Annotated in this window: 56 protein-coding genes (2 of these 56 running past the window's edge); 15 read left to right on the plus strand and 41 right to left on the minus strand. The window is 68.5% G+C overall.

What is annotated here, in order from left to right:
- From ACFO27_RS01375 to ACFO27_RS01435, 13 genes are all read right to left on the minus strand, one after another.
- On the minus strand, positions 1-135 hold the start of the coding sequence (locus tag ACFO27_RS01375; RefSeq protein WP_376815676.1) for an ABC transporter ATP-binding protein. It extends 945 nt beyond the left edge of the window; 135 of the gene's 1,080 nt are visible here — the first part of the coding sequence; its start codon is at positions 133-135; its stop codon lies off the left edge, out of view.
- Complete coding sequence (locus ACFO27_RS01380) at positions 128-931, minus strand: ABC transporter permease (protein ID WP_376815677.1); 804 nt, start codon at positions 929-931, stop codon at positions 128-130. Before ACFO27_RS01380 ends, ACFO27_RS01375 begins: the two co-directional genes overlap by 8 nt.
- 2 nt (positions 932-933) lie before the next feature.
- Positions 934-1,674 carry an ABC transporter permease gene (locus ACFO27_RS01385; RefSeq protein WP_376816372.1) on the minus strand — a complete coding sequence of 247 codons (741 nt, stop codon included), beginning with the start codon at positions 1,672-1,674 and terminating at the stop codon, positions 934-936.
- 200 nt (positions 1,675-1,874) lie between these two features.
- A complete protein-coding gene (locus tag ACFO27_RS01390) occupies positions 1,875-2,903 on the minus strand; it encodes an ABC transporter substrate-binding protein (protein WP_376816373.1) in 1,029 nt (342 codons plus the stop codon).
- A 63-nt stretch (positions 2,904-2,966) separates the two neighbouring features.
- Positions 2,967-3,974 (minus strand): zinc-binding dehydrogenase, encoded by a 1,008-nt coding sequence (locus ACFO27_RS01395; protein WP_376815678.1) that lies wholly within the window; start codon positions 3,972-3,974, stop codon positions 2,967-2,969.
- 57 nt (positions 3,975-4,031) lie between these two features.
- Positions 4,032-4,796 (minus strand): enoyl-CoA hydratase/isomerase family protein, encoded by a 765-nt coding sequence (locus ACFO27_RS01400; RefSeq protein WP_376815679.1) that lies wholly within the window; start codon positions 4,794-4,796, stop codon positions 4,032-4,034.
- A gap of 18 nt (positions 4,797-4,814) precedes the next feature.
- Positions 4,815-6,182 (minus strand): amidase, encoded by a 1,368-nt coding sequence (locus ACFO27_RS01405; RefSeq protein WP_376815680.1) that lies wholly within the window; start codon positions 6,180-6,182, stop codon positions 4,815-4,817.
- Positions 6,175-6,933 (minus strand): SDR family NAD(P)-dependent oxidoreductase, encoded by a 759-nt coding sequence (locus ACFO27_RS01410; protein ID WP_376815681.1) that lies wholly within the window; start codon positions 6,931-6,933, stop codon positions 6,175-6,177. The genes ACFO27_RS01405 and ACFO27_RS01410 overlap by 8 nt, the downstream gene beginning before the upstream one ends.
- 96 nt (positions 6,934-7,029) lie before the next feature.
- A complete protein-coding gene (locus tag ACFO27_RS01415; protein ID WP_376815682.1) occupies positions 7,030-7,824 on the minus strand; it encodes an alpha/beta fold hydrolase in 795 nt (264 codons plus the stop codon).
- A gap of 9 nt (positions 7,825-7,833) precedes the next feature.
- On the minus strand, positions 7,834-8,634 hold the full coding sequence (locus ACFO27_RS01420) for a MaoC/PaaZ C-terminal domain-containing protein (protein WP_376815683.1): 801 nt from the start codon (positions 8,632-8,634) through the stop codon (positions 7,834-7,836).
- 44 nt (positions 8,635-8,678) lie between these two features.
- Positions 8,679-9,125 (minus strand): VOC family protein, encoded by a 447-nt coding sequence (locus ACFO27_RS01425; RefSeq protein WP_323026494.1) that lies wholly within the window; start codon positions 9,123-9,125, stop codon positions 8,679-8,681.
- Between the two features lie 45 nt (positions 9,126-9,170).
- The gene (locus tag ACFO27_RS01430; protein ID WP_376815684.1) at positions 9,171-10,859 is read right to left on the minus strand and encodes a class I adenylate-forming enzyme family protein; all 1,689 of its coding nucleotides are present in this window, start codon (positions 10,857-10,859) and stop codon (positions 9,171-9,173) included.
- A 15-nt stretch (positions 10,860-10,874) separates the two neighbouring features.
- Positions 10,875-11,834: an SDR family NAD(P)-dependent oxidoreductase gene (locus ACFO27_RS01435; protein WP_376815685.1), complete on the minus strand. Its 960-nt coding sequence runs from the start codon at positions 11,832-11,834 to the stop codon at positions 10,875-10,877.
- Positions 11,835-11,935: 101 nt separating this feature from the next.
- Between ACFO27_RS01435 and ACFO27_RS01440 the strand changes: the two genes are divergently transcribed.
- The 3 genes from ACFO27_RS01440 (at position 11,936) to ACFO27_RS01450 (ending at position 15,114) form a co-directional block, all read left to right on the plus strand.
- Positions 11,936-12,595, plus strand: a complete 660-nt coding sequence (locus ACFO27_RS01440; RefSeq protein WP_323026491.1) for a TetR/AcrR family transcriptional regulator — start codon at positions 11,936-11,938, stop codon at positions 12,593-12,595.
- A gap of 145 nt (positions 12,596-12,740) precedes the next feature.
- Entirely contained in the window at positions 12,741-14,387 is a 1,647-nt protein-coding gene (locus ACFO27_RS01445; RefSeq protein WP_376815686.1) for an electron transfer flavoprotein-ubiquinone oxidoreductase, read from the plus strand.
- A gap of 73 nt (positions 14,388-14,460) precedes the next feature.
- The gene (locus ACFO27_RS01450) at positions 14,461-15,114 is read left to right on the plus strand and encodes a MarC family protein (protein ID WP_323026489.1); all 654 of its coding nucleotides are present in this window, start codon (positions 14,461-14,463) and stop codon (positions 15,112-15,114) included.
- 24 nt (positions 15,115-15,138) lie between these two features.
- Here ACFO27_RS01450 and ACFO27_RS01455 read toward each other — a convergent pair whose 3' ends face one another.
- The 4 genes from ACFO27_RS01455 to ACFO27_RS01470 form a co-directional block, all read right to left on the minus strand.
- A complete protein-coding gene (locus ACFO27_RS01455) occupies positions 15,139-15,696 on the minus strand; it encodes a GNAT family N-acetyltransferase (protein ID WP_376815687.1) in 558 nt (185 codons plus the stop codon).
- Between the two features lie 350 nt (positions 15,697-16,046).
- The gene (gene acs, locus ACFO27_RS01460) at positions 16,047-18,026 is read right to left on the minus strand and encodes an acetate--CoA ligase (protein ID WP_376815688.1); all 1,980 of its coding nucleotides are present in this window, start codon (positions 18,024-18,026) and stop codon (positions 16,047-16,049) included.
- 87 nt (positions 18,027-18,113) lie between these two features.
- A complete protein-coding gene (locus tag ACFO27_RS01465) occupies positions 18,114-19,364 on the minus strand; it encodes an MFS transporter (protein ID WP_376815689.1) in 1,251 nt (416 codons plus the stop codon).
- Between the two features lie 131 nt (positions 19,365-19,495).
- Positions 19,496-21,382: a propionate--CoA ligase gene (locus tag ACFO27_RS01470; protein ID WP_376815690.1), complete on the minus strand. Its 1,887-nt coding sequence runs from the start codon at positions 21,380-21,382 to the stop codon at positions 19,496-19,498.
- A gap of 378 nt (positions 21,383-21,760) precedes the next feature.
- Here ACFO27_RS01470 and ACFO27_RS01475 point away from each other — a divergent pair, with 378 nt between their 5' ends.
- A complete protein-coding gene (locus ACFO27_RS01475; RefSeq protein ID WP_376815691.1) occupies positions 21,761-22,627 on the plus strand; it encodes an NlpC/P60 family protein in 867 nt (288 codons plus the stop codon).
- 65 nt (positions 22,628-22,692) lie between these two features.
- Here the strand turns inward: ACFO27_RS01475 and ACFO27_RS01480 are convergent, their stop codons facing one another.
- Positions 22,693-23,097: a DUF2325 domain-containing protein gene (locus ACFO27_RS01480; protein ID WP_376815692.1), complete on the minus strand. Its 405-nt coding sequence runs from the start codon at positions 23,095-23,097 to the stop codon at positions 22,693-22,695.
- A 259-nt stretch (positions 23,098-23,356) separates the two neighbouring features.
- On the opposite strand from ACFO27_RS01480, the gene ACFO27_RS01485 reads away from it, so the two are divergent.
- From ACFO27_RS01485 to ACFO27_RS01505, 5 genes are read left to right on the plus strand one after another with little or no spacing between them, the layout of a single operon-like run.
- Positions 23,357-24,574, plus strand: coding sequence for an amino acid ABC transporter substrate-binding protein (locus ACFO27_RS01485; protein ID WP_376815693.1), 1,218 nt, complete (start codon positions 23,357-23,359; stop codon positions 24,572-24,574).
- Positions 24,575-24,605: 31 nt separating this feature from the next.
- A complete protein-coding gene (locus ACFO27_RS01490; protein ID WP_376815694.1) occupies positions 24,606-25,469 on the plus strand; it encodes a branched-chain amino acid ABC transporter permease in 864 nt (287 codons plus the stop codon).
- Entirely contained in the window at positions 25,466-26,413 is a 948-nt protein-coding gene (locus ACFO27_RS01495) for a branched-chain amino acid ABC transporter permease (RefSeq protein ID WP_376815695.1), read from the plus strand. The genes ACFO27_RS01490 and ACFO27_RS01495 overlap by 4 nt, the downstream gene beginning before the upstream one ends.
- Positions 26,410-27,150 (plus strand): ABC transporter ATP-binding protein, encoded by a 741-nt coding sequence (locus tag ACFO27_RS01500; RefSeq protein ID WP_376815696.1) that lies wholly within the window; start codon positions 26,410-26,412, stop codon positions 27,148-27,150. The genes ACFO27_RS01495 and ACFO27_RS01500 overlap by 4 nt, the downstream gene beginning before the upstream one ends.
- Positions 27,147-27,884 carry an ABC transporter ATP-binding protein gene (locus ACFO27_RS01505; protein ID WP_376815697.1) on the plus strand — a complete coding sequence of 246 codons (738 nt, stop codon included), beginning with the start codon at positions 27,147-27,149 and terminating at the stop codon, positions 27,882-27,884. The genes ACFO27_RS01500 and ACFO27_RS01505 overlap by 4 nt, the downstream gene beginning before the upstream one ends.
- Before the next feature lie 27 nt (positions 27,885-27,911).
- Here the strand turns inward: ACFO27_RS01505 and ACFO27_RS01510 are convergent, their stop codons facing one another.
- The 3 genes from ACFO27_RS01510 to ACFO27_RS01520 all read right to left on the minus strand — a co-directional run bounded on the left by ACFO27_RS01510 (position 27,912) and on the right by ACFO27_RS01520 (position 31,720).
- Positions 27,912-28,874 (minus strand): CysB family HTH-type transcriptional regulator, encoded by a 963-nt coding sequence (locus ACFO27_RS01510; protein ID WP_376815698.1) that lies wholly within the window; start codon positions 28,872-28,874, stop codon positions 27,912-27,914.
- A gap of 144 nt (positions 28,875-29,018) precedes the next feature.
- On the minus strand, positions 29,019-30,512 hold the full coding sequence (locus ACFO27_RS01515) for a CoA-acylating methylmalonate-semialdehyde dehydrogenase (protein WP_376815699.1): 1,494 nt from the start codon (positions 30,510-30,512) through the stop codon (positions 29,019-29,021).
- A gap of 47 nt (positions 30,513-30,559) precedes the next feature.
- Complete coding sequence (locus tag ACFO27_RS01520) at positions 30,560-31,720, minus strand: ABC transporter substrate-binding protein (protein WP_376816374.1); 1,161 nt, start codon at positions 31,718-31,720, stop codon at positions 30,560-30,562.
- A gap of 273 nt (positions 31,721-31,993) precedes the next feature.
- On the opposite strand from ACFO27_RS01520, the gene ACFO27_RS01525 reads away from it, so the two are divergent.
- On the plus strand, positions 31,994-32,986 hold the full coding sequence (locus ACFO27_RS01525; RefSeq protein WP_376815700.1) for a LysR family transcriptional regulator: 993 nt from the start codon (positions 31,994-31,996) through the stop codon (positions 32,984-32,986).
- A 7-nt stretch (positions 32,987-32,993) separates the two neighbouring features.
- On the opposite strand, the gene lptF is transcribed toward ACFO27_RS01525, so the two are convergent.
- Positions 32,994-34,109, minus strand: a complete 1,116-nt coding sequence (lptF, locus tag ACFO27_RS01530; protein WP_376815701.1) for an LPS export ABC transporter permease LptF — start codon at positions 34,107-34,109, stop codon at positions 32,994-32,996.
- A 59-nt stretch (positions 34,110-34,168) separates the two neighbouring features.
- Here lptF and ACFO27_RS01535 point away from each other — a divergent pair, with 59 nt between their 5' ends.
- From ACFO27_RS01535 to ACFO27_RS01545, 3 genes are all read left to right on the plus strand, one after another.
- Positions 34,169-35,665, plus strand: coding sequence for a leucyl aminopeptidase (locus ACFO27_RS01535; protein WP_376815702.1), 1,497 nt, complete (start codon positions 34,169-34,171; stop codon positions 35,663-35,665).
- Between the two features lie 19 nt (positions 35,666-35,684).
- On the plus strand, positions 35,685-36,146 hold the full coding sequence (locus ACFO27_RS01540; protein ID WP_376815703.1) for a DNA polymerase III subunit chi: 462 nt from the start codon (positions 35,685-35,687) through the stop codon (positions 36,144-36,146).
- A gap of 154 nt (positions 36,147-36,300) precedes the next feature.
- A complete protein-coding gene (locus tag ACFO27_RS01545) occupies positions 36,301-37,002 on the plus strand; it encodes a Bax inhibitor-1/YccA family protein (RefSeq protein WP_376815704.1) in 702 nt (233 codons plus the stop codon).
- A gap of 41 nt (positions 37,003-37,043) precedes the next feature.
- On the opposite strand, the gene rarD is transcribed toward ACFO27_RS01545, so the two are convergent.
- The 18 genes from rarD to ACFO27_RS01635 form a co-directional block, all read right to left on the minus strand.
- Complete coding sequence (gene rarD / locus ACFO27_RS01550) at positions 37,044-37,943, minus strand: EamA family transporter RarD (protein WP_376815705.1); 900 nt, start codon at positions 37,941-37,943, stop codon at positions 37,044-37,046.
- A 19-nt stretch (positions 37,944-37,962) separates the two neighbouring features.
- Positions 37,963-38,553 carry a DNA repair protein RecO gene (gene recO / locus ACFO27_RS01555; protein ID WP_323025438.1) on the minus strand — a complete coding sequence of 197 codons (591 nt, stop codon included), beginning with the start codon at positions 38,551-38,553 and terminating at the stop codon, positions 37,963-37,965.
- Positions 38,546-39,439, minus strand: a complete 894-nt coding sequence (gene era / locus ACFO27_RS01560) for a GTPase Era (RefSeq protein WP_376815706.1) — start codon at positions 39,437-39,439, stop codon at positions 38,546-38,548. Before era ends, recO begins: the two co-directional genes overlap by 8 nt.
- Positions 39,436-40,212, minus strand: a complete 777-nt coding sequence (rnc, locus tag ACFO27_RS01565; RefSeq protein WP_376815707.1) for a ribonuclease III — start codon at positions 40,210-40,212, stop codon at positions 39,436-39,438. Before rnc ends, era begins: the two co-directional genes overlap by 4 nt.
- Positions 40,212-41,099, minus strand: coding sequence for a signal peptidase I (gene lepB, locus ACFO27_RS01570; protein WP_376815708.1), 888 nt, complete (start codon positions 41,097-41,099; stop codon positions 40,212-40,214). The genes rnc and lepB overlap by 1 nt, the downstream gene beginning before the upstream one ends.
- A gap of 13 nt (positions 41,100-41,112) precedes the next feature.
- On the minus strand, positions 41,113-42,906 hold the full coding sequence (gene lepA, locus ACFO27_RS01575) for a translation elongation factor 4 (protein WP_376815709.1): 1,794 nt from the start codon (positions 42,904-42,906) through the stop codon (positions 41,113-41,115).
- A gap of 90 nt (positions 42,907-42,996) precedes the next feature.
- Positions 42,997-44,490 (minus strand): DegQ family serine endoprotease, encoded by a 1,494-nt coding sequence (locus tag ACFO27_RS01580; protein ID WP_376815710.1) that lies wholly within the window; start codon positions 44,488-44,490, stop codon positions 42,997-42,999.
- Between the two features lie 28 nt (positions 44,491-44,518).
- On the minus strand, positions 44,519-45,511 hold the full coding sequence (locus ACFO27_RS01585) for a MucB/RseB C-terminal domain-containing protein (RefSeq protein WP_376815711.1): 993 nt from the start codon (positions 45,509-45,511) through the stop codon (positions 44,519-44,521).
- Positions 45,511-46,017 carry a sigma-E factor negative regulatory protein gene (locus tag ACFO27_RS01590; protein WP_376815712.1) on the minus strand — a complete coding sequence of 169 codons (507 nt, stop codon included), beginning with the start codon at positions 46,015-46,017 and terminating at the stop codon, positions 45,511-45,513. The genes ACFO27_RS01585 and ACFO27_RS01590 overlap by 1 nt, the downstream gene beginning before the upstream one ends.
- Positions 46,018-46,026: 9 nt before the next feature.
- On the minus strand, positions 46,027-46,626 hold the full coding sequence (gene rpoE / locus ACFO27_RS01595) for an RNA polymerase sigma factor RpoE (protein WP_376815713.1): 600 nt from the start codon (positions 46,624-46,626) through the stop codon (positions 46,027-46,029).
- Between the two features lie 27 nt (positions 46,627-46,653).
- On the minus strand, positions 46,654-47,883 hold the full coding sequence (gene fabF / locus ACFO27_RS01600) for a beta-ketoacyl-ACP synthase II (protein WP_376815714.1): 1,230 nt from the start codon (positions 47,881-47,883) through the stop codon (positions 46,654-46,656).
- Between the two features lie 254 nt (positions 47,884-48,137).
- Complete coding sequence (gene acpP, locus ACFO27_RS01605; RefSeq protein WP_043680887.1) at positions 48,138-48,377, minus strand: acyl carrier protein; 240 nt, start codon at positions 48,375-48,377, stop codon at positions 48,138-48,140.
- A 188-nt stretch (positions 48,378-48,565) separates the two neighbouring features.
- Entirely contained in the window at positions 48,566-49,306 is a 741-nt protein-coding gene (gene fabG, locus ACFO27_RS01610) for a 3-oxoacyl-ACP reductase FabG (protein ID WP_376815715.1), read from the minus strand.
- 1 nt (position 49,307) lies between these two features.
- Positions 49,308-50,240 carry an ACP S-malonyltransferase gene (gene fabD / locus ACFO27_RS01615; RefSeq protein ID WP_376815716.1) on the minus strand — a complete coding sequence of 311 codons (933 nt, stop codon included), beginning with the start codon at positions 50,238-50,240 and terminating at the stop codon, positions 49,308-49,310.
- An 11-nt stretch (positions 50,241-50,251) separates the two neighbouring features.
- Positions 50,252-51,226: a beta-ketoacyl-ACP synthase III gene (locus ACFO27_RS01620; RefSeq protein ID WP_376815717.1), complete on the minus strand. Its 975-nt coding sequence runs from the start codon at positions 51,224-51,226 to the stop codon at positions 50,252-50,254.
- A 22-nt stretch (positions 51,227-51,248) separates the two neighbouring features.
- Complete coding sequence (gene plsX, locus ACFO27_RS01625) at positions 51,249-52,307, minus strand: phosphate acyltransferase PlsX (protein WP_376815718.1); 1,059 nt, start codon at positions 52,305-52,307, stop codon at positions 51,249-51,251.
- Between the two features lie 31 nt (positions 52,308-52,338).
- On the minus strand, positions 52,339-52,521 hold the full coding sequence (rpmF, locus tag ACFO27_RS01630; RefSeq protein WP_043680877.1) for a 50S ribosomal protein L32: 183 nt from the start codon (positions 52,519-52,521) through the stop codon (positions 52,339-52,341).
- A gap of 65 nt (positions 52,522-52,586) precedes the next feature.
- Positions 52,587-53,087: a YceD family protein gene (locus ACFO27_RS01635; protein ID WP_376815719.1), complete on the minus strand. Its 501-nt coding sequence runs from the start codon at positions 53,085-53,087 to the stop codon at positions 52,587-52,589.
- 146 nt (positions 53,088-53,233) lie between these two features.
- Here ACFO27_RS01635 and ACFO27_RS01640 point away from each other — a divergent pair, with 146 nt between their 5' ends.
- Positions 53,234-53,827, plus strand: a complete 594-nt coding sequence (locus tag ACFO27_RS01640) for a Maf family nucleotide pyrophosphatase (RefSeq protein WP_376815720.1) — start codon at positions 53,234-53,236, stop codon at positions 53,825-53,827.
- Positions 53,824-54,531, plus strand: coding sequence for an SAM-dependent methyltransferase (locus ACFO27_RS01645; protein WP_376815721.1), 708 nt, complete (start codon positions 53,824-53,826; stop codon positions 54,529-54,531). Before ACFO27_RS01640 ends, ACFO27_RS01645 begins: the two co-directional genes overlap by 4 nt.
- Before the next feature lie 91 nt (positions 54,532-54,622).
- Here ACFO27_RS01645 and ACFO27_RS01650 read toward each other — a convergent pair whose 3' ends face one another.
- Positions 54,623-55,110, minus strand: the 3' portion of a protein-coding gene (locus ACFO27_RS01650; protein ID WP_376815722.1) for a protein-methionine-sulfoxide reductase heme-binding subunit MsrQ. It continues 178 nt past the right edge of the window; the window shows 488 of its 666 coding nt (coding positions 179-666); the start codon falls outside the window, past its right edge; the stop codon is at positions 54,623-54,625.

Below are 55,110 nucleotides of genomic sequence, written 5' to 3' on the forward strand. Positions count from 1 at the left end.
CGACTTGCCGGACCCCGAGGGGCCCAGGAACGTCATGAACTCGCCCCGGGCGATGTCGAGCGTCACGTCCCTGATGGCGGTGAAGCCCCCGTAATCCTTGCGGATGCCCTGAATGCTCAAGAAAGGTCTAGTCATCTTTTTGCCTCTTGCGAAACACAAGCGGTGCGAAAATCAGCACGGAGGTGAGCGCCACCAGGATGGTCGAGACGGCGGCGACCACGGGGGTCAGGTCCTGCCTCAGGGTGGTCCATATCTTCACGGGCAGCGTCTGCAGGGTCGGGCTGGACATGAAGATCGCCAGGACCACCTCGTCCCAGGAGGCCAGGAAGGAGAAGACGGCGGCCGTGAACAGGCCGTGCCGGATGGACGGGACCGTGATCTTGAGCCGCGCCTCCCAGGGCGAGGCGCCGCACAGGATGGCGGCGTCCTCGATGGATTTGTCGAACCCGTCCAGCGCGCCGCTGATCGAGATGATGGAAAAGGGCAAGGCGACGAGCAGGTGCGCGATGACGAAACCGATGGTGGTGCCGGCCAGGCCCAGCTTCAGGAACAGGGCGTAGAGCGCCACGGCCAGCACGATCACGGGCAGGATCATGGGCGTCAGGAACAACGCGCGGATCTGTTCCCTGCCCGCGAACTCGCCCCGGTTCAGGCCCAGGGACGCCAGGAAGCCCAGGACGACGGAAAGCACGGTGACGATGACCGCGATCTTCAGGCTCGTCAGGGCGGTATACAGCCATCGCGGATCCGAGAACAGCTCGTAATACCATTTCAAGGTCCACGAGGGCGGCGGAAAGATCAGCCACTGCGAGGAACCGAACGAAAGCGCGGCGATGAAGACGATGGGCAGGATCAGGAACAGCAGCACCAGTCCCGTGACGAGGATCAGGAAATAGCGCAGGCCCCCCAGGCGGTTGAAATCCAGCAGCATGTCTAGCTCCTCTTGTCGACCTTCAGGTAACGCAGCTGCAGGAAGTACAGCCCCAGGGTCACGACCAGCAGGACGAACGCCGCGGCGCCGCCCAGCCCCCACTTGACCAGCGACTGGACCAGCTGGGCGATGAGTTCGGCGAGCATCATGCTCGACGCGCCGCCCAGCAGCGCCGGAGTGACGAAGTAGCCCAGGGACATCACGAAGACCATCAGCGCCCCGGCGGCGATGCCCGGCAGCGAAAGCGGCAGCAGCACGCGCGTGAAGCTCTGCCACTTGCCGGCCCCGCACAGCGCGGCGGCGCGCAGGATCGAAGCGTCGATCGACGAGATCACCCCCATGAGCGGCAGGATGATGAACGGCAGCATGATGTAGACCATGCCGATCGTCACGCCCGTGATGTTGTTCACCAGCGCCAGCGGACTGTCGATGATGCCCAGATTCATGAGGATCTTGTTGATGATGCCGGTGCGCTGCAGCAGCACCATCCAGGCGTAGGTCCGCGCCAGCAGGTTCGTCCACATCGAAAGGACGATGACCGCGAGCAGGAAGACCGCCCATCGCCTGGGCAGGATCGCCAGCGCCCAGGCGACCGGAAAGCCGACGACGACGGACACGATCGTCACGAGCGAGGCCACCAGGAAAGTGTTGGAGAACACCTTGAGGTAGGTGGTCGAACCGAAGAGCGTCGCGTAGTTCTCCAGCCCCGGGGCCGGTTCGAGGACGCTGCGCACCAGCAGCATCAGGACCGGAACGATGAAGAACAGCGCGATCAGCACGAGGGCCGGCGCAATGTAGGCGATGGGGCCAGAAGGAAGCGGTCTTTTCCCCGCTCCCCGCCCGCCGGCCCCGCCCGTCGAAATCGAAGAAACCATATGGCGTATCCCTGCCCCCGGATCCGGGCCGCCGCGGCGGCCCGGATCCAAATGTCATGCCGATCCCGTCATTGCGCCTGCCAGGCGTACCAGCGCGTCCCGATGTCGTCGCGATGCATGGCCCAGTACCCCAGGTTCGCGTTGACCTGCGTGGCGGCCTGCTTGTCCGGCAGGGTGTCGCGGACCTCCTTGGGCATCAGCGTGGGCGAGACCAGATTGATCGGCGCGTAGCCGGTGAGCTCGGCGAATTTCGCCTGCGAGGCCGCGCTGGTGGCGAAGGCGATGTATTTCATCGCCGCCGCCTTGTTCTTGGCCCCCTTGGGCACGACCAGCATGTCGGCGGCCGTGATGTTCTGGTCCCAGGACGTCTCGACGTTGACGCCCGTCTTCGTCAGCGCGGTCAGGCGGCCGTTCCAGAAGAACCCGTAGGGCGTCTCGGCCGAGGCGAGCAGCTGCTGGGATTGCGCCCCGCTGCTCCACCAGACGATGCTGGACTTGATGGTGTCCAGTTTCTTGAAGGCCCGGTCCAGGTCCAGCGGATAGAGCTTGTCGGCGGGGACGCCGTCGGCCAGCAGCGCGGCCTCGATGACGCCCGGGGCGGACCACTTGTAGAACGTCCGCTTGCCGGGGAATTTCGCCAGGTCGAACAGGTCGGCCCAGGTCTTCGGGCATGCCTTGACGGCATCCTTGTTGCAGCCGATGACGAAGGAATAGTAGAAGCTCCCGACCGCGTAATCGGTGACGAAGCGCGGGTCCAGGCGGCTCTTGTCGATCACGGAGAAGTCCAGTTTTTCCAGCATGCCCTCCATGCCGGCCCGGACCGCGTAATCGCCTTCGACGTCCACCACGTCCCAGGACACGTTGCCGGATTCGACCATGGCCTTGATCTTGCCGTAGTCGGTGGGGCCGTCCTGCAGGACGGAGATGTGCTGGGCCTTGGAAAAGCCGTCGGCCCAGATGCTCTTCTGGGCGTCCTGCGTGGTGCCGCCCCACGAAGTGAACACGAGAGAAGGTTCCGCGGCGAAACCGCTCGCGGAAAACGTCAATGCAAGGGCAAGGAAAAGCGGCCTGGTTTTCATGATTTGTCTCCTGTCTATTGATAATGGAATCATGGTTCGCGCGCCGGGGCGCCGGGTCGGCGCATGTCTTCTGCATCTACATCACGCAGCCTGCACGCCGTCCGGCACGACGACGATCTTTCCGAAGCATGAGCGTCCCTCCAGCTCGCGCATGGCATCCTGTATCCTGCTCAGCGGAAATACGGCATGGATCACCGGCGCGAACTCGGCGCCGGCCATGATCCCCAGCAACTGCCGCAGGTCTTCGGTCTTCCATCCGTCCGACCCCCGGATGTCCATTTCGCGCGTCCACAGATACCGCAGGTCGGTAGCCGCCTCGAAGCCGGTGGTCGCGCCGCAGCACATCAGCCGCCCGCCATGCTTCACGGACCGCAGGGACTGGGTCCAGGTGGCGGTTCCGGTGAAATCGACCACCATGTCGGCCCCCTGCTTGCCGGTCAGGTTCCAGACCTGCTTGCCGAATTGCCCGTCCGGTGCGACCACACACTCGTCGGCGCCGATCGTCCTCAGGCGCGCGGCCTTGTCCTCGCTGCTGGTGCAGGCGATGACGTGCGCGCCGGCCCGCGCGCCCAATTGGACGCAGGCGACCCCGACCCCGCCGCTGGCGCCCACGACCACCAGCGACTCGCCAGCCTGCAGCCGCCCCCGGCTGTGGAGCATGCGGTAGGCCGTGCCGTAGGCCGTGGGCAGGCAGGAATATTCGACGAAGCGCGCGGCTTCCGGCAGCGGCAGCAGGCCTTTCTCCGATACGACGACGTATTCGGAAAATCCGCCCCAGTAGGCCTCGCCCAGCATCTCGCCGTTCCAGAACGGGTCGATCAGGACCGGCGCCCCCGTCCGCAGGCCGGACACCTCGGGCCCGATCGCCTCGATCCAGCCCGCCACGTCGCACCCGCCGACGTGCGGCATCCGGATGACGCGGCCCGGCATCCCGTCGCGGATGAAGATGTCCAGCCGGCTGAGCGAGCACGCCGCGACCTTGACCAGGACCTCGCCCGCGCCGGGAACCGGCCGGGCCACTTCTTCCACCGACAGCGCCTCGGGGCCGCCGTGCTGGCGCATGACCGCCGCCTTCATGTTCTGTGCCATTTGCTCATCTCCATCCTCGTTCGGGGAACCGCTCGATGCCGCGCGCCGCGAGGCGGCTCACCGGCGCGTTCCCGGTTTGTCGATAAAACGCGCATGCGCCCGCCGGATGGCGGCCCCTCTCTGCTCCGAGTCCAGCAGCTCGGCGCGCCGCCGTTCCCAGTGCGCCCGATCGGCCCGCCCCGCCTCCAGGTCCGCCAGGAGCCGCTTCGTCGCCCGGACGGCGTCCGCCTGCCCCGCATCGAGCCGTTCCAGGTCCCGCAGCGCCGCGCCGACGGATTCGCCCTTGGGCACGACCCTGGAAAACAGGCCGGCGCGGCGGGCCTCGTGATCGTCGAACCGCTCGCCCGCCAGCAGCAGGCGCCGGACGGTGTCGCGCGGATAGGACCGTCCGATACGCTCGACCGCCGCCGGGTTGTAAAGGATCCCCAGGCGCACGGCGGGGATCTGCACGAAGCCGCCGGCGCCCGCGATCCGGTAGTCGCACGCCAGCGCGATGTCGGCGGCGGCGCCCATGCACGGCCCCTCGATCGCGGCGACGACGATCCGGTCCGAGGCCAGGATCGCGGCGACGACGGCGGACACCGCCTCGTCGTAGCCGAGATCCTCGCTCGTGCCCTTCAGCTCGCGGAAATCCCCCCCCGCGCTGAAGCAGTCCGCGCCGCCCGTCAGCACGATGCCCAGCACGTTCGCGTCGACATGCCCGATGGCCTCGGACAGGCCGGCCAGCATGCCGCGGGACAAGGCGTTCCTGGATGCGGGATCGTTCATCTCCAGCACCAGGACCGTTCCCCGGACCGTTCTTTCAACGAGATTTGCGCGCATGAGCTTGCCCCAGGGGTCTCAGGTCCACATCGAATCCAGCGGGCCGCGATCGAATCCGACCGCTTCCTCCAAGTCCTGCGCGGCATCCAGCAGCAGCCGCTCCTCTCCGGCCCTGGCCACGATCTGCGCGCTCACCGGCAGGCCGCCGGACAGGCCGCACGGCACCGCCGCCGCCGCGACCCCGCCCACGTTGAACGGCGCGGTGAACGGGAACGCCCCCCACAGCCGGTCCACGGCGACGCCGCGGATGAACTTCGGCCGTTCCCCCAGCGGAAAGGGCGGCACGGCCGTCGCGGGGGTCAGCACGATGTCGTAGCGGTCGAAGAACGCGGCGAGGCGGGCGCGGAATTCCAGCAGCAGCGCGCGGGCGCGCCGGACGTCGTCGGGGTCCAGCGCGACGGCGGCCTCGAGAGCGGATCGCTCGTAGCGGGTGAGCCTTTCCGGACAGAGCTTCAGGAGATGCCCCCGTTCGCGATGTTCCTCTTCGAGGACCAATGGTCCGAAAATATCACCCCAGCCCTGGATCGGAGGATGATCTTCCTCAAGGGAATGTCCCAGCTCCTCGAAAACCCTGGCGGCGCGTTCCACCACGGCCGCCACGCCCGGATCGACCGGCCGGTTCTCGGGCGCCGGGCAGTAGCAGACGCGCAGGGGCCGTGTATCCGCCCCGCGCTCGAAGCGGGCGTCGGCCAGCACGCCCAGGAGGATCCGCGCATCGGCCACGGACCGGGCCATCGGCCCGGCGCTGACGAATTCCGTCATGCCGCGAAAGCCGTGTTCGTCCCCGCACAGGCCGGGCGACGGCTTGAGGCCGAAAATCCCCGAGAAGGCCGCGGGAATGCGCACCGACCCGCCGCCGTCGGACCCCACGGCGACCGTGGCGAGCCGGGCCGCGACCGCGGCCGCCGACCCGCCGCTCGAACCCCCGGCGGTCCGGGCGAGGTCCCAGGGGGTCGCGGTATCCGGCCCCAGCAGATTGTCGGTCGTCGCGGACTGGCCGAATTCCGCCGTATTGGTCTTGCCCAGGAAGACGGCGCCGGCGGCGCGCAGGCGGCGCACCAGGCCGGAATCGCCCTTGGCGACCAGGCCCCGGTACACGTCCGAGCCCAGGGTGGTCCGGACCCCCGCGACGTGGAAGGCGTCCTTGATGGCGACCGGAATGCCGGCCAGCGCGGCGTCCGCCTTCCCCGACGCGTAGGCGCGCTCGGCCTCTCTCGCCTGTTCGAGCGCCAGGTCGCGGGTGGTCTCGACGTAGGCATGCAATGCGCCGTCGTGCCGCTCGATGCGCTCGAAGAAGGCCTCGGCCACCTCGACCGGGCTCAGCGAGCGGTCCCGGTACGACCCGGCCAGTTCCGCGATCGAGAGCAGGCTGACGTCCTTAGCCATGAGGATGGACTCCGCCGCTGATGCCGTAGACCTCGCCCGTGATGTACCCGGCCTTGTCCGACAGGAGGAACGACACCAGCGAGGCCACATCCTCGGGCCGCCCGACCCGGCCCACGAGGGACCGGTTCTCGGCATAGCCGTCGAAGAATTCGGCCGGATAGATCTTGCGCAGGAAATCGTTGTAGATCAGGCCCGGCGTGATGGCGTTGACGCGGATGCCGTGCCGGCCGTTCTCGGCCGCGGCGACGCGCGTCAGGGCCAGCACGCCCGCCTTGGCGGCGGAATAGGCCGCGCCGTGCTCGGTCGACGTTTCGTAGGCCGCGATCGAGCTGATGTTCACGATCGCCCCGCCGCTCCGCTCGATCATCGCGGGCAGGATGTGGCGCATCGTCAGGAACGTCCCCGTCAGGTCGATGTCCAGGCAGCGCCGCCAGTCCGCCAGCGCCAGTTCCGCCACGGGCGCGATGGTGGACCAGCCGGCGTTGTTGACCAGCGCGTCGATGCGGCCCTTCTCGTCCAGCACTTGCGCGACGCACCGCTCGACCATGTCGGCGTCGCCGACGTCGAGGGGAACGGCCAGGAACGGACGCCCGTATTGCTCCGAGAGCTGCTGCGCGAACTCGCGGCAGCGGCGCTCGTGCGCATCCGTGATCACCACGTCGTAGCCATCGTCCGCGAGCTGCCGGGCGATCGCGCTGCCGATGCCCGCGCCGGACGCGGCGGTTATGAATGCCACCTTGCTTTCAACCATTTCATCATCTCCTTGAGATCGAACCGTTTTCGTGCGCAACGGCCGGGAGTCCCGATCGCCATGCCCGCATGGAAAGAGAAAGAGCCGCCCGTGGCTTCAATCGGCCAGGGCCTGGCGCAGGGCCCGCGTCACCGCGTCGGGGTTGTCCACGTTCATCAAGTGCCCGGCGTCGGGTATCGCCATGAATTCGGCGCCCGGCAAGGCTTCCAGGAGGATCGTCGCCGCCTTTTGCGGGCAGAACCTGTCGTGTTCGGCGCCGATCACCACGACGGGCGTCTCGATCCGCGACAGGCGCGGCGTCAGCGGCTCGGCGTGCAGGCCCATCATGGCCCTGGCGGCATTGACGTAGCCCCGGCCGTCCCCGACGGCCGCGAGGCGCGCGGCGACGATCCGGTCCAGGGAATCCCGTGCCCGGAAAAGCCCCGCCTCGGTATCGGCGCGCATGGCGTCCCTGAACGCGGCCGAGCCGGTGTCGGCGGCCTGCGCGATCCGTTCCTCGTAGAACTGGACGGCCAGGCGCCCGACAACCGACGAGGTCCCCAGCACGACCGATTTCCTCACCAGGTCCGGACGCTCGGCGGCCGCCCAGAGCGCGATGGCGCCTCCCAGCGAGAACCCGACGACGGTGGCGGGCCCGGAGACCTGCCCGATGAAGGCCAGCAGGTCGTTCCCAAGCTGCGCCAGCGTGCCGTCGCACTGCCCGAGGGTCGTCATGCCGTGCCCGCGCAGGTCGCAGGCGAAACTCCGGTACCGGCCGCCGAGGGCCCGCTGCTGCGCACGCCAGGTGTGGAGATCTTCGGCCAGGCCGTGGATGAACACGACCGGATCCCCGGCCCCTTCCACGGTGTACGCCACGTCGATGTCGTTGATGATCGCCCGATTCATTTTCATGGCCTCTTCTCAGCCGAACACAGCCTTGCCGCCGCCCAGGACCACCGCGCCCTTGGAAAGGGTCCGGAAGTGGATCCCGTCGTCCCGCCGTCCGGACGCCACCGCCAGGGAATCCCCGGGCAGCACCGGCGCCGTGAGCCGGGCCTCCAGGTAGCGGAGATCGGCCGGATGGACGCCATGCTGGCGGGCGACGACGCGCGCCGAGATCCCGAGGGTGCACAGGCCATGCAGGATCGGCCGGGGGAACCCGTTGGCGCGGGCGACCTCGGGGTCGATGTGGACGGGATGCAGGTCGCCCGTCAGGCGGTACAGGGCCGCCAATTCGGGGCTCGTCCCCGTTTCCGTGGCCTGCGTGAACGCCTCGTCCGCCGCCGCGGGGGCCGACGGCCCCCGGTCCCCGCCCCAGCCGCCCATGCCGGGCAGGAAGATGGTGTAGGTCGCGGTGAAGAATTCCGAGTCGACCTCGACCTCGATCAGGGCCGCCTTGCCCTTGTCGAAGACGCGGGCCACCCCGCCGTGCATCTCGATGTTTCCGGATGCCGGCAGCGGCCGATGGACGTGGATCTTCTGGGCCACGTGCAGGGACGCCTTGGGATCGTAGGCGCCGAGCCGGCCGGCGGACTCGACGGCCCACAGCCCCAGCGCGCAGCCGAACGTCGGCAGGACGCGCAGGTCGCGTTCGTAGACCAGGTCGAGCTCCGAGGCGGCCGCCCCCACGGCGAGCGCGTACAGGATCGCCTTGTTCGCGTCGTACGCAGACACGTGGGCGCCGAGGTCCTTCCCGGCCAATTGAGCAAGATCGTTGGGCATGGCTGTTTCCGGTGGCTTTGCGCGGGATCGTCCGGGGCCGGACGCTACTTGACCCATTCCTGGACTTCGACGAGCACGCCGTAGCAGCTCGCCGGATGGATGAACACGATCCTCACCTCGGAGAAGACTTCCCCGTGGTATTCGTAGTTCTTCAGAACGTAGGGTTCGTCGCGCGTGAGCCGGACGCCCTTGGCCTTGAAATGCGCGATCGCCTCTTCCAGGTTGCGGGTCCTCACGCAGATTTCGTGGATGCCCTCGCCGCGCTTCTCGATCGCCTGGGACAGGGGGCCGGTGCCGGTGGAGTCGGCGACGATGGCGATCCGTTCATTGCCGATCCAGACCCCCCGCTGGATCAGCTCGATGCCTTCCAGGGGCTCGGAGGCCAGGCCGTCCGCGGGCGCAGCGAAGATTTCGCTGAGCCTGTCGGTCGCCTTGTCCAGGTCCTTCACGGCGATGACGATTTCCTGCATGCTGTAGAACAACGGCTTCATCACTGTCTCCCTATTCTCTCGGGTTGGTATCAAGATAGAACTCGTTCAGCGACCGGCGCCGCGGGACTCGATGGCTTCCCAGAGCGCGATCAATTCTTTTTTCACGACCTTGCCGAAGCCGCTTCTGGGCAGCCGATCGACGAAATACACCCGGCTGGGCACCTTGTTGCGCGAAAGCCGGCTCTGGCAGAACGCCCGGACGTCCGCTTCGGCGGGCGCCCGCCCGCCATCGGCCGCCACCACCATCGCCACCAGGTCCTGGCCCAGGATCGGATCCGGAATGGCCAGGACCGCCGCGTCGGCCAGGTCCTCGTGGCCCAGGAGCACTTCTTCGACCTCGGCCGGATAGAACTTGAATCCGCCCCGGTTGATGCGATCGCTCTTGCGGCCGGTGATCCGCAGCAGGCCGTCTTCCTCGCCCACGAAGCCGATGTCCTCGGTGTGCACCCAGCCATCCGCGTCGATGCGCCTGGCCGTCTCCGCCTCGTTCAGGTAGTAGCCCACCATCTGTCCCGGAGCCCGCAGGAGCACCTCGCCGGATTCCCCGGGCGCGCACGGCTTGCCGCTCTCGTCGACGACGGCGAGCTCGGTCGGCCAGACCGGTTTGCCGATGGCCGTGGGGTCGAGGTCCATGTCCCGGCCGAAATTGAGCGTCTGCCCGACCATCGTTTCATTCAAGGCGTACCAGTTGGCGACGGCGGCGCGCGGCCAGCGCTCCCGCATCGACCGGTAGAGCGCCGCGGTCATGGGCGCGCCGCTCGCGGTCATGACCTGGACCCGGGCGTTCCTGGAATCGTCGCTCGCCGGACGCTGGCACATCATGGCGTAGTGGGCCGGGGCGCCCGCGTAGATCGTCGTGCCGGCGAGCGCCATTTCCCTTTCCTCGGCCTCGGGGTCGAACCGGCGGCCCCGGTAGCTCAGGGGGCATCCGGCCAGCACCGCCGCGTACAGCGTGTTGACGATGCTGGTGGGCAGATAGGCGGGCACGGGCGACTGGATCGCGTCGTCCGGCCCCACGGGCCGCCCGCCGCGGGGCGCGGCGAACACGCCGTTGACCATTCTTTCGGCCAGCTGGACGCAGCCGCCGTGCGTGATCATCGCGGCCTTCGGGCGCCCGGTCGTTCCGGACGTGAAGGCGAGCAGCGCGCAATCGTCCGGCCCGGGACGCGCGCCGCCGGACGGGACCGCAGCCGCGGGACGGTCCTTCCCGTCCTCCACGGAAGCGACGAGGCCGAAAGCATCTCCCTGGGCGGCGAACAGCAGCAAGTCCAGAGGATCGCCCCCCGCCGGCAGGCCATCCGGGACGAATTCACGCAATTCCTCGTCCTTGCGGGACGACAGCAGCCCCCGGCTGACGATCACGGCGGTCGCCGCGACATCCTGGGCGAACCGCCTGACTTCCGCCACGCTGAGCCGGTCGTCCAGCGGAGCGACGATGCAGCCGCTGTCCAGGACCCCGTGCTGCGCGGCGACCACCTTGCGGGCATCGGCCGTATCGACCCAGACCAGGACCGGGGTATTGGGCCGATAGGCGCCGGATCGCCGGATCAGCGCGGCGACGGCCCGGGCGTCGGCCAGCCATTCCCCGAAGCTCAGGCTGCCCACGGGCGACCTGACGGCGATCGCATCCGGCGTCGCCTGGGCCCGCTTTTCGAGGAGCTCCGGCAGGGTCAGCTTCCCCGCGCTCCCGAAATCCAGGGTCTTCAGGAATTCATTGATTTCCGTACGGTTCACGTTTCACCCCGGCGATCACTTGCGGTCCGTCAGAAGATCGACCAGAAGCGCCCATTCCGCGGGCCAGCTTTCCGGCGTCGTGTAGTCCGCTTCGCTGCGGATGCGGTCGACGTGGCTCGCCACGTCCTCGACCGTCAGGGCGCCCTGATCGACGGGATGCTTGAAGAAGCCCGGGGTGCGCCCGACGAAGATCCGGGCGACCGAACCGGAGCCGGCCGACCAGGTCTCGCCGGACCAGGGGCATTCGCGCGCCGCGAAATAGCCCACCACGGGCGCCACCAGCTCGGGGACGACCATGTCCTCGCTGACCTGGTGGTACTGGGGCATCTCGACGTCCTCGGTGAGCTGCGTGGAAGCCATGGGGGCGACGGCGTTCACCCGGATGCCGTGCCTGGCGCCTTCGAGCTTGAGCACCTGCAGGAGTCCGAACACGCCGCCCTTGGCGGCCGCGTAGGGCGCGATGCCCCCGTTGCCGAAGAGCGCCACCCCGGACGTGGTGAACACGATCCGGCCGTACTGCTGCCGGACCATCTGCTGATAGCACGGCTGCGTCACGTTGAAGGCCCCCCACACGTGCACGTCGAAGATCGGCGCGGCATCGGCGAGGTCGAGCTTGTTGAACGACGTGAGCGAGATGTTCCCGGCGTTGTTGACGAGGATGTCGATGCGCCCGTACGTGGACAGGGCCAGGTCGGCGATCGCCTGCCCCCCTTCGCGCGTGGCGACCGAGGAGGTGTCCGCCACGGCCTCGCCCCCCTGCTCGCGGATTTCCCGGGCGGTGAGTTCCGCCGAACTGACAGGCGCGCCGTCGGGCCCCTGCCGCATGCCGATGTCGTTCACCACGACCCGGGCGCCCCGCGCGGCCAGCAGCCTGGCGTACGCCCGGCCCAGCCCGCTGCCCGCGCCGGTCACGATCGCGACCTGGCCCTCGTAGCGGAAATTCGTATCCGACAACCCACTTGATTGATGTACCATGTCTCCATCCTTGCTAGCCGAATTTTTTCTTGTATGTCCATACTCTAAGTGACGCTGCGCTAAAAAGCAATAGTGACGTCACTTTTTTTAAAAAACAGGAAATGCTGAAAAAAGCCCCGGAACCGAACCTCCCCCAGCCCACGACCCCGAAGGGGCGGGCGACCCTGGCCCGCATCCTGTCGAGCGGAAGAGAAATCTTCGGCGAAGCCGGCTACGTCTCGATGCGCATGAGCGATCTGGCGGAAAGGGCCCGGCTGTCGATGGGCGCCCTGTACCGCTATTTCGACAACAAGGACGACGTCTTCCTGGCGATCATCCACGACATCCACAACGAGCTGTACGCCGCCAGCCGGCCCGGCGAACGCCAGATCTTCCGCGACCGCCCCGGCGAGGCGATCCTCGAATCCAACCGCGGCTACCTGGGCCACTACCGCAACCACCGCAAGGTGATGCGGGCATTCATCGAGGCGACCATGGTGGACCAGCGCTACGACGACATGTGGTGGTACATGCGCGAGCGCCACATCGTCCGCGTCGCCACGGCGCTGGAGCGCGACCACGGCATCACCGAGATCAACGGCATGCCGGCGCGCACTTCCCTGGAGGCCCTGGCCTCGATGACGGAACAGTCCGCCTACGTCTGGTACGCGCATCCCGACACCGCGGCGGACATGCTGCCGGTGGACGACGCGGCGCGCATCGTCAGCGAAATCTGGTGCTGCACCCTCTTTTCCCGGAACATGGCGGATCACCGGCGCTGAACGCGGCGGGTTCTGCAATACAATGGCCCGCAACATGGCGGGGTCCGGCCTCGCCAGGATATTCTGAACAAGTCGAGCGGAAAGCGGGCGCCGCGGGGACTTGTCCAGAGTATCTCAACGCTCATCAAGCAACGGGGATGCACCCATGACTGAACGTGAATCGATGGAATACGACGTCGTCGTCGTCGGAGGCGGGCCGGCCGGGCTTTCGGCGGCGATCCGCCTGAAGCAGCTGGCCGCCGAACGCGGCCAGGACGTCAGCGTCTGCGTACTGGAAAAGGCCGCCGAGATCGGCGCCCATATCCTGTCGGGCGCCGTGATGGATCCCCAGGCCCTGAACGAGCTCATCCCCGACTGGAAGGAACGCGGCGCCCCGCTGGACGTGGCCGTCTCGGACGACCGGTTCCTGTTTCTGACCGAATCGGGCGCGCGCGCCACCCCGGCCTGGCTGCTGCCGGACTGTTTCAAGAACCACGGCAACTACATCGTGCGACTGGGCCACGTCACCCGCTGGCTGGGCGAGCAGGCCGAGGCCCTGGGCGTGGACGTGTTCCCCGGCTTCGCCGCCGCGCAGATCCTCTACACGGAATCCGGCGCCGTGCGCGGCGTGCTGACCGGCGACATGGGCGTGGCGCGCGACGGCAGCCACACCGACGCCTACCAGCCCGGCATGGAGCTGCTGGCGCGCTACACGATCTTCGCCGAGGGCTCGCGCGGCCACCTGGGCCGCCAACTGATCGAAAAGTACCGCCTGGACGCCGGCCGCGACCCGCAGAGCTACGCCATCGGCATCAAGGAACTGTGGGAAGTCGATCCGGCGCAGTCGCGCCCCGGCATGGTCATGCACACCGCCGGCTGGCCGCTGGATTCGGACACCTACGGCGGCTCCTTCCTGTATCACCTGAATGACAACCTGGTGGCCGTGGGCCTGGTCGTGGGCCTGGACTACGCCAATCCATGGCTCTCTCCCTTCGAGGAATTCCAGCGCTACAAGACCCATCCGGCGATCCGCGCCACCTTCGAGGGCGGCAAGCGCATCGCCTATGGCGCGCGTTCGCTGACGGCCGGCGGCCTGCTGTCGCTGCCCAAGCTCTGCTTCCCCGGCGGCGCGCTGGTGGGCTGCGAGGCCGGCATGCTGAACGCATCCCGCATCAAGGGCAGCCATTCGGCCATCAAGTCCGGCGCCCTGGCCGCCGAGGCCGCCTTCGACGCCCTGGCCGCGGGCCGCGGCCACGACGAACTGACCGCCTACCCGGCCGCCTTCGAGCGTTCCTGGCTGCACGCCGAGCTGAACAAGTCGCGCAACTTCAAGCAGTGGTTCAAAAAGGGCCGCACCGTCGGCACGCTGATGACCGGCATCGAGCAATGGCTGTTCAAGGGCAGGATGCCCTGGACCATCCACCGCACCAAACCCGACCACGCCTGTCTGCAGCCGGCGGCCGAATGCGCGCGCATCGACTACCCGAAGCCCGACGGCAAGCTGACCTTCGACCGCCTCAGCTCGGTGTTCATCTCCAACACCAACCACGACGAGAACGAGCCCGTCCACCTGACGCTGAAGGACGACACGGTGCCGGTGAAGGTCAACCTGGCGAAATTCGGCGGCCCGGAGGCGCGCTTCTGCCCCGCCGGGGTGTACGAGTTCGTCAAGACCGAGACCGGCGAGGACCGCCTGCAGATCAACGCCCAGAACTGCGTCCACTGCAAGACCTGCGACATCAAGGACCCGACGCAGAACATCGTCTGGGTGACACCCCAGGGCGGCGAGGGGCCGGTCTACAACGGCATGTAAAATGCGCTCCGGGCGCCGCCGCGCGGCGCCCGGTTCCGATCACGCAGGCCCGCCGGGCGGGAGCCCATCGCCGATGGATATCACTTTCGCCACCAAGTTCCTGGGCGCCCTGTTCGCCATCATGAACCCGTTCATCACCCTGCCGCTGTTCCTGGCGGTCACGGCCACCAAGACCGTGGCCGAACAGCGCAGCCAGGCGGTGGCGATCGTGATCTACACTGCGGCGATGTGCATCGTCATCTCGCTGGCGGGCAGCCACATCATCCGCTTCTTCGGCGTCAGCCTGGATTCCTTCCGCGTCGCCGGCGGCCTGGTGCTGAGCGGCATCGCGCTGTCCATGCTCAACGGCCAGCCGATCACATCCCACGAGCGCGCCACCCAGGAAAAGAACGTCGGCGGCCTGGCCGCCCGCGCCGAGGTCGAGGACAACCCCGCGTTCTATCCCCTGACCTTTCCCATGATCGTCGGCCCCGGCACCATCGCCACGCTGATCATCTACGGGGCCCAGGCGCGCCAGTCGGCGCAATACCTGGGGTTCGGCATCGTGCTGGTGGCGGTGCTGGCCTCGCTGTTCGTGGTGCTGTATTTCGCCGCCTCGATCGGCAAGCTGCTTTCGACCAAGATGCGCGTCATCATGGCCCGCGTGATGGGCATGATCCTGGCGGCCATCGCCGTGGAAATGACCTTCGCGGGCGCCAAGGCGATGCTGCCGGGGCTGGCGCACTAGGGCCCGCGCCGGGACCGGCGCGCGCTAAGCCGCAGGCGGCGTCCCGGTGCCGCCGCCCAAGGCGCGCTGCATCAGCACCGTATCCACCCACTGGCCCAGCTTGAAGCCGACCCCGGTCAGGATCCCGACGTGGCGGAACCCGCAGTTCTGGTGGAGGATGATCGAACTGGTATTGGCGCGGTCGCCGATCACCGCGATCATCTGGCGCCACGGCCCGGCTTCGCACCGCGCGATCAGGGCGCGCAGCAGCGCGCTTCCCACGCCTTTGCCATCCATGCCGTCTTCGACATAGACGGAATTTTCGATGGCGTACCGATAGGCGGGACGCGCGCGGTAGGCCGTCGCGCAGCAGTAGCCCACCACCCTGCCGCCCACTTCGGCCACCAGATAGGGCAGGCCGCTCCGGATGACCGCGTCTCGCCGGTCCGCCATTTCACCGGCCGAGGGCGGGATTTCCTCGAACGTCGAGATCCCGTTGAGCACGTGGTGCGCGTAAATGGCCTGGATGACCGCGATGTCTTCCCTGGCCGCGTCCCGCACCCGGATCCCGCCGTCCGGGCCGGAAGCGTTCGATTCGAGCATTTGATTCATTCCATCGTTCCGTCGTCTTGAACAACCGGCGCCTGCGGCCAGTGGCCGCGCGCCGCCGAAGCATCATATTGCATTGTCTCATCCCGGACACCGGGAACGGCCCGGCGGCAAAAAAGGCCCCCACGCCGCGCCTTCGGCTTGCTGCCCCCCAAGGGGGCGCTTTTTGCCTTGGGACGGCCCGGCGGCAAAAAAAGCCCCCACGCCGCGCCTTCGGCTTGCTGCCCCCCAAGGGGGCGCTTTTTGCCTTGGGACGGCCCGGCGGCAAAAAAGGGGCGGGAATGCATTCCCGCCCCTTCGGCTGTGTCCGGCGCTCTGGATCACAGGGCGCCTTTCAACACGCTTTACCTCACCTGGGACAACTGGTCCAGGATGCCGGGATTCTCCAGCGTGGAGACGTCCTGGGTGATGGGTTCGCCCTTGGCGACCACGCGCAGCAGGCGGCGCATGATCTTGCCCGAGCGCGTCTTGGGCAGGTTTTCGCCGAAGCGGATCTCGCGCGGCTTGGCGATGGGGCCGATTTCCTTGGCCACCCAGTCGCGCAGCTGCTTGGCCACGGCGGCGGCCTGGTCGCCCTGGGGCAGCGGGCCGTTGAGCACCACGAAGGCCACTACGGCCTCGCCGGTCGTGTCGTCCGGGCGGCCGACCACTGCGGCCTCGGCCACCATCTCGTGCGCCACCAGGGCCGATTCGACCTCCATCGTACCCAGGCGGTGGCCCGAGACGTTCAGCACGTCGTCGATGCGGCCCATGATCCAGAAATAGCCGTCCTTGTCGCGCTGCGCGCCGTCGCCCGCCAGGTAGTAGCCCTTGAGCTCCTCCGGGAAGTAGGTCTTCTTGAAGCGTTCCGGATCGCCCCAGATGGTGCGGATCATCGAGGGCCACGGACGGCGGATCACCAGGAAGCCACCCCTGCCGCGCTCGACCTCCTCGCCGGTCTCGTCGACGATGGCGGCGTCGATGCCCGGCAGCGGCAGCGTGCAGGAGCCCGGCTTCAGCGGGGTGACGCCCGGCAGCGGCGTGATCATGTGCGCGCCGGTTTCCGTCTGCCACCAGGTGTCGATCACCGGGCAGCGCTGGCCGCCGACGTTGTTGTAGTACCAGACCCAGGCCTCGGGGTTGATGGGCTCGCCCACCGAGCCGATGATGCGCAGGGTGCTCAGGTCGAAGGACTTGGGATGGACCTTGGGATCGGCCTCGGACAGCTTGGTCAGCGAACGGATGGCCGTCGGCGCCGTATAGAAGACCGTGACCTTGTGTTCCTGGATCATCTTCCAGAAGCGCCCGGCGTCCGGATAGGTCGGCACGCCCTCGAAGACCACCTGGGTCACGCCGGCCGCCAGCGGGCCGTAGGTGACGTAGGAGTGGCCCGTCACCCAGCCCACGTCGGCCGTGCACCAGAACACGTCCGTCGGCTTGGCATCGAAGGTCCATTTCATGGTCATCAGCGACCACAGCAGGAAGCCGGCGCTGGAATGCTGCACGCCCTTGGGCTTGCCGGTGGAGCCGGACGTGTACAGGATGAACAGCGGATGGTCGGAGTCGACCGGCACCGGCGGGCAGTCGGCGGACTGGCCCTGGACGACGTCGTGCCACCACAGGTCGCGGTCGGCGTTCCACTGGACGCTGGTGCCGGCGCGCTTGTAGGTGATGACCTTGCGCACGGCATCGCAGCCGCCCATGGCGAGGGCCTCGTCCACGGCGTCCTTCAGCGCGATGGCCTTGCCGCCGCGGAACTGCGCGTCGGCGGTGATCACCAGCGAAGCGCCGACGTCGACGGTGCGCTCATGGATGCTCTTGGACGAGAAGCCGCCGAACACCACGGAATGGATGATGCCCAGGCGGGCGCAGGCCTGCATGGCGACCACGGCCTCGATCGACATGGGCAGGTAGATGATGGCGCGCTCGCCGGCCTGGTAGCCCAGGGACTTCAGGGCGTTGGCGAATTGCGAAACCCGCGCGTGCAGTTCCTTGTAGGTGACCTTGGTGACCTTGCCGTCGTCGGCCTCGAAGATGATGGCGGTGCGGTTCTCAGTCGGGGTGCCCAGGTGCTTGTCCAGGCAGTTGGCCGAGACGTTCATCTGGCCGTCGGGATACCACTTGTAGAACGGCGCCTTGGATTCGTCCAGCACCTGGGTGAATGGCTTGGCCCAGACCAGGTTTTCGTTGGCCAGCCTGGCCCAGAAGGCGTCGGGATCGCGCTTGGCTTCGTCGCACAGGGCCTGGTAGCCCTCCATCCCCGACACATTGGCCTGCTTGACGAGGTCCGCAGGCGGCGGAAACACCCGGTTTTCCACCAATATGGATTCAATCTCCGTGGTCATGGCTCGCTCCTGAGTTTAGTGATGCGTTCACTTTATGTTTGAATTTTGCAACCGTACCGCACGATACTTACTCGACACTGACAAATGCTACCCGCCCTCTCCGGTGGGTGCCGGGGGCGCGCCCGCGTCACGGGCGCGCATGCCGCGTTCGAAATCCAGGCGCCCCAGCAGCGCCAGCCCCGCCAGGAAGAACAGGCCGGTCGCCAGCAGGGCGGCGCGGTGATTGCCCTCCGTGGTCCAGACGAGCACGCCGTAGGACAGCGGCCCGATGACGGCCGCCAGTTGCACGGCGAAGGTCCACAGGGCGAAGAATTCCGCCGGGCGGCTGGCCGGCGCCAGCACCCCGACCATGGCCCGGCCCGCGCTCTGGCTGGTCCCCATGCACAGCCCGGCCAGCGCGGCGGCCGACCAGAACACCGGCAGCGATCGGGCCGAGGCCGCGAGCAGCACCATGGCGATCCAGCCCAGCAGGGTCAGGGCCAGGGCCCTGCGGTGCCCGATGCGGTCCTGCAGGTAGCCGAAGCCGAAGGCCCCGGCGGCGGCGCAGATGTTCACCAGGAACACCAGCAGCATGGTCTGGCGCATGCCGAAGCCCATGACCTCGGTGGCATAGACGGCCGACAGCGTGATCACCACCGTGATCCCCGCCTGGTAGCAGGCGATGCACAGCAGGAGGCGGCGGAAGTCGGGGAAATCGCGGCGGGTCTCGCGCCACGCCGCCCGCAGCTGGGCCAGCATCGCGACCGGTTCCCGGCCGGCGCCGGCGCCGGGTTCGCGCAGCCACAGGAACGACGGCAGCGCCGCCGCCGCGAACAGGGCGGCCGTCAGCCCCATGATCCAGGGGACGTAGGTCTGGGCCCGCAGGCCGCCGGATTCCGCCGCGGCCGCCACCCACAGCGCCAGGCCCAGGGCCAGCATGCCGCCGAAATAACCGAAGCTCCAGCCCCAGCCGGACACCCGCCCCATGGCCTCGGGCCGGGCCAGCCCCGGCAGGAATGACGCCACCGTCGATTCGCCGATGCAATAGCAGACGTTCGACAGCGCCAGCCACAGCAGGCCCCAGGCGATGTCGCCCGGCCCCACGCTGGCCAGCGCCGCCGTGGCCAGCACGCACCCGGCGGTGCTGGCGAACAGCAGCCGGCGGTGGCCGGCGCGGGCGTCCGCCCGTGCGCCCAGGCCCGGCATCCACAGCATCACCGTCAGGTAGGACAGGGACAGGGCCGCCGTCAGCGCCAGGGTGCCCCAGCTTTTTCCGGCCGCCACCACGCCCACGAAATAGGCGTTGAACACCGTCGTCAGCACCACGGTGGTGTAGCCGGAATTGGCGAAGTCGTACATCGCCCAGGACCAGACTTCGCGCCGGCCCACCCCCGGCCTGAGCGGAGAGACGGCGCGCGCGGCGGACCGGTTGTCTTCCGGCGGGCCCGCGCGGCCCCCGGCCCCGGTGCCGGACGCGCCCCGGCCCCCGCTCACAGCGCGGTGCGGATCTGGTCGAGCGCGCCCGGATCCTCGATCGTCGTCAGGTCGCCCGGATCGCGGCCTTCGCACAGCGCCACGATGGCCCGGCGCAGGACCTTGCCCGAACGCGTCTTGGGCAGGGTGTTGACGAACAGGATGCGCGCCGGGCGGGCCACGGCGCCGTTGCGCTGCTCGATGACGCGCTTGATCTCGGCTTCCAGGCGGTCGCGGGCGCCGGGCTCGTCCAGCGCGGCGGGATTGCGCAGGACGGCGAAGGCCATGGCCTCCTGGCCCTTGAGCTGGTCGGCGACCCCCACCACGGCCGATTCGGCCACGGCCGGGTGCGTGTTGACCGATTCCTCGATCTCGCGCGTGCCCAGGCGGTGCCCGGCGACGTTGATCACGTCGTCGGTGCGGCCCAGGATGTACCAATAGCCGTCGCCGTCCACCAGCCCCCAGTCGGAGGTCGAATAGCAGAGGCGGCCGGGGAAGGACTGGAAATAGGTGCGCACGAAGCGCTCGTCGTTGCCCCAGATCGTGCTCATCGCCCCGGGCGGCAGCGGCGGCTCGATCGCCACCACGCCCTTCTGGTTCGGACCGCAGTCCTGGCCGGTGGCCTCGTCGATCACCCGCGCGTCGTAGCCGTAGACCGGGAAGGACGGGCTGCCGAAGCGGGTGGGGACTTCCTCGACCCCGGGCTGGGCCGACAGGATCGGCCAGCCGGTCTCGGTCTGCCAGTAATTGTCGATCACCGGCTTGCCCAGGGCCTCGGACAGCCACTGGCCGGTGAGCTCGTCGAGCGGCTCGCCCGCCAGGTAGATGCGTTCGAGGCTGGACAGGTCGTGGCGGCGCAGCAGGGCCGGATCGTGCTTCTTCAGGACGCGGATCGCCGTCGGCGCGGAGAACAGCACGTTGACGCGGTAGGTCTCGACGATGCGCCAGAGGATGGCGGCGTCGGGGCGCACCGGCGTGCCTTCGTACATGACGGTCGCCTGGCCGTTGAGCAGCGGCCCGTAGACCACGTAGGAGTGCCCCACCACCCAGCCCACGTCGCTGCTGGAAAAGTAGACGTCGCCCGGCTTGCCGCCATAGATGTATTCCATGGACGCGCACAGCGCCACCGCGTAGCCGCCGACGTCGCGCTGGACGCCCTTGGGGTTGCCGGTCGTGCCCGAGGTGTACAGGATGTAGCTGGGCTCGTTGGATTCCAGCCAGACGACCGGCACCTGGGCGTCCAGGTGGCGCGCCCGCAGCGGCGCGTATTCCAGGTCGCGGTCCGCCGTCAGGTCCATGGGCGCCAGGCCCCGGTTCACCAGCACGACGCGTTCCGGCGCGTGGGACGACTGGGCGATCGCCTGATCCAGCAGCGGCTTGTAGGCGATCGGCCGCCCGCCGCGAGAGCCGGCGTCGGTGGACACGATCACCCGCGGCTGGGCGTCGTCGATGCGCTGGGCCAGGTTGTGCGCGGCGAAGCCGCCGAACACGACGGAATGGACGGCGCCGAGCCGGGCGCAGGCCAGCATGAAGAAGGCCGCCTGGGGAATCATGGGCAGGTAGATCAGCACGCGGTCGCCCTGGACGACCCCGAGTTCCTGCAGAGTGGCGGCGGCGGCGTTGACCTCGCGCGCGAGGTCGGCGCGGGTATAGACGATTTCCTGGTCGACTTCCGTGGACACCCAGATCAGGGCGGGCTGGTCGCCCTGGGTGTCGAGCCAGCGGTCGACCGCGTTGTAGCACAGGTTGGTGCGCCCGCCGACGAACCAGCGCGCGAACGGCGGCCGGGAATAGTCCAGGACCCGGGTGAAGGGGGTTTCCCAGTGGATGCGTTGGGCTTCGCGCGCCCAGAAGGCCTCCCGGTCCTGGATCGACTGTCGATGGAACTCGCGGATTTTCTGCATGGGGTCGTCTCCGGTGCCACCCTGCGGCCCATGCGGACCGCGGGTGTTTCTATGGGGGATGGAATGGGTAACATGCTACACCCTGGCCGGAAATTACAATGCCAGTCTGACACGAGACTGACGAGCGGTGGCGGCCCGCCAGCCTGGCGGCCGGGAAGGCCGCGAGGCGGACGCCGGCGGGCGCAAACCCGCACGGCAGGGGGACGCTTTACTCGGCTTCCTCAATCCACTACACTCGGAGAGTTGTCCGCAGGGCGGGCAACCCACAAGATCAACCCGGCGTCCGGTATCCGGCCAGTCTGCGACCCGTGTCGCGCTCGTTCAGGGCGCCGCGGCCACGCGGGACGGCTGCGGACGACGACATCCGAAGATCCGCCCATGCCACCGCCTCATTCCGCCCCAGATCAGCCGAACCCGCCCCGCCCCCTGGCGGTCCGTTCCCTGAAACTGCTGCTGTGCGCAGGCCTCGTGGCGCTGGCCGGCTGCGCGACCCAGCCCCGCAAGACGGCCGACGCCGACCTCAATTCCAATCACCTGCTGCGCGACAGCTACCTGCTCAGCACCCAGTCCGATCCGCTGGGCGCCTGGCTGGACAACAAGCGCAGCCTGGCCATCGACTACCCCGAATCCGAACCCTACGGCTCCAGCCAGGCGCCCAAGACGCTGGCGTCCACCGCCATGAAGTTCCTGGGCGTCAAGTACCGCTACGGGGGCGACGCCCCCGGCGAAGGCTTCGATTGCAGCGGCCTGGTCGCCTACGCGGCCGAGAAGTCCCTGGGCCTGAAGCTCCCCCGCCGGGCGCGCGAACAGGCCCAGCAGGGCATTTCCGTGGACCGCGACGAACTGCGGCGCGGCGATCTGGTGTTCTTCAATACCCTGGGCAGCCGGTTCTCCCACGTGGGCATCTACCTGGGCGACCACAAGTTCCTGCATGCGCCGCGCACCGGCGCCAGCATCCGCGTCGACAGCATGGACATGGCCTACTGGCGCAAGCGCTACAACGGCGCCCGGCGCCTCCAGGCGCAGTCCGATACCGGCCAGCCCATGGCCCTCGAACCCGCCGCCGTCGAACCCGCGGCCCGCAAGCATGCGACCACCAAGCATGCGACCGCCAGGCGCACGGCCACCAAGTCCGCGACCGCCAGGCATACGGCCGCCAAGTCCGCGTCGGCCAAATCCACATCGGCCAAATCCGCGACCGCGAAGCACACGACCACCACCAAGCGCGTGGCCGCCAAGCGCTGAGACGTCCCCCCCCAAAGAACGAAGCTCCGGCGACTTGCCGGGGCTTTTTCACGCCGGGTTCGCGTCTACGCCTGCAAGGCCAGCCCGCCCTGCCCGCCCCGCCGCTTGCACGACGCGCGCGCCGCCGCAGGATGAGCCGTGTTTTCCTCGCGCAGCGGGCACGCTTTACAGTACCCGCACTGATCCAGCGCCTGCTGCATGCTGCACACGGACCGCCGGCAGGCCAGCACGCGAATGCCGGCGCGCTGCGCCGCCAGGCGGAAGGTCTTCATCACGTTGTGCCCCAGGAAATCCGTCAGCAGGATGACCAGATCCGTTCCGGAGGGCAGCGCGGGCGCCTTTTTCTGATGCGAGGGATCGCGGCCGCTGATGTGATGGCGGATGGCGATGTTGTGGTCGCGCAGCAGGTCCGGGATGTTGCCCAGCCGGTCCGCGCCGACGATCAATGCACTGACTTGGGATTGCGCCATGGGATGGACTCCTGGAGGTGGGCCGGTGCGACATGACCGGCTCGTCATCGTGGTTTTGATAGTTAATGATAATCATTCCTATTAACAAACGCAATTCCGTTTGGTGTAACAAGCCTTCTCGTCAGCCCCCGGATTTACCCTGAGTCCACCCCGCCGTCTCCCAGGGACGTTCAGCATCCAGTCAACTTGCGTTCAGAAATTTGTTACCGGACGCAGCGCACAATCCCCGGAAAGGAATCCTTCCAACCGGAGACACATCATGCACACCCTGTTGCGCGACGGGCTGCCCTGCGCGGCCCTGGCCCTGGCCCTGAGCCTGGGCTGCCCCACCAGCCAGGCGGCCGACAACGAGATCGTCCTGGGCGCATCGGTCCAGCTGACCGGACCCGTGGCCAACACCGGGCGCTATTACAAGGACGCCTACCAGCTTGCGGTCGACCAGATCAACCGCAAGGGCGGGGTCCAGGTCGGCGGCAAGAAATACACGCTGGCGCTGAAGATCTACGACAACCAGTCCGACGTGAACCTGAGCGTGCGCCAGTACACGCAACTGGTCTCCAAGGACAAGGTGAACTTCCTGCTCGGACCCTTCGCCAGCAACTTCGCCCTGGCCGATTCCGCCGTCTCGGAAAAGTACCAGGTCCCCATGGTCCAGGGCGGCGGCGCCTCGGACCAGATCTTCTCGCGCGGCTTCAAGTACGTCTTCGGCACCCTCGCGCCGGCCAGCAACTACTTCGGCAGCACCATCGCCATGCTGAAGCAGCTCAAGCCCGCGCCCGCCCAGATCGCCCTGCTCTACGCGGACGACGCCTTCGACGTGTCGGTGGCCAAGGGCACGCGCCCGCTGCTGGAGCGGGCGGGCCTGAAGACCGTGATCGACGAGCGCTACAGCAGCAACGCCAGCGACTTCAACACCCTGCTGTCGCAGATCAAGTCCAAGCAGGCCGACGCCGTGCTGGTGGCGGGCCACGAGACCGAGATCCTGAACTTCATCCGCCAGGCCAAGAGCCTGGACGTCTCGCCCAAGCTCTATTCCTTCACCGTGGGCGTGCCCAGCGAGGACTTCCGCAAGGCCCTGGGCGCGGACGCCGAATACGCCTTCGGCATGACCGCCTGGCTGCCCAGCGAGACGCTGAAGGACGACTGGTTCGGCGACGCCGCCCAGTTCGCCAAGGCCTGGGGCGCCCAGTACCGCTACGAGCCCGACTACCACGCCGCTTCGGGCGTGGCCGACGTCGAGGCGATCGTCAAGGCCATCGAGAAGGCCGGATCGCTCGACCCCAAGGCCGTGCGCGACGCCCTGGCCGCCAGCGACTTCCAGAGCCTCTACGGGCACGTCGCCTTCGCCGACAACGGCCAGATCAACCTCGACCAAGTCGTGATCCAGGTGCAGGACGGCAAGCCCGCGGCCGTGTTCGACGGCAGCAAGTTCCTGCGCGACGCGAAATACCCGATGCCCGACTGGTCGAAGCGCTGATCCCCCCGCCACGTTCCCGAGAGAGCCCGCCTTGGACCTTCTGCTGCAAGTCCTCGTCAACGGCATCCTGCAGGGCGGGCTGTACGCCATCATGGCGCTCGGCCTGGCCCTGGTCTGGGGGGTGCTCAACATCGTCAACCTGGCCCACGGCGCCTTCATCATGCTGGGCGCCTACATCTCCTGGTACAGCTTCACCTGGCTGGGCCTGGATCCCTTCCTCGGGCTGCCCCTCACGGCGGTCCTGATGTTCGGCGTCGGCTACGCCGTGCAGCGCGGCATCCTGAACCTGGTCGCCCGGGCGCCCATGTTCAACACGCTGCTGATCACCTTCGGCCTGGAGGTCGTCCTGACCTACCTGGCGCAGCTGGTGTTCTCGGCCGACTTCCGCACCATCAACCCCTCCTACTCCGGCCGGAACATCGACGTCCTGGGCCTGACCATCCCGGTGGTCCGCCTGGCGGCGTCGGGCCTGGCCATCCTGCTGACGCTGGCCATGTGGCGCTTCCTGCTGCACACGCGGCTGGGCCGGGCGATCCGCGCGACCGCACAGAACCTGCCGGCGGCGCGCCTGCACGGGGTCGAGCCGCGCCACCTGTACGCCGTGACCTTCGGCCTGGGCCTGGCCCTGGCCGGCGCGGCCGGCGGCCTGTACGGCACCGTGTCCCAGATCAACCCCTACATCGGCGCGACCCTGACCGCCAAGTCCTTCGCCATCGCCATCATCGGCGGGCTGGACACGCCCCTGGGCGTCATCGCCGGTGGCCTGGTGCTGGGCCTGATCGAGGCCCTGGCCACCCTGTACATCGGCCCGACCTTCGCCGACGTCGCCAGCTTCGGCGTGCTGGTGCTGGTGCTCATCGTGCGGCCCAGCGGCCTGCTGGGGAGGACGGCATGAAAGCCCTGCGCATCCCCATCATCCTGGCGATCCTGGCCGCCCTCGCGCTGCTGCCGCTCTACGGCTCGGACACCGTCATCCAGTTCGGCATCAGCACCCTGCTGCTGGCGGTGCTGGCCCAGGGCTGGAACATCATCGGCGGCTACGCCGGCTACCCGTCCTTCGGCAACTCCACGTTCTACGGCCTGGGCGCCTATGGCGTGGGCATCGCCATGGTGCAGTGGCAACTGCCCTTCGCCGCCGGCCTGGCCTTCGGCGTGATCCTGGCCGTGGTCTTCGCCATCTGCCTGGGCATCCCGGTGCTGCGCCTGAAGGGCCACTATTTCGCCATCGCCACCCTGGCCCTGGCCCAGGTCATGGCGGCCATCGTCTCCAACGTGGAGCTGGCCGGCCAGAACATCGGCCTGGTGCTGCCGCCGCTGAACGACGACACCCTGTTCTATGAGCTGTCCCTGGGCCTGCTCGTCGCGGCCACCCTGACGGTCTGGTGGCTGACGCGCAGCCGCTTCGGCTTCGGCCTGATCGCGATCCGCGAGAACGAGGAAGGCGCGGTCGTGATGGGCGTGGACACGACGCGCTACAAGGTCCTGGCCTTCGCCCTGGCGGGCGTGTTCAGCGCCCTGGCCGGCGGCATCCACGCCTACTGGATCACCTTCCTGGATCCGGAAAGCGCCTTCGACATCACGCTGAACGTGAAGATGATCATCATGGCGGTCTTCGGCGGCCCGGGCACGGTCCTGGGGCCGCTGGTCGGCTCGCTCATCCTGTCGGCGATCTCCGAATTCCTGTCCAGCGAGGTCACCAGCATCGCCGGCCTGTTCTTCGGCGTCGTCATCGTCGTCGCCGTGGTGCTGATGCCGCGCGGCCTGGCCGACGTCGCCCGGCGCTACCGCCAGGCGGGCTGGCGCTACTTCATCGAAAACATCCGGATGCATCGGCTATGAGCTCAAGCGCGATCCTCGAGGCGCGCGGCCTGACGCGCCGCTTTGCCGGACTGGTGGCCGTGCACGACGTCAGCTTCTCGCTGTCGCCCGGCGAGATCCTGGGCTTCATCGGCCCCAACGGCGCGGGCAAGACCACGCTGATCAGCCTGCTGAGCGGCACCCTGGACCCCACCGAGGGCGAGGTCTGGTTCGACGGCCGGCGCATCGACCGCCTGGCCGCCTTCCGCCGGGCGCGCCTGGGCATCGGCCGCACCTTCCAGATCATGCAGCCCTTTCCGGGCCTGTCGGTGCTGGACAACGTGGCGGTCGGCGCCCTGTTCGGCCGCGGCCAGGGCCAGGCCAAGCTGGCGCTGGCGCGCGAAAGCGCCCGCGAATGCCTGGACTTCGTCGGGCTGGGCAGGCACGCCGACCACCGCGCCGAGGACCTGGGCGGCCCCGACCGCAAGCGCCTGGAGCTGGCCAAGGCCCTGGCCATGCAGCCGCGCGTGCTGCTGTGCGACGAGGTCATGGCCGGCCTGAACCTGGTGGAGATCGACGAAGTCATCGACATCATCCGCAAGGTGCGCGACACCGGCATCAGCATCATCGTCATCGAACACGTCATCAAGGCGATCCGCACCCTGTCGGACCGCATCATGGTGCTGCACCACGGCGAGAAGATCGCCGACGGCGCGCCCGACAGCGTGCTCACCGACAGCCGCGTCGTCGAAGCCTATCTCGGGAAGAAGCGCTCATGAACGCCACCACGCCCTCCTCGCAGGATGCGCTGCTGCGGATCCGCGGCCTGTCGGCCGGCTACGGTCTGGTCCAGGTGCTGCAATCGATCTCCCTGGACGTCCGGCCGGCCGAATTCCTGGCGCTGGTGGGCAGCAACGGCGCGGGCAAGACCACCCTGCTGCGCACGCTCTCCGGCCTGCTGCCGGTCCAGTCGGGCACCATCGAATGGGAAGGCCGGTCCATCGGCGGGCTCACGCCCGACGCGATCTTCCGCCTGGGCATCGTGCAGGTGCCCGAGGGCCGCCAGCTCTTTCCCCGCATGTCGGTGCAGGACAATCTGCTGATGGGCGCCTACCGGCGCGACGACAAGGCGGGCGTGCACGCGGACCTGGAGAAGGTCTACGGCCTGTTTCCCCGCATGGCCGAGCGGCGGCGCCAGCTCGCCGGCAGCATGTCGGGCGGCGAACAGCAGATGTGCGCCATGGCGCGCGCCCTGATGGCCCGGCCGCGCCTGCTGCTGGTCGACGAGATGAGCCTGGGGCTGGCCCCGATCATAGTGGATCAGTTGATGGACAACCTGACGGCCATCCGCGACCAGGGGGTCACCATCCTGCTGGTCGAGCAGGACATCCACCTGGCGCTGGCGGCGGCCGACCGGGCCTACGTGCTGGAAACCGGCCGCGTCGTGCGCGAAGGACCGGCCCGCGACCTGATCGAGGATCCGGAACTGAAGCGGGCCTATCTGGGGGTCTAGGCCTCCGGGCCCGGACCGGGATCGGGATCAGGCGGCATCCCGCACGGCGGGAGCCGGCTGGGCGACGGCCTCGGCCACCACGTCGCGCGACAGTTCGGGTGCCAGCATCTCCATCAGTACGTAGACGAAATCGCGCAGGAACACCCCGCGCTTGATCGCCACGCTGGTGGTGTGCCGGCCGAACAGGTGCCCGGCGGGCAGGCCGACCAGGCCCTTGTCGCGGCGCGGGTCGAAGGCCATGCCGGCGATGATGCCGATTCCCAGGCCGATGTCGGCATAGGTCTTGATCACGTCGGCGTCGATGGCTTCCAGCACGATGTCGGGCTCGATTCCGGCCTTCTCGAAGGCCGCGTCGATGGCGCGCCGCCCCGAGAACGCCCGGTCGTAGGTCACGATGGGGTACTGGGCCAGGTGCTCCAGCGACAGGTTGCGCGCGGCGCTGGAGGTCAGTTCCGTCAGGGGATGGTCGGGCGGCACCACCAGGGTGTGCTCCCAGGCGTACACCGGCAGGGCCACCAGGCCCGGAGTCTGGGCCAGGGTCTCGGTGGCGATCGCCAGGTCCGCCTGCTCGTGCAGGACCAGCCTGGCCAGGTGCTCGGGATTGCCTTCGGCCAGCGACACGTGGACCTTGGGAAAGCGCGCGCGGAACGCCGGAATCACGCGCGGCAGCAGGTAGCGGGCCTGGGTGTGGGTGCAGGCGATGACCAGGGAGCCTTCGTCGCGCTGGGCGAATTCGTCGCTGACCTTCTTCAGGTTGTCGACTTCGCGCATGATGCGGTCGATCACCGCCGACACGGCCTGGCCCGGCTTGGTCAGGCCCTTGAGGCGCTTGCCGTGGCGCTCGAAGATCCGCACGCCGAGCTCGTCCTCGAATTCGATGATGGCCTTGGACACCCCCGGCTGGGACGTGTACAGCGAACGGGCGGCTTCGGTGAGATTGAAGTTGCGCCGGATCGTTTCGCGGACAAAGCGGAATTGCTGCAGGTTCATGACGATGGCCCTATAGGAAGAGCCATTATATGTAATATAGAACCTGGTTTATATGATTTTTTGTTATTTGTTTAGGTCCTGGGATCGGGAGCGCCCCGATGGGCGCGCCCGCCCCGGACGGCGGGGCGGGCGCGCGGCGCGGGCCTATTTCATCGAGATCGTGGTGTTGATCTCGCGCGGATGGGCCTGCCAGCGGGCGGTCACGGTCTTGGTCTGGGTCCAGAAGTAGACCGACTGGCGGCCGTTGGGACCCAGGTCGCCCAGCTTCGAGGCCCGCGAGCCCGTGAAGCTGAACCAGGCCACCGGCACCGGGATGGGAATGTTGATCCCTACCTGGCCGACGTCGATGTTGTTCTGGAAATAGCGTGCATGGCCGCCATCCTGCGTGAAGATCGAGGTGCCGTTGCCGTTGGGGTTGGCGTTGATGAATTCCACCGCCTCTTCCAGCGTGTCCACCAGCACCACCGACAGCACCGGTCCGAAGATTTCCTCGCGGTAGATGCTCATGCCGGCCTTCACGCCGCTGAACACCGTCGGCCCGACGAAATTGCCCTTTTCGTAGCCGGGCACCTGGATGCCTCGGCCATCGAGCAGCAGTTCGGCGCCCTCGTCCACGCCCTTCTGGATCAGGCCCTCGACGCGCTGCCTGGCGGCGGGCGAGATCAGCGGGCCCAGGTCCGCCTGGCGGTCGGTGCCGATGTTGACCTTCAGCTTGCGCGCGCGCTCGACGAAGTCGGGCAGCCACTTCCGCGCCTCGCCCACCAGCACCAGCACGGAAATCGCCATGCAGCGCTCGCCGGCCGCGCCGAAGGCGGCGCCCAGCATCGAGTTCAGGGCGGCCTCGCGGTCGGCGTCGGGCATGATGACGCTGTGGTTCTTGGCGCCCATCATGGCCTGGCAGCGCTTGCCCGCGTTCGAGGAGCGGCGATAGATCTCCGTGCCGACGCGGGTCGAGCCGATGAAGGACACGGCCTTGATGTCGGGATGGTCGCACAGGGCGTTGGCGACGTCCGGGCCGCCGTGCACCACGTTCAGCACGCCCGGGGGCAGGCCGGCTTCCAGGGCCAGCTGGGCCACCATCAGCGAGGCCGTGGGATCCTGCTCGGACGGCTTGTAGACGAAGGTGTTGCCGCAGGTGACGGCGATGGGGAACATCCAGCACGGCAGCATCACGGGGAAGTTGAAGGCCGTGATCCCGGCGCATACTCCCAGGGGCTGAATGACCGAATAGACGTCGATGCCGGTGGCGGCGTTTTCGGCATAGTCGCCCAGCTGCAGGGTGTGGGCCGACGCGGCGTGATCGACGCCTTCGAGGCCGCGCGCGACCTCGCCCTCGGCGTCCGGCAGGGTCTTGCCGTGCTCGCGGGAAATGGCCTCGGCGATCTTCGGGGTGTGTTCCCGCAGCAGCTGGGCGAAATCCACCATGATCTGGCGGCGCTTGGCCTGGCTGGTGTTGCGCCAGGTCTTGAAGGCTTCCTTGGAATTGGCCACCGCCCGCTCGACTTCGGCCGGCGTGGCAAAGGGCACCCGGGCGACCACTTCCTGGGTCGCCGGGTTGATGATGTCGCGCCACTCCTTGGTTTCGGACTGGACGAGTTCCCCGCCGATCAGCAGCGGGACGCGTGGGATGTCGCTCATTCAAACCTCCTGGGTAAATTCGGTGAAAGCGGAAATCGGTGCCGGCGTCAGTGCTTGACCAGCGGGCAGGTCGAGGCCGACAGGGGCTGGAAGGCGTCCTTGGCCGGAATCGTGGCGACCAACTTGGACAGGTCCCATTCGCCCTTGGACTCGGCGGGGGTCTTGACCTCGTACAGGTACATGTCGTGGATCACCCGGCCGTCGGGACGGATGGAAGCATTGTGCATGATCGGATCCTGGATGGGGATCTCGCGCATCTTCGCCGCCACCTTGTCGCCCTGCGTGGAGCCGGTGGCCGCCACGGCCTTCAGGTAATGCAGCACGCTGGAATACACGCCGGCCTGCGTCATGGTGGGCTTCTTGCCCTGGTAGGCCTTGGCGAAGCGGTCGGACCAGGCGCGCGAGGCGTCGTCGAAGTCCCAGTAGAAGCCGTCCACGTAGCTCAGGCCCTGGGCGTTTTCCAGGCCCAGCGCGCGCAGGTCGGACAGGAACACCAGCAGGGACGCCAGGCGCTGGCCGCCCTTGACGATGCCGAATTCGCGCGCCTGCTTGACCGCGTTGACGGTGTCCTGGCCGCCGTTGGCCAGGGCCACGACCTGGGCGCCGGAGCTCTGCGCCTGCAGCAGGTAGGAGGCGAAGTCGGGCGCGTTCAGCGGATGCGGGACGGAGCCCTTGACCGTGCCGCCCAGGGCCTTGACCATGTCGGACGCGCCCTTTTCCAGGGAATGGCCGAAGGCGTAGTCCACCGTGATGAAGAACCAGGACTTGCCACCCTTGTCGAACATGGCCTTGACGCCGCCGATCGACTGGGAATACACGTCGAACATCCAGTGGAAGCCCACCGGGGAGCAGTTCTTGTTGGTCAGGTCCGTGGTGGCCGGGCCGGAGAACATCACAACCTTGTCCTTTTCGCGGGCGATGTTCTGCACCGCCAGGGCCACCGCGGAATTGGTCAGGTCGGCGATCGCCGTCACCCCGTCGCGGTCGAACCATTCGCGGGCGCGCGCCGCCCCGACGTCCGCCTTGTTCTGGTTGTCGGCCGACACCAGGTCGATCTTCATGCCCTTGCATTCGGCCTTCAGGCAGTCGTCGATGGCCAGCTGCGCGGCCGCCACCGACCCCATGCCGCCCATGGACGCGTAGGTGCCCGACATGTCGGTCAGGATCCCGATCTTGACGGGCGGGGTCGCCGCCTGCGAAACGGACATGGACAAGGCGGTGGCGCACAGGGCGGCCGCCAGGGTCGGCGTGAATTTCTGCATGGTCTTGTCTCCGTTGTCATTAGGGATCCCATGAACCAGCCCGTGCGCCGCGCGCAGGCCCGGCTCGTTCGGGGGATCCTCAGGTCCGCCGTCTGCGCGGCGGGATCGGGAGTCCTTGCTCCCCGACCCAGTTTAGTTGTGTAAAAAACTTATTACCATCAAAATATTTGCACATTCATTGACGATATTTGCACAAGAAAACGTGCACGGGGACAGCTCATGGCCGACTGGGACGCGATCCGCTATTTTCTGGAAGTCGCCCGCACGCAGCGGGCCAGCGCAGCCGCCCAGCGCCTGGGGGTGCGGCACAGCACCGTCACGCGGCGCATCCGCGCGCTCGAACAGGACCTGGGCGTGACGCTGTTCGAGAAGTCCCGCACCAGCGGCTTCACTCCGACCGAGGAAGGCCTGCGCTTCTTCGCCCACGCCGAACAGGTGGAGAGCACCCTGCTGGCGGCCCGCGAATCCCTGTCGGGCGCGGCCCAGATGCCCTCCGGCCACCTGCGCATCGGTTCCACGGAAGGCTTCGGCAGCACGGTCCTGACTCCCCTGATGGTGGATTTCCAGCGCCGCCATCCGGCGATGACGCTGGACATCATGCCGGTGCCGCGCTTCATCAGCCTGTCCAAGCGCGAGGCCGACATCGCCATCGCGCTCGAACGCCCCCAGCGCGGCCCCTACCTGTGCACCAAGCTGGCCGACTACAGCCTGCGGCTGTACGGTACCCGCGACTACCTGGCCCGCCACGCGCCGATCCGGCGCCAGGCCGACCTGGGCCGGCACACCTTCATCGGCTATGTGGACGAGCTGCTGTTCAGCGACCGGCTGCGCTACCTGGACGACCTGGTGCAGCCCTCGCGCGTGGTGTTCCGCAGCACCAGCGTGCTGGCCCAGTACCAGGCGGCCCTGGGAGGCCAGGCGCTGGCGATCCTGCCCTGCTTCCTCGCGGCCCAGGACGAGCGCCTGGAGCCGGTGCTGGCCGACTCGATCCTGGTCACGCGCAGTTTCTGGATGTACTGCCACGAGGACCTGCGCCGCACGCGCCGCGTGATGGCCCTGTGGGACTACCTGAAGCAGGCCGTGGCGCTGAACCGCGACCTGCTGCACGGCCGCGCCCGGGGGCTGCGCACCCCGGCCGGGGACTGGACGCCGTCCTACGCGCCCCGGCGCCCGGCGGCCGGCGGGGACCGCGCGGAACCGGCGGCGCCCTGAGCGGGATTCAGGCCGTCCGGACCTTGCGCCGCCTGGGCTTGGGCATGCGCACCCGCCGCCACATCAGCCCCAGGCCCAGGGCCAGGAAGGCGGCGTGCACCAGCCACAGGCCGACGCCGAAGGACAGCGCGCCATTGGCGATCCAGCCGCGCGACAGATTGATCAGGTTCATGTACAGCAGCGCCAGCAGGCCGGCGATCAGCAGGTCGCCCGAGCGCCCCAGGCGCGGATTCACCGCTCCCAGCGGCAGGGCGATGAGCGCCAGGTTCAGGACCGCCAGCGGCAGCGACAGCCGCCACATCAGCTGGGACAGGGATTCGGGGTCGCCCCGGACGATCAGGTCCAGGGTCGGACGCGCCTTGATCTGCTGCAGGGCTTCCTGGCGCTTGGCTTCCAGCGCCCCGGGATCGCTGCGGCTTTCGATGCGCACGCCGTAATGGTCGAAATCCAGCAGGCGCATTTCGGGCGAGCCCGGTTTCAGGTCGTAGCGATGTCCCGGACCCAGCACCAGGAAGCGGTCGCCGTTGGCCTCGGTGCGGATCGCGGCGCTTTCGGCCGTGACCACGCTGAGCCAGTCGGGCTCGATGATGCGGGCCACCACGCGGCCCAGTTCGTCGCCCGGCCGGGTGGGCGATTCGGCAAAGAAGACCCGCCGTCCGTCGTCGGTCTCGATGAACTGGCCGGCCGAGACCTTGGACAGGTCGGAGCGCTGCTCGAAGCGCTGGCGGTATTCGGCGATCTGGCCGTAGGCCCAGGGCGAGGCCGACAGGGTCAGCACCGCCACCACGGCCGCGACCGGCAGGGCGAAGCGCATCACCGGCCGCAGCCACTGGCCCAGCGACAGGCCGCTGGCGAACCAGACGGACATCTCCGATTCCCGGTAGCTGCGCGTGACGGTGGTCAGCACCGCCACGAACAGGGTCACGGACAGGATCACCGGCAGCGCGGTAATGCTGGAAAAGGCCGCCAGGCCCAGCACCACGTTGGCGCCGATGTCGCCGTTGGCGGCGTCGCCCAGCAGGCGCACGATCAGCACGCTCAGCCACACCACCAGCAGCGTGGAAAACACGATGCCCGCGTGGCTGGTGATTTCGGAAAAGACGGCGCGCTTGAACAATGACATGGGAAAATGCGGAATAATGGACCGTCTGCTCTCGAATCCACCGGACCCAAGGAAAACGAATGGAATTTAGCACAACGACGTCGGCATCCCTGCACACGCTGAAGACCCAGGCCCTGGCCGTGGGCGTGTTCCAGGACGGCGTCCTGAGCCCCGCGGCCGACGCCCTGGACCAGGCGTCCAACGGCGCGATCCGCGCCGTCGTCAAGGCGGAATTCGACGCCGCCCCCGGCGGCATCCTGACGCTGCACGCCCCCGCCGGCATCGCCGCCGAACGCGTCATTTTACTCGGCCTGGGCGCCCAGGACCGCCTCCCGGCCGCGACGCTGGCGCGCGCCCACGAGACCCTGGCGGCCTACTGCGTGCGCGCCGGGGTGGGCCACGCGGTCTCCACCCTGTGCGCCCTGCCCTGCGCGGACGCCGACGTCGCCGATTGCGCCCGCGCGGCCGCCCGCCTGGTGAGCGCCGCCACCTACCGCTACGACGCCACCTTCAGCCAGTCCAAGCCCGCCGCCAAGCTGCGCGCCTTCGTCCTGCACCTGGGCCGCGCCCAGGCCGCGCGCGCACGCGCGGGCCTGGACCAGGGCGCGGCCATCGGCGCGGGCATGAACCTGGCCCGCCTGCTGGGCGACCTGCCCCCCAACGTCTGCACCCCCGCCTACCTGGGCAACACGGCGCGCGGCCTGGCCAGGCAGTTCAAGACCCTGAAGGCCGAAGTCCTGGACCAGAAAAAGATCGAGGCCCTGAAGATGGGCTCTTTCCTGTCGGTGGCGCGCGGCTCGGCCGAGCCGCCGGCCTTCATCGTCCTGCGCCACACCCCGGCCGAGGCCGCCGCCCGCAAGGCCGCCCCCATCGTGCTGGTCGGCAAGGGCATCACCTTCGACGCCGGCGGCATCTCGCTCAAGCCCGGCCCGGGCATGGACGAAATGAAGTTCGACATGTGCGGCGCCGCCAGCGTGCTGGGCACGATGCGCGCCGTGGCGGAGCTGAACCTGCCGCGCGAGGTCATCGGCATCGTCCCCAGTTGCGAAAACCTGCCCAGCGGCACGGCCAACAAGCCCGGCGACATCGTCACCAGCATGTCGGGCCGCACCATCGAGATCCTCAACACCGACGCCGAGGGCCGCCTGATCCTGTGCGACGCCCTGACCTACGCGGAACGCTTCAAGCCCGCCGCCGTGATCGACGTCGCCACCCTGACCGGCGCCTGCGTGATCGCCCTGGGCCACGTCAACAGCGGCCTGTTCACCCAGGACGAAACGCTGGCGGCGGACCTGCTCGCCGCCGGTCGACAGGCGCTGGACCCGGCCTGGCGCATGCCCCTGGAAGACGCCTACCAGGATCTCCTGAAATCCAATTTCGCCGACATGGCCAACATCGGCGGCCGGCCCGCCGGATCGGTGACCGCCGCCTGCTTCCTGTCGCGCTTCACCGGCAAGTATCCCTGGGCGCACCTGGACATCGCCGGCACGGCCTGGCTCGAAGGCAAGCAGAAGGGCGCCACCGGCCGCCCCGTGCCCCTGCTGGTGAGCTACCTGCTGGGCCAATGTGCCCGGTGAACACGCGGCGCGTCGCTCCATGAGCCGGGTGGATTTCGCCTACGGCGCGGCCCACCGGCTGCGCATGGCCTGCCGCACCGCGGCGCGCCACGTCGGCGCGGGCCGCCGGCTGCTGGTGTACTGCACCGACGAGCGCCGCCTGCGGCGCTTCGACGCCCTGCTCTGGGAATTCGAACCGGCCAGCTTCATCCCGCACGCCCTGGCCGGCGATCCCCTGGCCGGCCAGGCCGACGTGATCCTGGTCGCCGACGCCGAGACCCTGGCCGGCATGCCGTCCCCGGGCTGGCTGCTGAACCTGGACCTGGACTGCCCGCCGCGGGCCGAGCGCTTCGAACGCATCCTGGAAATCGTCTCCGGCCACGAAGCCGACGTCCAGGCCGCCCGCAGGCGCTGGACCCTGTACCAGCAGGCCGGCCACGACGTCCGGGGCCACCGCCTGCCGGCCGACCACCCCGCCGCCGGGAACCATCGCGGCGCCTGAGTGTCCAAGGGGTTGAACCGTCCTCCCGCATCCGCCCCCGGAGGACCCCGAGCGATGTCCCCCTCAATATGGACGGCATCGTTCAGCTTGTTGTAAGATTGAACCATTCCGGCCGCTGCTCGCGCACCGGCCCCACGCACCACAGGAAACCGCCATGTCCGACTTCCGCCATACTCTTCCCGACGCCGGCGCCTACGCCGCCCCGGCCGCCGCGCGCAACCGCGTCCTGCGCAACACCTACTGGCTGCTCGCGCTGTCGCTGATTCCCACGGTCCTGGGGGCCGCCGTCGGCCTGTCCTTCGGCATGAACCAGGTCATGGCCACCAGCCCCGGCGTCAGCACGCTGGTGTTCCTGGTGGGCGCCATCGGCCTGATGTTCATGATCGAGCGCAACAAGAATTCCTCGCTGGGCGTCGCCCTGCTGCTGGGGTTCACGTTCTTCATGGGCCTGATGCTGTCGCGCCTGCTGGGCCACGTCCTGGGCATGGGCAACGGCGCCCAGCTCATCATGCTGGCCTTCGGCGGCACGGCGGCCGTCTTCGGCGTCATGGCTGCCGTCGCCACCACGACCAAGCGCGACTTCACCCACCTGCAGAAATTCCTGTTCGTGGGCGTGGTGCTGCTGATCGTGGCCTCGCTGGCCAACATGTTCTTCCAGATCCCGGCCCTGATGCTGACCCTGTCGGTGCTCGCCATCGGCATCTTCTCGGCCTTCCTGCTGGTCGACCTGCAGCGCATCGTCCAGGGCGGCGAAACCAACTACGTGTCCGCCACCCTGGCGGTCTACCTGGACCTGTACAACATCTTCGCCAACCTGCTGATGCTGCTGGGCATCTTCGGCGGCAACCGCGAATAGCATCCAACCACCCCAAGCGGGCCCCGGCCCGCACGGCCGGTTCAGGCCGCGCCGCCCCCCGCAGGCGGCGCGGCCTTCAATTTTCTGATCCCCTCCGCGGCCACCAGGCCCACCGCGATCCAGATCGGCACGTAGGTCAGCCACTGCGCCGGGGCCACGGGCTCGCCCATCAGCAGGAACGCCACCCAGAACAGCAGCACGGGCTCGACGTAGCTCAGCAGCCCGAACAAGGACAGCGGCAGCATCCGGCTGGCCGCCAGATACATGGCCAGCGACACCGCGCTCAGCAGGCCCAGCACCGGCACCTGCAGGATCAGGCGCGGATGGGCGGCGAACAGGCGCACGACCTCGGCCCCCTGGGCCTGCAGGACCAGGACGGCCGCCGGCAGCAGGAAGAACATGTCGAACCACAGGCTGGTCAGCGCGTCCACCCGCAGCCGGCGGCGCAGCATGAAGTACGGCGGATAGCCCAGCGCGACCAGCAGCGTGGTCCAGGACACCGTCCCCAGCCGCCACCACTCGTGCCCGACGCCCAGCGCGGCGAACGCCACCGCCCACACTTGCCAGGCGCTGAGCCGTTCGCGATAGAACAGCCGCCCGACCAGCACCATCACCAGCGGCAGCAGGAAGTAGCCCATGGATACGTTCAGCGCGTGGCCGTGCAGCGGCGCCCACACGAACAGCCAGAGCTGCACCCCCAGCAGGAGCGAGCACACGATCATGGCCGCCAGGAATCGGCCCCGGGAAAAGTCCCGGGCGGCCTGGCGCACCGCCCCCCAGCCGCGCGCCCGCTGCACCACCAGCGCCAGCATCGGCAGCCCCATCAGGATCCGCCAGGCGAACACGATGTCGCCGTCGAAGGGCCGCATCAGCGTCGCGTAGTAATACATGGCGGCGAACAGCGTGGAGGACGCCACCGACAGGAGGATGCCTTTTTTCATGCGGTCGTTCGTGGCGGATTCAGTAGCGCTGCAAGTCCATCAGCACCTGGCGCGTGCGCAGGGGCGCGTCCAGCAGCTGGTCCAGGCGTTCCCGCAGCGCCTGGCGCAAGCCCGGCTCGGCGCCCGCCTGCTCGAAATCCGGCATCGGGGCGTCCAGCCCGTAGCCGGCCTGCTCCAGCAGCAGCCACTCGAAGCGGCGCAGCACGGCGCCATGGGGGCGTTCCCGCGCATCGGCCAGGAAATCCAGCGCGGCCTCGTAGGCGTCGAACACGCCCGGGTGGGGGTCCTCGCGCGCCAGCAGGCGCAGGATCAGCTCGTTCATGTACCAGCCCGACATCATCGCCCGGCCGTCGAGCAGCCGCACCGGACCGGATTCGGCGCGCGTCAGGGTGTGGACCTCGGCCGAACCGGTCCAGGACAGCCAGAGCGGCTGGAAGCCGACCAGCACCGGGCGCAGCGCCGAATAGGGACGCTTGGCGCCCTTGGCCGCCAGCGCGACGCAGCCATGGTCGCGGGTGAAGGCCTGGACCACGAGGGAAGTTTCACGCCAGGGACTGGCATGCAGCACGTAGCCGCGCGCATCCAGGATGCGCTGGCCGCGTCTACTCATAGCCCAGTTCCCGCAGGGCCGCCTCGCGATCCGACCAGCCCTTGCGGACCTTGATGTAGACGTCCAGGAAGACCGGCTTTTCGAGCAGCTTGACGATGTCCTGGCGGGCCTCGGTGGCGATGCGCTTCATGTGCTGGCCGCCCGCCCCCAGCAGGATGGGCCGGTGGCTGTCGCGCTCGATCACGATGCAGGCCGCGATGCGCGCGCCCTCGGCGTTTTCTTCCCACTGCTCGATGACCACGGTGCAGCCGTAGGGCAGCTCGTCGCCCACCAGGCGGAAGATCTTTTCCCGGATCAGTTCGGCCGCCAGGAAGCGCAGCGGCCGGTCCGTCAGGGTATCGGCCTCGAACAGGTGCTCGCCCTCGGGCAGGTGGCGGGCGATTTCCTGGACCAGGACTTCCAGTTGCACGTCGCGCAGCGCGCTGACCGGCACCACGGCCGCGTAGGGAAATTGTTCCATCAGGCGCGACACATAGGCGAACAGGGCGTTCTTGTCCTTGATCGCGTCGACCTTGTTGACCGCCAGGATCACCGGGCGGTTCTTCGGCAGCAGGGGCACCACGCCGGCGTCGCCCGCCGACCATTTCCCGGCTTCGACGACGTGCACCACGACGTCCACTTCCGCCAGCGCCTGGGTGACCACCCGGTTCATCATGCGGTTCATGGCCCCGCCATGCCGCGTCTGGAAACCGGGAGTGTCGACGAAGACGAATTGGTCCTGATCGCGCGTCAGCACGCCGTGGATGCGGTGGCGGGTGGTCTGGGCCTTGCGCGAGACAATGGACAGCTTGGCCCCGACCAGGGCATTGCCCAGCGTGGACTTGCCCACGTTGGGGCGGCCCACGATGGCGACGAAGCCGCAACGGCTGGGGCTGGGAGCGTTCATTTCTTGTCCTGGGTCTTGTCCTGGGGTTTGTCCTGCGCCACGGCCACGGGCAGGGACAGCTGGGCCGGCTTGCGGCGGCGCGCCGCCCGGCGCGGCGGCCCCAGGGATTCGATGGCGGCGATCGCCTGGCCGGCGGCGGCCTGCTCGGCCGCCCGCCGGCTGCTGCCGGAGGCCTGCACCCGGATGCCGAGCGGAGGGATTTCGCACACCACGTCGAACATCTGGTCGTGGGCCGCCCCCCGCGTGGCGACGACCTCGTAGTGCGGCAGGGGATGGCCGCGCCCCTGGACGAGCTCCTGCAGCAGGGTCTTGGGATCCTTGCCGAAGGTGCGCAGGTCGATGTGGGCCAGGACCGGGCGGTACAGGCGCTCGATGACGCGGCTGATTTCCGGATAGCCGCCGTCCAGGTAGACGGCGCCGAAGATCGCTTCCAGCGCGTCGGCCAGGATCGAGGGCCGGCGAAAGCCCCCGCTTTTCAGTTCGCCCTCGCCCAGGCGCAGGTGGGCCGACAGGGACAGGGTCTGGGCGATGTCGGCCAGGGCGGACTGCTTGACCAGGTTCGAGCGCACCCGCGACAGGTCGCCCTCGTCCATTTCGGCGTGCTCGGCGAACAGCAGCGTGGAGACGACGAAATTCAGCACGGAATCCCCCAGGAATTCCAGGCGCTCGTTGTGCGGCATGCCATGGCTGCGGTGGGTCAGCGCCCGCTCCAGCAGGCCCGCGTCCCGAAAGCGGTAGTCCAGGGCGGACTGCAGGGAATCCAGGGAGGCCATCACTCGAATCCGCCGATCCGGCTGGGCGAACCGAAGTTCATCCAGATGAAGAAGGCGCGCCCGACGATGTTGCGGTCCGGGACGAAGCCCCAATAGCGGCTGTCCAGGCTGTTGTCGCGGTTGTCGCCCATCATGAAGTAATGGCCGGCCGGCACCGTGCAGCGCACGCCGTCGGGCAGGTAGGAACAGGCCTGGAAGTCCGGGAAGCGGGTGATCGGCATCAGGTCCTGCGGCGCCTGGACGTTGAGCAGGATACGGTGCGACACGTCGCCCAGCTGTTCCCGGTACTGCCCCACGTAGACCGCGCGGTCGGGCTCGTAGTAGTCGCCGTCGCGGACGCGCTTGACCGGTTCGCCGTTGATCGACAGGACCTTGTCGCGGTATTCGACCACGTCGCCCGGCAGCCCGACCACCCGCTTGATGTAGTCCACCGAGGGATCGACCGGGTAGCGGAACACGACCACGTCGCCGCGCCGGGGCGAGCCCACGTCGAGGATCTTGCGGTCGATCACCGGCAGCCGGATGCCGTATTCGTACTTGTTCACCAGGATCAGGTCGCCGTTTTCCAGGGTCGGCAGCATGGAGCCCGACGGGATCCTGAAGGGCTCGACCACGAAGGAGCGCAGCACGAACACGAACAGGATCACCGGGAAGAAGCTGACGCAGTATTCCACCCACCAGGACGGGCGGCTGGCCCGCTCGTAGACCTGGTCGCATTCGACCCGCAGGGCGTCGGGGTCGAGCCCGGCGGCGTTGTTGCGGCAGGCCTGCGCGGCCGCCTCGGCGCGGGCGCGGCGCCGGGCGCGCAGGACCCCGACGTCCAGCAGCCAGACCAGGCCCGTCACGACCAGCGCGACGAACAGCAACAGGGCGAAATCCCAGCTCATGCGGCGTCCTTTCTCATTTATCCTCGACCTGCAGGACGGCCAGGAAGGCTTCCTGCGGGATTTCCACGTTGCCGACCTGCTTCATGCGCTTCTTGCCGGCCTTCTGCTTTTCGAGCAGCTTCTTCTTGCGCGTGATGTCGCCGCCGTAGCATTTGGCCAGCACGTTCTTGCGCAGGGCCTTGACGTTCTCGCGGGCGACGACCTCGGCCCCGATGGCGGCCTGGATGGCGATGTCGAACATCTGGCGCGGGATCAGGCCGCGCATGCGCGTGACCACGTCCCGCCCCCGGTGGCGGGCATTGGCGCGGTGCACGATCATGGACAGGGCGTCGACCCGGTCGCCGTTGATCAGCAGGTCCACGCGCACCACGTCGGCCACGCGGTATTCCTTGAACTCGTAGTCCATGGACGCGTAGCCGCGCGACACGGACTTCAGGCGGTCGAAGAAGTCCAGCACGATTTCCGCCAGCGGGATCTCGTAGCGCAGGTGCACCTGGCGCCCGTGGTAGCTCATGTCCAGCTGCACGCCGCGCTTGGCCGTGCACAGCGACATGACCGGCCCGACGTATTCCTGGGGCATGAACAGCGTCACGGTCATGATGGGTTCGCGGATTTCCTGGATGTGGCCGACCTCGGGCATGCGCGAGGGGCTGTCCACCATCAGCAGCGTGCCGTCGCGGTGCAGGACTTCGTAGACCACCGACGGCGCGGTGGTGATGATGTCCATGTCGAACTCGCGCTCCAGCCGCTCCTGGACGATGTCCATGTGCAGCAGGCCCAGGAATCCGCAGCGGAAGCCGAAGCCCAGCGCCTGGGAGACTTCCGGCTCGAACATCAGCGAGGAATCGTTGAGCTTCAGCTTTTCCAGGGAATCGCGCAGCTGGTCGTATTCGCTGGATTCGACCGGATAGACCCCGGCGAACACCTGGGGCTTGACTTCCTTGAAGCCCGGCAGGGGCGCGGCGGCCGGCTTGCCGGCCAGCGTCAGGGTGTCGCCGACCTTGGCGTGCTCCAGTTCCTTGATGCCGGCGATGATGAAGCCGACCTCGCCGGCCGACAGCCGGTCGCGCGGCTGGGACTTGGGCGTGAAGACGCCCAACTGCTCGCACAGGTGGGTGGCGCCGGTCGCCATCAGCAGGATCTTGTCCTTGGGCCGCAGGGTGCCGTTGACGATGCGCACCAGCATCACCACGCCGACGTAGTTGTCGAACCAGGAATCGATGATCAGGGCCTGCAGCGGCGCGTCGGGATCGCCCTGGGGCGGAGGGATCCGCGCCACGACGGCCTCGAGGATCTCGTCGATGCCCAGGCCGGTCTTGGCGCTGGCCTGGATGGCGTCGGTGGCGTCGATGCCGATCACGTCCTCGATCTCGGCGGCGGCCGCGTCCGGGTCGGCCGAGGGCAGGTCCATCTTGTTCAGGACCGGCACGACCTCGACGCCCAGTTCGATCGCGGTGTAGCAGTTGGCCACGGTCTGGGCCTCGACCCCCTGGGTGGAGTCCACCACCAGCAGCGCGCCCTCGCAGGCCGACAGCGAACGGCTGACCTCGTAGGAGAAGTCCACGTGGCCCGGGGTGTCGATCAGGTTCAGGGCGTAGACGCGGCCGTCGGCCGCCGTGTAGCTCAGCGCCGCCGTCTGGGCCTTGATGGTGATGCCGCGCTCGCGCTCGATGTCCATCGAATCCAGGACCTGCGCTTCCATTTCGCGGTCCTGCAGGCCCCCGCAACGCTGGATCAGGCGGTCGGCCAGGGTCGATTTGCCATGATCGATGTGCGCAATGATGGAAAAGTTGCGGATGTGGTCCATAGGGAGATAGAAGAAAAAATGGAAAAGGGAACGCCGCAGGGCGTCCCCTTCTCGTTCAGGCCGTATTTTAGCTTTTTCCCGGGCGGGGCATCATTGCGGCTTGATGATCACCCACTGGGACTGCTGATCGCGGCTGACCAGCAGCACGGCCGGGCGGGATTTGTCCAGTCCCTTGACGATCTGGGCGTACTGCTTCGGGCTGGAGATGTCGGTGTCGTTGATCCGCAGGATCACGTCGCCCGGCTCGATCCCGGCTTCCGCCGCGGCGCCTTCGGCCTGGTCGACCAGCACGCCCTGGTCGCCGGCGTCGGCCGGCAGGGCCTTGACCTTCAGGCCCAGGCGATCCGCCCCGTCACCGGCGGCCGGCCCCTCGTCGTTCCGGGCCGCGGCCTTGTCGTCGAGCTCGGCGACTGTGGCCTTGAGCTCCAGCGACTTGCCCTTGCGCCAGACCTGGACCGTGGCGCTCGTGCCCGGACGGGTCGCCCCCACCAGGCGCGGCAGGTCGGTCATGTGCTTGATGGCCTGGCCGTTGAAGGCCGTGATCACGTCGCCCGGATGCACGCCCGCCTTGGCGGCCGGGCCGCCGGCTTCGACGCTGCTGACCAGGGCGCCCTGGCCCTTTTCCAGCCCCAGGGCCTTGGCGACGTCGTCCTGGACCTCGGTGATCTGCACGCCGATGCGCCCGCGCGTGACCTTGCCGTGGGCCTTGAGCTGCTCGACCACGCGCATGACCTCGTCGATGGGGATGGCCAGGGAAATGCCCATGAAGCCGCCACTGCGCGAGATGATCTGGGAATTGATGCCGACCACCTGGCCCTGCAGGTTGATCAGCGGGCCGCCGGAGTTGCCGGGATTGACGGCCACGTCGGTCTGGATGAACGGCAGGTAGTCGCCCGTGTCGCGGTTGATCGCGCTGACGATGCCGGCCGTGACGGTCGAGTCCAGGCCGAAGGGCGAGCCGATCGCCAGCACCCATTGGCCCTTGCGCAGCTTGTCCGAATCGCCGATGGGGATCGGCTTGAGGCCGGAGGCGTCGATCTTGATCAGGGCGATGTCGGTGCGCGCGTCGGTGCCGATGACCTTGGCCTTGTATTCCTTGCCGTTGGTCATGGTGACGAAAATGCCGTTGGAATTGTCCACGACGTGGTTGTTCGTCAGGATGTAGCCGTCGGCGGAGATCACGAAGCCCGAGCCGATGCCGCGCGGCACCGTGCGCTCGCCCTGGGCCTGGGGCGGCTGCTTGGGCCGGGCGCGCGGGCCCTGCGGGTTCTGCGGATTCTGCTGGCCGAAGCCGGGAGGCATGAAGTCGGGCCCGAAGAACCAGCGGAACAGCTCGGAAGGATCGCCGTCCCCGGGCATCATGGGCGAGCGGCGCACCGGCACGGCCTCGGTGGTGCGGATGTTGACCACCGAGCCTTCGGTCTCGGCCACCACCTGGGTGAAATCGGGCAACGCCGCGCTGGGGGCGGCCACCGCCTGCGCCTGGGCGGCGCCGATGGGCAGGGCGGTCGCCAGCGCCAGGCAGGCGGCGGCGCTCGCCGCCGCGCGCGTCACGGAGGCGGCATACGGCAGATGAAAAGCCATGGAATTCTCCTTGGAAGCTCTATGAGGATCAGTGGGCGGCCTGGGGCAGGTATTGCACCGCGTGAGCCAGGTCACGCACGGTCTGCGCGGGCACTTCGCCGACGGCGGTCAGCCAGAAGGAAGCCAGCCGCATTCGGTAGATGCTCATCGCGCCCTGTCGCAGGCCGCCCTGTCTGATGCTTTGATCGCGTTTCGGATCAAAGGTTTCAATAAAGATCGAAATTGCCGCCAATCCGTCGGACAGCACCAGTTGGTCCACCGTGTGGTCCGGCCCCATCTGGCGCGTCAGTTCGGCGATGGGCTGGAATCCGGCGGGCGGCGCGAACCGCCAGCCCTGCGCGGCCAGGTTGGCCGGCTGGCTGGATTCGGTGTGCAGCCGCCAGTCGCGCGTGTTCCAGCGCGAGGCCAGCGCCCCGGGCGGGATTTCGGCGCCGAAATGGACGCTGCTGAAGGCCACCTGGTCCACCAGGCGGCCCTGGGCGTCCAGGGTCTGGCTCTTGAGCAGCAAATGGTTCTTCAGGTCGGTGCAGATCCGGTAGCTGTAGCGCAGGGCGTCTCGCGCCCGCAGTTCCGACACGGCGCATTCGCGCCCGGCCACGCGGTACGTGCGGTCCAGGGACTTCCAGTCGTAGTGCTGTGCGATGGCCGCGCCCTCGCCCAGCAGCAGCGCCGGGAAATGATCGCTGTGCGCGGGCCGCATGACCACGAGCCGGTGCTCCGGCAGCAGGCACTGTTCCATGCCGTTCTGCCGCAGGCATTCCTGGGGGGTGCCGTCCAGGACTTCCTGGCGTTCCCGTTCGCCGGTGCCGTCGACCTGATGGACCAGGTGCGTGGCCTGCAGCATGCGGCCCTGCTGGTAGACGGTGACGCCGGCATAGTCCAGGGTGCGGGCGGCGGTCTGGACCTGGCGCAGGAAGGCCAGCGGGTCGGCCTCGGCCGCGCCGGCGGCCGCCGCCCATGACAGGGCCAGGCCCAGGCACAGCCCCGCCCGGCGTCCCGCCCCCCGCGCCCAGGCCTGCATCAGCGCGCCCCCATCCCGTCGTAGGAAACCTGGCGCACCGCGCCGGCGCCCGCCATCGACTGGTGCGCGGCCATGTAGTCGGCCAGCCCCGGATCGGCGATGTCCGGCTCGTCGGCCTGGGCCACGACCGGCGCGGAGGCGGGCGGCGCGTCCGGCGCGAAGAAGAAGGGACGGGCCATCCAGACGACGGACGCCACGGCCGCCGCGACCGCCAGGCCCGACAGGCCGTTGCGCACCAGGTGGCGCCGGGCCAGCGGGGACGGCGCCACGATCGGGGGTTCGGCCTCGAGGGCGGCCGACACGCGCACGTAGAAGCGGTCGGACGGGCGGATCGCCAGGTCCGGGCTGCGCATGACGTCGCCGATCAGGTGATAGGTATCCCAGAGCTGGCGCCCATAGGGCGTGTCGAGCTCTTCGGAACGGATGTCGGCCTCGCCGTCCACCCAGGAGGACACCGAGGCCTCCCAGGCGCGTTCGGTCGCAATGGAATCGGGTTTGGCGTTCATGACGGCTCCTTACCAGCGGCGTTCCGAATCGCGCTCCATGACCGGCCGCAGGCGGGCCGCGATGGCCTCGCGGGCGCGGTAGATGCGCGAACGGACGGTGCCGATGGGACATTGCATGGTGCTGGCGATCTCTTCATAACTCATCCCTTCGATTTCCCGCAGCACGATCGCGGCGCGCAGATCGTCCGGCAGTTCGTCGATGGCCTCGTTGACGGCCTGGGCGACCTGCCGGCTGGCCATCAGCGATTCGGGGGTGCTGTGATCACTTAGGCCATCGATCTGGTCAAAAGTTTCACCGTCCTCGTTTTCCAGGGGCGTCACGGTGGCGGGGCGGCGAAAGCTGGCCGCCTGCCAGTTGCGGGCGGTGTTCAGGGCGATGCGGTAGAGCCAGGTGTAGAAGGCGCTCTCGCCCCGGAACTGGGGCAGGGCGCGATAGGCCTTGATGAACGCTTCCTGGGCGACGTCCTCGATCTCGGCGGGGTCGTGGATCATGCGCGACAGCAGCCGCATGATCTTGCGCTGGTATTTGATCACCAGCAGGTCGAAGGCGTGGCGCTCGCCGCGCCTGACGCGCTCGACCAGCGCGAGATCGACCTCGCGCTCACTCATGCCATGCCCTCGCGGCGCCGCGCGCGGTCAGAGGCGCCCCACCAGCATCGAGCCGTTGGTGCCGCCAAAACCGAAGGAATTGGACAGCGCCACGTCGATCTTCAGGTCGCGCGCCTGGTTGGCGCAATAGTCCAGGTCGCATTCGGGATCCTGGTTGAACAGATTGATGGTCGGGGGCGAGACCTGGTTGTGCACGGCCAGGGTCGTGAAGACCGCCTCGATGCCGCCCGCCGCGCCCAGCAGGTGCCCGGTCATGGACTTGGTGGAGTTCACCACCAGCTTGTACGCATGGTCGCCGAACGCGAGCTTGAGCGCCGCCGTTTCGTTCTTGTCGCCCAGGGGGGTGGACGTGCCGTGGGCGTTCACGTAGCTGATCTGGTCGGCATTCACGCCGCTGTTGCGCAGCGCGTGCAGGATGCCCCGGCGCGGACCGTCCTGGTCCGGGCTGGTGATGTGGTGCGCGTCGGAACTCATGCCGAAGCCCAGGAATTCGGCGTAGATCCGGGCGCCGCGGCGGCGCGCGTGCTCGTATTCTTCCAGGACCAGCACGCCGGCGCCCTCGCCCAGGACGAAGCCGTCGCGGTCGCGGTCCCAGGGACGCGAGGCGGTCTCGGGATCGTCGTTGCGGGTGGACAGCGCGCGCATGGCGGCGAAGCCGCCCATGCCCAGGGGCGACACGGAGCTTTCGGCGCCGCCCGCCACCATGACGTCGGCGTCGCCGTATTCGATCAGGCGCGCGGCGTCGCCGATGCAGTGCAGGCCGGTCGTGCAGGCCGAGACCACGGCGTAGCTGGGGCCTTTCAGGCCCAGCATGATGGACAGCTGGCCCGAGATCAGGTTGATCAGCGAGGCCGGCACGAAGAACGGCGAGATGCGCCGCGCGCCGCGCTGCAGGTATTCGATCTGGGTTTCCTCGATGCGCGGCAGGCCGCCGATGCCCGAGCCGATGATGGTGCCGATCCGGTCGGCGTCCTCGCGGGAGATGTCCATCCCCGAATCGCGCCAGGCCTGGATGCCGGCCGCCACGCCGTAATGGATGAAGCTATCCATCTGCTTGGCTTCCTTGGCGCCCATGTAGTCGGTCACGTCGAAGCCCTTGACCTCGCCCGCGATCTGGCTGTTGAGCACCGAAGCGTCGAAACGCGTCACCCGGCCGATGCCCGAACGCCCATGGACGAGGTTGTCCCAGGCTGTCTGGACATCGTTGCCCACGGGCGACACGATGCCCAATCCGGTTATGACGACACGTCGTTTCACTGACTCGGCTCCCGAAATTCGAAATCAAAAAGGGCCCCACGCCGCGCAGGCTGCGCCTGCTTGCCGCCCCCTGGGGAAGGGGCTTTCATCCCGGGGCGGCCCTGCGATGAAAAAGGCGGTCCGCGGCGGACCAGGCAGGACGGGCTGCTTCAGCCCGCCGATGGCGCCCGCCACGAACCGCCCCGGCAGCCTGTCCGGCTCGGTGCGACAGGCCGTCGACCCTGGCGCGGCAAGCCGCAACAGGGTGGTGATGATTACTGCTTGCTGTGCGAGGTGATGTAGTCGACCGCCTGCTGGACCGTCGTGATCTTCTCGGCTTCCTCGTCGGGAATCTCGGTTTCGAATTCGTCTTCGAGGGCCATCACGAGCTCGACCATATCGAGCGAATCGGCACCGAGGTCGTCAAGGAAGGAAGATTCGTTCTTGATCTCGGCTTCGTTGACGCCGAGTTGCTCAGCGACGATCTTCTTGACGCGCTGTTCGATGCTTTCCATGCATATCTCCAGTTAGGAAAAATCCCGCGAATTATAGCCAAATGAGGCCAACGGGGCTGCGGGTTTGTGTCAAAAAAAACAGTCCCGGCCGTCGGACGGCTTCCGTGGAGGAAGCGCGGTCGCACCCGGGCCTGCCTGCTGAGGTTGAACGGATTTTACCTTAGACGGGCCGGCTCCGTTCCCGACGCCTACATGTACATACCACCATTGACGTGCAGCGTCGTCCCTGTTACGTAGCCGGCCTGGGGGCTGGCCAGGTAGGCGACCGCGTGGGCGATTTCCGCCGCCGAGCCCAGCCGGCCCAGGGGAATCTGCCCCAGGATGGCGGCGGTCTGGTTCTCGTTCAGGGCGCGGGTCATGTCGGTGTCGATGAAGCCCGGGGCCACGCAGTTGACCGTGATGCCGCGGCTGCCGAGTTCGATCGCCAGGGCGCGCGACAGGCCGGCCACGCCGGCCTTGGCGGCGGCGTAGTTGGCCTGGCCCGCGTTGCCGCTGTAGCCCACCACGGACGTGATGTTGACGATGCGGCCCCAGCGGGCCTTCATCATGGTCTTGGCCACGCCGCGCGACAGGCGGAACACGGACGACAGGTTGGTGTTCAGCACCGCGGCCCAGTCCTCGTCCTTCATGCGCAGGATGAGGCCGTCGCGGGTGATCCCGGCGTTGTTGACCAGGATGTGCGGCCCGCCCTGGCCGGCCAGTTCGGCCAGCAGGGCGTCGCAGGCCGCCGCGTCGTTGACTTCGAGCACCGCGCCGCGGCCGCCTTGCGGCGCCAGGGCTTCGGTGATGGCCTGGGCGCCGGCCTCGGACGTCGCCGTCCCCACGACCGTGGCGCCCGCGGCCGCCAGTTCAAGGGCGATGGCGCGGCCGATGCCGCGCGATGCGCCCGTCACGAGGGCGATCTTGCCCGCCAGCACAGGTTCCGACATGTCAGCCTCCCAGAGCTTCCAGCGTCGCTTGCAGGGACGCCGGATCGGTGATGTTGAACGTGTTGAGTTCGCGGTCGATGCGCTTGGCCAGGCCCGACAGGACCTTGCCCGGCCCGCATTCGACGATGTGGGTGACGCCGTCGCGCTTCATGGCCTGGATGGTCTCCACCCAGCGGACCGGATGCCAGGCCTGGCGCACCAGCGCGTCGCGGATGGCGTCCGGATCGGACGGACAGGCGACGTCGACGTTGTTGATCAGGGGAATGGCCGGGGACGCCACGGCCACTCCGGCCAGCGCACGGGCGAGCACGGCGGCGGCCGGCTCCAGCAGGCGCGAATGGAAGGGCGCCGACACCGGCAGGGCCACGGCGCGCTTGGCGCCGGCCGCGCGCGCGCGCTCGCAGGCGCGCTCGACCGCGGCCGTGTGGCCGGCGATCACGACCTGGGCCGGGGCGTTGTAGTTGACGGCCTCGACGACCTGGCCTTCGGCGGCCTGGGCGCAGGCCTGGCGCACGGCCTCGTCGTCCAGCCCCAGGATGGCGGCCATGCCGCCCTCGCCCACCGGCACGGCGGACTGCATGGCCTCGGCCCGCACGCGCACGGTGCGCACCGCGTCGGCCAGGTCCAGGGCGCCGGCGGCCACCAGGGCGGAATATTCGCCCAGGCTGTGGCCGGCCACCAGGGCGGGCGCGGTGCCGCCCGCCTGCCGCCAGGCGCGGTACATCGCGACGGAGCACAGCAGCATGGCCGGCTGGGTATGGGCCGTCAGGTTCAGGGTTTCGGCGGGACCCCGGGCGATCAGGCCGGAGAGGTCCTCGCCCAGCGCCTCGTCGCCGGCCCGCAGCGTGGCCTGGACTCCGGCGTCCTCGGCCCAGGCGTCCATCATGCCGACGGTCTGCGAGCCCTGGCCGGGAAATACGAATGCGATCTTCATGGTGTTGGTCTTCAGATTTTCACGAGGACGGAGCCCCAGGTGAAGCCGCCGCCCACCCCTTGGAGCAGCACGGTCTGACCGGCGCGGATGCGGCCGTCGCGCCAGGCGACGTCCAGCGCCAGCGGCACGCTGGCCGCCGAGGTGTTGGCGTGGCGGTCCAGGGTGACGATGAGCTTTTCCTCGGGCAGGCCGAGCTTGCGGCCGATGAAATTCAGGATGCGGATGTTGGCCTGGTGCGGCACCATCCAGTCGAGCTCGGACACGTCGATGCCGGCCTCGTCGCAGACCTCGTGCGCGGAGCGCGTCAGGGAATTGACGGCCAGCTTGAACACGGCCTGGCCGTCCATGCGCAGGAAGGGGTCGCCCGTGACCTGCCCGCCCACGACGTTGCCGGCGGCGCACAGGATGTGCTGCTGGCGCCCGTCGGCGTTGAGCCGGGCGGCCAGGATGCCGGGTTCGTCGGCGGCGCTGAGGACCACGGCCCCCGCCCCGTCGCCGAACAGCACGCAGGTGCGGCGGTCGTTCCAGTCGAGGATGCCGGAAAAGACTTCGGCGCCGATCACCAGGGCGTGGCGCGCGCGGCCGGCCCGCACGAAGGCGTCCGCGGTGGCCAGCGCGTAGACGAAGCCGCTGCACACGGCCTGGATGTCGAAGGCGGCGGCGCCGCCCACGCCCAGGTTGGCCTGCACCAGGCAGGCGGTGCTGGGGAAGATGAAGTCCGGCGTGGAGGTGGCGACGATGATCAGGTCGAGCTGGTCGGCCGTCAGTCCGGCGTTGTCCAGGGCCGCGCGCGCGGCCGCCGTGGCCAGGGCGCTGGTCTTGGTGCCCGGTTCGGCGATGTGGCGCTGGCGGATGCCGGTGCGTTCCGTGATCCACGCATCGGAGGTCTCGATGCCGCGCGTGGCCAGATCGGCGGCCAGATCATCGTTGCTGACGACGCGTGGGGGCAGATAGCCGCCCGTTCCTGTGATCCTGGCGTAAGGCATATCGATTCCGGAAAAAGAAGGACTAGGCCGTCGGGGCCGGGTCGCCGGCCGCGGGGGCTTGCGGTCGGCCGCGCAGGGCGTCGAGGCGCTGGATGGTGCCTTCGAGGAGGCCGTTGAGCACGGCTTCGCGGGCGCGCTGCAGCGCCTGCCCGTAGGCATAGGCGTCGGCCGAGCCGTGGCTCTTGATGACGATGCCGCGCAGGCCCAGCAGGGCCGCCCCATTGTAGCGGCGATTGTCCACGCGGGCGCGGAAGCGCTGCAGGACGGGCGTGGCCACCAGGCCCGCCGCCATGGTGAAGGGATTGCGGCGGAATTCCTCGCGCATCATGGCGCCGATCATGCGCGCCAGGCCCTCGATGGACTTGAGGACCACGTTGCCGACGAAGCCGTCGCAGACGACCACGTCCACCGTGCCCTTGAAGATGTCGTCGCCCTCGACGTTGCCGTAGAAGTTCAGGCCGCTGCCGCGCAGCAGGTCGGCCGCCTGCTTGACGACCTCGTTGCCCTTGATGAGCTCCTCGCCGATGTTCAGCAGGCCGACGGAGGGCTGCGCGCGGCGGTCCACGGCGGACACCAGCGCGGCCCCCATGAGGCCGAACTGCAGCAGGTGTTCCGCCGTGCAGTCCACGTTGGCCCCCAGGTCCAGCACCGTGGTGGAGCCGCCCTTCTGGTTGGGCAGCGCGGTGGCGATGGCCGGGCGGTCGATGCCGTCCAGCGTCTTCAGCACGTAGCGGGAGATCGCCATCCAGGCGCCGGTGTTGCCGGCCGATACGGCGGCGTCGGCGCGGCCGTCCTTCACGGCCTGGGCCGCCACCCGCATCGAGGAGTCTTTCTTGCGGCGCAGGGCGACTTCCACCGAATCGTGCATGGTGACGACTTCGGAGGCGTGCAGGATCTCGAACTGGCCGGCGGACGCCGCGTTCTGCTGCAGGGCCTGGCGGATCAGGGCCTCGTCGCCGACCAGCAGGCACCGGGTATCAGGATGCGACTGGGCGAAGGCCATCGCCGCCGGCACGGTGACCGGCAAGCCATGGTCGCCGCCCATGCAATCGATGGCGATGGTCGGATTGGAATGGGACATCGGCGCGTGGAAGAACCGGAGCGCGGATGGCTTATTCGTCGTTCTTGGTCTTCAGGACCTTGCGGCCGCGATAGATGCCGTTCGGGCTGATGTGGTGGCGCAGGTGCAGTTCGCCGGTGGTCGGCTCGATGGCCGTGGCGGGAGCCGTGAGGAAATCGTGCGAGCGGTGCATGCCGCGCTTGGACGGGCTCTTTTTGTTTTGCTGGACAGCCATGATGACTCCTGTGATCGGGGCCGCTCATTTTAAGGTAAGCACGAGCCCGTGTGTTGAACGAAAATTCAGTCTTTCCCGAGCCGTTCCAGGACCGCGAACGGCGAGGGCCGCCGGGGCGGTTCCGGCACGTCTCCGTCTCCCGGACACACATCGTGGCGGGGGGCGTAGGGCAGCGCCAGGATCAGCTCGTCCTCGACCAGGCCCAGAACGTCCAGGCGCTGATCGGCCACGAGATATTCGGTCTCGGGGCCGTTGCCTTCGGCTTCGAGCGCGTCCATGGCATCCAGCTGCGCCTGGGTTTCCACCAGGCCCAGCGTGCTGGACACCCGCAGCGTCAGGCTGAAGGCTTCCAGGCAGCGCTGGCAGATGACCCGCACCGGCCCCTCGGCCTCGACATCCAGCCAGGCGAGCCCGGACGGCGCATCAAACCGCCCGCGCACTTGCCAGCGGATTTCGCCGTCCTGGGGTTCAGGCAGATCCTGGCACAGGCGCGTCAATTCCGCAGTACCGATCCTGCCATCCAGGGCCTGCCCGGCCCGTGCGAACCCGGCCGCATCGATGACCATGAAATTTGTTGCTCGGGAAAACTCTAGATGATACCTGATCAGGGGGCATGAGGTCAATGCGCCCGTGTCCGGCGCGCATCGCCCGCCGCATCCTATCCCGGCTCCCCGCCCACGGTAAACTGGCGGGCGTTCACCAGGATTTTCACATGCCGCTCATACTGGCTTCCAGCTCGCCCTACCGCCGCGCCCTGCTGCGGCGGCTGAACCTGCCTTTTTCCGTCCAGTCGCCGGACATCGACGAAAGCCCGCGCCCGGGCGAATCGCCGCTCGACCTGTCGCTGCGCCTGGCGCGCGAAAAGGCCGCCGCGATCGCCGCGCGCCACCCCGACGCCCTGGTGATCGGCTCGGACCAGGTCGCCGTGTTCCAGGGCGAACCCATCGGCAAGCCCGGATCCTTCGAGGCCGCCCGCGACCAGTTGCGCCGCTTCGGCGGCCACGACGTCCTGTTCCACACCGCCCTGTGCGTCACCGACGGACGCCGGCAGCTGCTGGAGCAGGTGCCGACCGAATGCCGCTTCCTGGCCCTGGACGACGCCCGGATCGAATACTACCTGCGCGTCGAGCGGCCTTTCGATACGGCCGGCAGCGCCAAGGCCGAGCAGCTGGGCGTCGCGCTGATGGAACGGATGCGCAGCGACGACCCCACCGCCCTGATCGGCCTGCCCCTGATCGCCCTGTGCCGCATGCTGCGGGCCTTCGGCCTGGAACCCCTGGCCCCCCATCCCGAGATCGAACCATGACCACCCTGCACCTGATCCCCGTCGGCCTGGGCCAGGCGGACCCGGAGCGCTGGCTGCCCCGGACCGCGCGCGAGATCGCCGCCACGTTGCGCTGCTTCATCGCAGAAAACGCGAAATCCGCGCGCGCCTTCCTGAAGCTGATCGGAACCGCCGTGCCGCTGCAGGAGATCGTCATCCACACCCTGAAGCCGGACACGCAGGCGGGTGAAATCCGCGCCTGGCTGGCCGCCGTGCCCGCCGGACAGGATGTCGGCCTGGTATCCGAGGCGGGCTGTCCGGCGGTCGCGGACCCCGGCGCGCTGGTCGTGGCCCAGGCGCATGCCGCCGGCATCCGGGTCGTGCCCTGGACGGGGCCTTCGTCCATCATGCTGGGCCTGATGGCCAGCGGTCTGCAGGGCCAGCGCTTCGCCTTCCACGGCTACGCGCCGGTCAAGGCGCACGAGCGCGACGCCCAGCTGCGCGCCTGGGAATCGGCGTCCCACAAGCAGCGGCAGACCCAGATCCTGATCGAAACCCCCTACCGCAACGCCGCGCTGTTCGAGGCCCTGCTGCGCATCCTGCGCGACACGACCCGGCTGTGTGTCGCCAGCGCATTGACCTGCGATGACGAGGCCATCGCCACGCGCACCATCGCCCAGTGGCGCAAGGCCGGGCCGCCGGACTTCGAACGCAAGCCGACGCTGTTCCTGTACCTGGCGGAGTAAAGGGCCCCCACGCTGCGCAGCCTTTGGCTGCTTGCTGCACCCCGAGGGGGCGCGTTTTGCCTTGGGGCGGCCCGGCGGCAAAACAGGCCGATTACCGCGCCGCGCGCCGGCCGCGCCACCATCCCGGCAGGCGCGCGGCCAGCAGCAGGGCCAGGACCAGGGCGTACAGGCGCGGTTCCAGGAAATCGTTCTTGCCCGCCCGCATCCAGTCGAAATGCAGCGCCGACAGGATGGCGGCCGGATAGACCAGCGCATGCAGGCGCTTCCAGCCGCGTCCCAGCCGCCGCATCCAGCCCTGGGTGGAGGTCGCCGCCAGCGGGATCAGGCACAGCACGGCCAGCGCGCCCACGCCGATGAAATCGCGCCGCCAGAGGTCCGTCCACATCGAGGCGGGCACCCCGCCCCGGTCCCAGACCGCCCAGGCCAGGACGTGCAGCACGGTATAGAAGAAGGCATACAGGCCCAGCTTGCGCCGGTGGCGCAGCAGGCCGGACCAGCCCAGCCGGCGCGCCGGCGTCACCGCCAGGGTGGCCCACAGCAGCGCCAGCGCCCAGAGGCCGGAGGAACGGATCAGGAATT

It is taken from the genome of Castellaniella denitrificans, from assembly GCF_042653765.1.
Classification (GTDB): Bacteria; Pseudomonadota; Gammaproteobacteria; order Burkholderiales; family Burkholderiaceae_B; genus Castellaniella; species Castellaniella denitrificans.

What these genes read in the sequence shown, in the direction of transcription:
- ACFO27_RS01380 (WP_376815677.1), bottom strand. Translation starts at nt 931, where the DNA reads ATGCTGCTGGATTTCAACCGCCTGGGGGGCCTGCGCTATTTCCTGATC.
- ACFO27_RS01385 (WP_376816372.1), bottom strand. Translation starts at nt 1,674, where the DNA reads ATGCTGCTGGTGCGCAGCGTCCTCGAACCGGCCCCGGGGCTGGAGAAC.
- ACFO27_RS01395 (WP_376815678.1), bottom strand. Translation starts at nt 3,974, where the DNA reads ATGGCACAGAACATGAAGGCGGCGGTCATGCGCCAGCACGGCGGCCCC.
- ACFO27_RS01400 (WP_376815679.1), bottom strand. Translation starts at nt 4,796, where the DNA reads ATGCGCGCAAATCTCGTTGAAAGAACGGTCCGGGGAACGGTCCTGGTG.
- ACFO27_RS01405 (WP_376815680.1), bottom strand. Translation starts at nt 6,182, where the DNA reads ATGGCTAAGGACGTCAGCCTGCTCTCGATCGCGGAACTGGCCGGGTCG.
- ACFO27_RS01410 (WP_376815681.1), bottom strand. Translation starts at nt 6,933, where the DNA reads ATGGTTGAAAGCAAGGTGGCATTCATAACCGCCGCGTCCGGCGCGGGC.
- ACFO27_RS01415 (WP_376815682.1), bottom strand. Translation starts at nt 7,824, where the DNA reads ATGAAAATGAATCGGGCGATCATCAACGACATCGACGTGGCGTACACC.
- ACFO27_RS01420 (WP_376815683.1), bottom strand. Translation starts at nt 8,634, where the DNA reads ATGCCCAACGATCTTGCTCAATTGGCCGGGAAGGACCTCGGCGCCCAC.
- ACFO27_RS01425 (WP_323026494.1), bottom strand. Translation starts at nt 9,125, where the DNA reads ATGAAGCCGTTGTTCTACAGCATGCAGGAAATCGTCATCGCCGTGAAG.
- ACFO27_RS01435 (WP_376815685.1), bottom strand. Translation starts at nt 11,834, where the DNA reads ATGGTACATCAATCAAGTGGGTTGTCGGATACGAATTTCCGCTACGAG.
- ACFO27_RS01440 (WP_323026491.1), top strand. Translation starts at nt 11,936, where the DNA reads ATGCTGAAAAAAGCCCCGGAACCGAACCTCCCCCAGCCCACGACCCCG.
- ACFO27_RS01445 (WP_376815686.1), top strand. Translation starts at nt 12,741, where the DNA reads ATGACTGAACGTGAATCGATGGAATACGACGTCGTCGTCGTCGGAGGC.
- ACFO27_RS01450 (WP_323026489.1), top strand. Translation starts at nt 14,461, where the DNA reads ATGGATATCACTTTCGCCACCAAGTTCCTGGGCGCCCTGTTCGCCATC.
- ACFO27_RS01455 (WP_376815687.1), bottom strand. Translation starts at nt 15,696, where the DNA reads ATGCTCGAATCGAACGCTTCCGGCCCGGACGGCGGGATCCGGGTGCGG.
- acs (WP_376815688.1), bottom strand. Translation starts at nt 18,026, where the DNA reads ATGACCACGGAGATTGAATCCATATTGGTGGAAAACCGGGTGTTTCCG.
- ACFO27_RS01465 (WP_376815689.1), bottom strand. Translation starts at nt 19,364, where the DNA reads ATGTACGACTTCGCCAATTCCGGCTACACCACCGTGGTGCTGACGACG.
- ACFO27_RS01470 (WP_376815690.1), bottom strand. Translation starts at nt 21,382, where the DNA reads ATGCAGAAAATCCGCGAGTTCCATCGACAGTCGATCCAGGACCGGGAG.
- ACFO27_RS01475 (WP_376815691.1), top strand. Translation starts at nt 21,761, where the DNA reads ATGCCACCGCCTCATTCCGCCCCAGATCAGCCGAACCCGCCCCGCCCC.
- ACFO27_RS01480 (WP_376815692.1), bottom strand. Translation starts at nt 23,097, where the DNA reads ATGGCGCAATCCCAAGTCAGTGCATTGATCGTCGGCGCGGACCGGCTG.
- ACFO27_RS01485 (WP_376815693.1), top strand. Translation starts at nt 23,357, where the DNA reads ATGCACACCCTGTTGCGCGACGGGCTGCCCTGCGCGGCCCTGGCCCTG.
- ACFO27_RS01495 (WP_376815695.1), top strand. Translation starts at nt 25,466, where the DNA reads ATGAAAGCCCTGCGCATCCCCATCATCCTGGCGATCCTGGCCGCCCTC.
- ACFO27_RS01500 (WP_376815696.1), top strand. Translation starts at nt 26,410, where the DNA reads ATGAGCTCAAGCGCGATCCTCGAGGCGCGCGGCCTGACGCGCCGCTTT.
- ACFO27_RS01505 (WP_376815697.1), top strand. Translation starts at nt 27,147, where the DNA reads ATGAACGCCACCACGCCCTCCTCGCAGGATGCGCTGCTGCGGATCCGC.
- ACFO27_RS01510 (WP_376815698.1), bottom strand. Translation starts at nt 28,874, where the DNA reads ATGAACCTGCAGCAATTCCGCTTTGTCCGCGAAACGATCCGGCGCAAC.
- ACFO27_RS01515 (WP_376815699.1), bottom strand. Translation starts at nt 30,512, where the DNA reads ATGAGCGACATCCCACGCGTCCCGCTGCTGATCGGCGGGGAACTCGTC.
- ACFO27_RS01520 (WP_376816374.1), bottom strand. Translation starts at nt 31,720, where the DNA reads ATGTCCGTTTCGCAGGCGGCGACCCCGCCCGTCAAGATCGGGATCCTG.
- ACFO27_RS01525 (WP_376815700.1), top strand. Translation starts at nt 31,994, where the DNA reads ATGGCCGACTGGGACGCGATCCGCTATTTTCTGGAAGTCGCCCGCACG.
- lptF (WP_376815701.1), bottom strand. Translation starts at nt 34,109, where the DNA reads ATGTCATTGTTCAAGCGCGCCGTCTTTTCCGAAATCACCAGCCACGCG.
- ACFO27_RS01535 (WP_376815702.1), top strand. Translation starts at nt 34,169, where the DNA reads ATGGAATTTAGCACAACGACGTCGGCATCCCTGCACACGCTGAAGACC.
- ACFO27_RS01540 (WP_376815703.1), top strand. Translation starts at nt 35,685, where the DNA reads ATGAGCCGGGTGGATTTCGCCTACGGCGCGGCCCACCGGCTGCGCATG.
- ACFO27_RS01545 (WP_376815704.1), top strand. Translation starts at nt 36,301, where the DNA reads ATGTCCGACTTCCGCCATACTCTTCCCGACGCCGGCGCCTACGCCGCC.
- rarD (WP_376815705.1), bottom strand. Translation starts at nt 37,943, where the DNA reads ATGAAAAAAGGCATCCTCCTGTCGGTGGCGTCCTCCACGCTGTTCGCC.
- recO (WP_323025438.1), bottom strand. Translation starts at nt 38,553, where the DNA reads ATGAGTAGACGCGGCCAGCGCATCCTGGATGCGCGCGGCTACGTGCTG.
- era (WP_376815706.1), bottom strand. Translation starts at nt 39,439, where the DNA reads ATGAACGCTCCCAGCCCCAGCCGTTGCGGCTTCGTCGCCATCGTGGGC.
- rnc (WP_376815707.1), bottom strand. Translation starts at nt 40,212, where the DNA reads ATGGCCTCCCTGGATTCCCTGCAGTCCGCCCTGGACTACCGCTTTCGG.
- lepB (WP_376815708.1), bottom strand. Translation starts at nt 41,099, where the DNA reads ATGAGCTGGGATTTCGCCCTGTTGCTGTTCGTCGCGCTGGTCGTGACG.
- lepA (WP_376815709.1), bottom strand. Translation starts at nt 42,906, where the DNA reads ATGGACCACATCCGCAACTTTTCCATCATTGCGCACATCGATCATGGC.
- ACFO27_RS01580 (WP_376815710.1), bottom strand. Translation starts at nt 44,490, where the DNA reads ATGGCTTTTCATCTGCCGTATGCCGCCTCCGTGACGCGCGCGGCGGCG.
- ACFO27_RS01585 (WP_376815711.1), bottom strand. Translation starts at nt 45,511, where the DNA reads ATGCAGGCCTGGGCGCGGGGGGCGGGACGCCGGGCGGGGCTGTGCCTG.
- ACFO27_RS01590 (WP_376815712.1), bottom strand. Translation starts at nt 46,017, where the DNA reads ATGAACGCCAAACCCGATTCCATTGCGACCGAACGCGCCTGGGAGGCC.
- rpoE (WP_376815713.1), bottom strand. Translation starts at nt 46,626, where the DNA reads ATGAGTGAGCGCGAGGTCGATCTCGCGCTGGTCGAGCGCGTCAGGCGC.
- acpP (WP_043680887.1), bottom strand. Translation starts at nt 48,377, where the DNA reads ATGGAAAGCATCGAACAGCGCGTCAAGAAGATCGTCGCTGAGCAACTC.
- fabG (WP_376815715.1), bottom strand. Translation starts at nt 49,306, where the DNA reads ATGTCGGAACCTGTGCTGGCGGGCAAGATCGCCCTCGTGACGGGCGCA.
- fabD (WP_376815716.1), bottom strand. Translation starts at nt 50,240, where the DNA reads ATGAAGATCGCATTCGTATTTCCCGGCCAGGGCTCGCAGACCGTCGGC.
- ACFO27_RS01620 (WP_376815717.1), bottom strand. Translation starts at nt 51,226, where the DNA reads ATGCCTTACGCCAGGATCACAGGAACGGGCGGCTATCTGCCCCCACGC.
- plsX (WP_376815718.1), bottom strand. Translation starts at nt 52,307, where the DNA reads ATGTCCCATTCCAATCCGACCATCGCCATCGATTGCATGGGCGGCGAC.
- rpmF (WP_043680877.1), bottom strand. Translation starts at nt 52,521, where the DNA reads ATGGCTGTCCAGCAAAACAAAAAGAGCCCGTCCAAGCGCGGCATGCAC.
- ACFO27_RS01635 (WP_376815719.1), bottom strand. Translation starts at nt 53,087, where the DNA reads ATGGTCATCGATGCGGCCGGGTTCGCACGGGCCGGGCAGGCCCTGGAT.
- ACFO27_RS01640 (WP_376815720.1), top strand. Translation starts at nt 53,234, where the DNA reads ATGCCGCTCATACTGGCTTCCAGCTCGCCCTACCGCCGCGCCCTGCTG.
- ACFO27_RS01645 (WP_376815721.1), top strand. Translation starts at nt 53,824, where the DNA reads ATGACCACCCTGCACCTGATCCCCGTCGGCCTGGGCCAGGCGGACCCG.